Genomic DNA, 49,627 nt, shown 5'->3' with positions numbered 1-49,627 from the left:
TAGCAAATTATATGAAACTTATATAGATCCATCCACAAAAAGCATTTGTATACGATTTCCTGAGAATAGGATTCAAATATGTGCCGGAACAATTCGCGTATATGCCTCATTGCAACAAAATGGCACTGGATATACGGGTGTAAGTGCCAAAATAGAACAATCAACATTTCCAAAGCCGTTTAAATTTTTAAGAGGTTGTACAATAACTCAAAATAGTGATGATTGGGTTATGATTCTTGGAAAAACCACAACCTTGAATGGAATTTCCCAGCTTCGATTAGGATATTTTGCAGCATACACAAATAAAGCTTTTTATATGGACTATATTGCAATCGGAACATATTAGAATTACTTCCATTTACCAATTATAAGCATATCAGCTTGTACACAACACATTCCTTGCTTTGGACTGTATGCTGTAAGCTTGTACCCGGTTGTAGTCACTTCGGTAACTCCAAGACCATACAGTTCGTCAGTCTTTGCCGGAGATACTATAATTAAAGGCGCTTCCTTGAATGCTACTGGAAAATCAACCGCAGCACTAGAAGCAAAATACCAGTTATACCAACTGGTTGCAAGATTGGTATTCCAAGTATATTTACTCCACATAACCATGTCGCCGTTGGAATATTTTGTGTAATTGTAGTTATTTTTGGTTCCTCGTTCTACGATAGAAATCAGTTTATTGTTTATGGTTGCAATATTATTATTTGCATTTACCAAATTGCTATTTAACTCTTTAACTGCCAATGCATCTACGAAAAATCCTTCCTCCGTTACAAGATCAATTTCATCCAAAGTAACAATCCTGTTCGCACGGATAGCTTCATCAGCTTCTGCTCTTGCGTTTTCTTCTGCAATTCGTGCTTTCTTCTCCGCATCATCTGCAGCTATGCGTTCTTCTCGCTCTGTGTCATCCGCTGTTTTTCTGTCCCCTTCCTCCTTTCCTACTTTCGTTAAAAGCTGTTCCACCAAGGTTTTCTGTTTTTCTTCCTCGTCATCTGGAAATCCCATTGTATCAGAGCATTTTATTGTTTCTTTAAACGAAATCAGTGATTTCCCATCATTAACGACTCTGATCTGCAGTTCATTCATTCCAACCGCAAAAAAATCACCACTCGGTGTAAACGAGATCACACTGTTGTCAACATCACATAGTGTACCTTTGGTTTTATCCATGCTTTTATGATAAACATAGGCAACCGCTGCTGCCGTTGCCGGAATCTCATAATCCCTGACCGCAAACTCAAGCCCTAACATATCCGTCCCTTTTGTTACTTCGATCGGGATCTTAATGGTATTTCTAAGCACATAAACATCTCTTTTTATAGTGTTCATTTTTCTTTTTCCTTTCTTATCCAGGAATCCACTGGACGATATAAACACTGGTCGTGGTTCCCGTGCTTCCTCCAGGAAGTCTAAGAACGTAATCCCATGGAAAATTGTAATAGCTTGTACACCAGATTTCCTGCCCCGTCTGATCTCCTGTTGCTCCTCCTGTCGCTCCTCCATTCTCATTCTGACTCGCCTGTACAACCTGTCCATTTCCGATACTCATTGCAGTATGACTTGCCACATTCAAAAGGATATCGCCTCGTTGAACGCCGCTTCCTGAAGATAAATTAACAGAACCGGTTACATCCTGAAATCCGCAGGATTTAAATGCGGCATACATATTTCCCGTATAAGTTGCACCGGCATCTTTTACCTTGATACCGGCTTGCTGGTACGCTGTGATCAGCAGCGAAGAGCAGTCATAGTCCGGTCCCCATCTGCTTCCTTGATCGTATCCATGGCTGTTATCGTTCGCAATGCCAATCGCCCACTGGACAGCCGATTCTATTGCTTTGGAGTTTGTATCATACTGGCTCAGCAAATTGTAGAAACTTCTTGCCTGTGATCTCCTGGCGGATTCCACTTCTACGCCTGCACGCTCGAAGTTCTTTAAAAATGCACTAGCAAGATCTTCCGGAGATGATCCGGATGTCTTAAAAGCTACCCAGGACATATTGTAAGAACTGGTTGGGATCCACTGTCCGGTTGACTCTGATAGTGTATCAATCCAATATAGCTGCCCGTTCGGATCAGTTATAGAATATCCGTTTGCCGTCGCCCAGTTTGTGTAATTGGTCGCCGGAGTCCATTGGACCAATCCAAATCCGCCAGAATAATTCCCTTCATTTAAGTTCTGCCACACTCCCGGATTTACATAAGACTCACTCTGCATATTCCCCAGGATTCCGGCAATTGCATTTAAAGACCAACCTCTTCCGGAAAAATACTTGTACACTTCTACCGCATTTGCGTTCATCTGCACTTGCGATAGTGCGTAATTCCCGATTGTCCAGCTCATTTAAAAGCTTCCTCCTTTTGTACTTCCTCCAACCAGATACCCATTTACATACTCCAGATATGTTCCATCAGAAAATACTGCTTTCCCAGTTTTTGCATAGTATCCTTTAGAATCTTTCTGGACTTCCAGCGATGAACCGCCGACCGTCATTTTCCCAGACGCAATCAAAGCTACACTGTCAAATTGTCCTCTGAGTTCGTTTCCGATCGAAAGATATTTTGTTCGTGTGCTTCCTTGCTCCGGATAGATCAACAACCCTGTTTGTCCACCGGTCGCTCCGGCACGAATCACAACTTCGTAATTCGATGTCTTAAATTTAAGATTTCCTTCCGACAATGTAGCTGTCTGGCTTCCATCTGAATTAGCACATACATATCTGCCTTTCGCATACACACCATCTTTATCGAGCCGCACAATCTCGTTCCCACTTGCATCCATGACTCTCGCTACACCATTGCCATTATCCGCGCCACCAAGTTCCAGCGTGCCACCTCTTATGCGGTCCGCCAGCATTGTTCCTGCAACGATAAAATCTGCAAAGAACCCAGCTCCTGTTCCGAATGTGCTCCACTTCCAATCATTTCCATCCGCAGTACGTTCGGATGCAATCTCGAATCCAAGTGTTCCAAGGCACATAGCTCCAAACGTGGGTGATTCCGGATCCAAATCTTCAAATAACACAGCTCTTACAGTCTGCTTTTTTGCAATCGTGGATTGTGCTTTCAGTTGCGCTTTTACACCGTTAATAATTCCGCGCACTTGCTGTCCGACAAGTGTACCATCATTTCTGATAGCTTGCTCTACTCTATGCATTACGGAAGATGCATTGTCTAAGAAATTGTATTGGAATTCTCCGAGTGTTACGGATGTGAGTTTTTCCCTCACAGCATCCCATTCCAGTTCAATCACTCTGGCATCAGACACGATTCCAAGTTTAGAGTGCTTGCAATGGACGGTATCTCCAAGAGATACAGATTCCAATTCTTTTACATCTTCATACAGCTCTGTGTTCTGTAGCAGCTCCATATTTGCCTTTATGGTAATCTTTGGTTTGTCGGCATCTGCTGCATACTGTTCTTCGCATCTTTTTCTCAATGCTTTTTCAAGTTGTTCCTGCGTATCACATATGATCACGCCATTTTCTTCATCATCTTCAGATGCATCTGCACGCATTTTCACGTCCTCGAATGACATTACTTTGTAATGCGCTGTTGGATATTTTTCTATAATCGGCGAGTCAACCCACGGCGTTTCTCCTGCAATCATATATCCGTTGTATGATTTCGGAATAATTCTCGTTGCAACTTCCGCCATGTCAATCGTTTCAGAAAACCCATCTTTTACAATGTTTTTTCCGTAAAGAACCTGCACTCCATGATCGCCACCGACGCGCTCATCTACTGTAATATTATAGTTATCATAGAGGATTTCTCCGCCCCAGCGATTTATAAAAGAATTCTCATCATTGCCGTTTATTGCTTCGATCAAATTTTTTGTCTGGTAATATGCCGTAGACAGCTTCTTAATGTCTGACTTTGCTGTGTACATCTTATTCGGTGCAGTCATTATATCAAGCGCATCCTGTCCATTTTTTTCAGTTGGTCTTACATCCAGCAAAAAGCAATCCTCTTTTGCATCCAAAAAGATAGGAGTAAGCTCTGCGCTCACTCCCGAATCCTGTTTTTCTTTGTTTTTTATACGAAACAGCTGTTCTCCGTTAAACGATGGCAGTTTAACAACCGCATTATCGTTAATATACTTCCATCTGCCCTCATCGTCGATCGGATGCTCTAATGAGGCTGTCCATTCGCCATTCAGTACCACATGAACAGAACATTCTTCCGGAAGAAGTGTCATATCTCCATTGTGATCATAATCTTTATTTTCGGCACTATAAATCTGAATCACTATAAACGCCTCCAATTCGGAATTACTTTCAGTTCAAATCCGTCCGTAATTTCGATTTTATTTCTCCCCTCAATCAAAATGAGGTTATCGTAATCACCAGTCACAGACGTATTACTAAGTGTTCCGTCTTCTCTGTATGCAAGCTTCCGTCCTGTGTCAATGGTTAGGTTTTGCCCTATATTTGCCACCATTTTTCCATCATTGACGACAAGAGTGCATTCGCCCTCGCCAGTAATCTTATAGATTGGATAGGCAATCTCGTAAGGATTGTCTACCACATCACTCGCAGGCATTTCTCCGAGTCCGCTTTCGAGATACCTAAGTCCATCTTTGGTTAGGAAAGTAGCTGTAAAATTACCAACTCTTTCCGTAGTACGCTTCCCATCGTCCACTTCAACTTTCAAAATCTTGTAGTAATGCTCCGGATCACAGCCAAGCCGGAGCAATCCACCTCTTTTTGACAGCCATTTTTTTGCAAGTCCGAAACGTTCATCCCATCGGTCAGAATCTCCAATAAAGTTAAAATCCACTTTGATTTCTGTGGATTCATAACCTCCCTCCAACAGAATCAGCGTTCCGTCCATGCCAGGAATATCCACTGTCTTTTCTTTTCGGACAGCTGCCGGAATGTCAGGAATATTTTTCGCATAGATTCCTAAGCTTGATGCAAGAATTCCATTATATTCTACGTCCATCATACTCCGACAGCTCCTTTCTTCCATTTAACGCTAGAGGACAGCTTTTTGATGATGGCATCTACTAGTACATCAGCAAGCTTTTTGTCTCCGAGTGAAATGTTATTCTCAATGACAAATGTCAATTCCGACAAAGCTTCAGCAATCAACTGAGCAAGTACAGTATTATTGGACTGCATCTCATCACGGATATAAGTCTTTAGCAAGTCGATCGGAAGAACTGCTTCTGCTCCAGCTTCGCCACCGCCCATCATTCTGTCTCCGTTCATTCCGAAAATAGTTGGGCTGTTCAAGATACCGCCGTTTGCGTACCAGTCAACCGAAAACTTTGGAACTTTTGGTGGAACAAGCGACCATGATCCGCTTGCCTTGAAGTGTGGGAGCTTGATTTTCGGAAGTTTCCATTCAAAGTTGAAAAATCCCTTGATTTTATTAATTACACCTTTAATAAAATCAGCAATGCCGCCAAATAGTGCATTAACTCCATTTCTAAACCGTTCACATTTATTATATAAAAGGATAATCAAACCAATTATCACGACAATTCCCATTGGTCCAAGCACGGTCCATAGATTTGAAATCAACGGAATCAATGTTTGTATTCCCATCGCAATATTCCCGATTCCCGAAAGAATTGGAGCTATTGCTGCCACTACCAATACACATCCGGCAATCAATCTCTGTCCCTCCGGGGAGAGCTGATTAAACTCTTCAATCAATCCGGCAATCAATTCCGTAATTTTGGTAATCAGCGGTGCGACTGTATCCGCAAGCTCAGCGGTTGCCTGTTGGAAATCTGCTGTTGCCTTATTTCCGTCTACCAAATTCTTATTGTTTTCCTGCCATTTTTTTCCTGCATCTACAAGACCCTGATTCGCCATTTCCTGCATGACCAGGTTTACTCTTTCACTTTCGCTTCCGCAAGCTGCAAGCTTTTCATTAAATGCGTCCTCCGAGGTTCCCGCCCAATTGAGCATATCCGCAAAAGTCCCTGTAACAGTACTTGTTTTCACAGTCTCATTGATTGATTCTGCAAGTCCATCAATAGGAATACTATCCCCATAAGTTGCCCATGCACCAATCGTCCCCTCAATTACCGTACTTAATTCTTCTTGTGATAAGCCCAGCGCCTGAAGATTGGCCGTAGTTGTTGCAGCTGTCTGATCATCTGCAAGCACACCATATAAGGTCCTGTAACTTTCCGCTGTTTGTTCTGCTGTGTACCCTGCATTTTGGCTCGATACCTCAAGGGATCCCATAATTTTACGATATTCTGCTGTTGCAGGTACTGTAGCTGCTGTTGCCGCTACTATGCCTGCTGCCACCGTTGATATTCCGCTAAACTTATCCCCTGTCTCTTTTGCTTTATTTCCAAAAGCCTGTACTTTTTCAGCATAACCTTCCGTTGCAGCTGCTCCGCTTTTCAGCTTTTTCTCAACATCTTCCAGTTTACTTTTGTAACCATTAAGTTTTGTAGTAGTTTCATTTATCTCATTCTTTTTGTCCTGAATTGCTTTTTCATCTTTATTTTCAGCAGATTCAAGAATATCCAATTGTTTTTTTAATGATTCAAGTATTCTTTCGTAATTCTCTGTTTGATTTAAAAGATACTTCTGTTCATCTTTATATTTTACAATCGACTTTGTATGATCGTCATATTTCGCTTTAAGAGCTTCGATTTCAATCTCATTTGCCTTAATTTTATCTGTAGACTCTACAATTTCATCAGATAATTTCCTAATTTGTTCCTTGCTTTCTGCTGCTCCGCTCTCAAGTTCTTCTGTTACTTCAGCAAGGCCTTTCTGATATTTTGTTAAACTAATCTGTGCGCTTGTAAGCTGGTTCTGCTTCTTTCGGATTGCATCCTCATTTCTGTTTTCTGCAGATTCCATTTCTTCAAGCTCACGCTTCAGAATTTCCACTTTATCAGAATAAACGTCCGTCTGTTTTGCCAAATATTCCTGACGGTCTTTTAACTTTTCAACTGCAGTAGTGCTATCATCCCATGCCGCTTTTGCAAGTTTAAATGAATTACTGTTTTCCTGAACGGCTGTATTTACCTGCTGCATCGTCTTTTGAAAGTCTGCTGCACCATCTGCCTTAAACACTAATCCAACTCTCTTCAGTTCATCTGCCATATAACATCCTCACCTCCCTCGCTTTCTTCTCACGGAATATCTCATATTGTTCGCAAAAAAAGACTGGACATGAGTGGAAGAACTCGTCCTCTGTCATTCCCATCTCTCTCGCATCAACCATATATTCAGCCCAATTTATCTCGAGCTGAATGCTTTCATCTGCGCTTTCGATTCCTCTTTTTTTTTAATTTTGTCAACTTCTTTCTGATAAGCCTCTACAACTTCAAGAAGTTCTGTCGGATCCGGCGGCACAAGCTGAAGTGCTTCATCAAATGTCACTTTTCTCCCATTGCTTCTTACCATTGCATAGATAAGCTTCGCTGCAAAATTCATCTTGTCTCTGTCTGTTGCTTTTCCGCTCTTTTCAAGTTTGTCTATTCTCCGTCCAAGCTTTGAACCACCTATCTGATCAAGATAAAAGATTGTTCCAAAATTCATTTTCGCTTCAATGGTTGTCCCGTCTGTAAGCTTTATAATTTTACCTTCATTCATGTGCCGCTTATTCCTTTCACGCTCCTACTGCTGTTGTAAGGTCTGCATCCGTCAGAATCGGTTTTGCGAAGAACTTCTCTTCTGTAAGTCCTGCCGGTGCCGTGGACTCTGTGACCTTGCTCACGATGTTTCCTTCTGCATCAAACGGATATGCCCTGATCTTAATCGTGTCTGTCTGCTCACTTGCTTTTTCCTCAGATGTTGCAATATCATCGGAGTTCTCAACAAGCTTGCATTTTGGAAACCACTCATAACGAGATTTTCCGCTTTTCAGCTTTACAACCTTTCCATAAGCAAATATTGGTCTTTCGCTCTTTCCTCCAGCGAGGATAAGTCCGCCTGTTCCTTTTGTCTCTCCGCGCATTTTGGAGATTGTATCGTCCGGAAATGCAATCACAGATACCTCAATGTCGATACTGGACATCGGTGAATCTGAATCATAGATTTTTCCGGATGCATACACATCACTTGTCTCAGAGTTCTCAGTTACCTTTACGCTCTTAACGACTTCTGTCTTCTCAACATCAGCCTCGTAAGTGCCATCATACTCTTTGCCCTCTGTTGCATCAGCAAAACACATATACTGTGCACCGACTGTCTGTTTCATAGCCGGTTTTTTTGTATTAATAGGCATTAGTCAACCTCCTAACCGAAGATGCTCTCTGTCATCTTCTTGTAGTATTTTTCCTTGTTTCTTTCAAAAAGTGGCTTCAAGTGTTCCCTTGCTACCATCTTCCTGGTTCCATGCTCAAGCATTGGACCGTAATACTTGCCCCATCCAACCTTAATTCCGCTGTCAGTTCTTTCCAGTGCGAATGTACTCACGATATGCGTGTACCCCGCTTTGGTGATCTGACTTCGTGGTTTTGGGAGTCTCAGAAGGTCATTCACAAACTCCTTTGCCCCCTCTTCCACTGCGTCAATTGCTTTGTCCGGGCTTACGTTCTCGGAATACTGTTTCAACAGTTCCTCGAAGTCTTCAAACCCTCCACTGTCAAAGGTTATCCCGCTGCTCATCCAATCACTCCATCAGTTGTAATTGAGAAGTAAGAATGCCATACACGGTCTTCTGTCACGTATTCGTGAGCAATGGTCGGATGGTAGCCAAGCTCATTCAGACGGTTTTTCAATGCAATCAGTTTCGGATCGCGTGGCTTTCTAGCATAAAAACTAATCTGCCATGTAATCTCATTCTCATAATCGTCACCGGATGCCATTGTGTCTTCCCACATAATCTCCCAGTAATCAATTCTCGGAAATATCTTTTCATTTTTGAGACTACTGACTCCCTCATTAACCGGACAGTCGATGTCATGTAAGAGCTTACTTAATTCTTTTTGTGTCATGCGATCACCTCACGATCATGCGCTGGTGTTTTTAAAGTCAGTTCAGACTCTCTAAATCCATCTTTCGTAGTGATGTGCGCCACATTGTAGATCTCGTGTTGTTCTCCGCCAATAATACAGACACATTTACTGTTAATCTGCTTATACTGTGGAATAGCGAGTTTTAGCGTCGCTTCGATACTGTCAGCGGATAGCTTTGCTCTGGTGGTGTCATATACCGCAAGCTCACGATACCAAAAGCGCATTCCGGTATCACGGAGCTTTTCTTCCGGATAATCTTCCGACTCATCATTTTCGATGCGATACAGTTCGAATACTCCGTCAGTGTATTCAGGCAGTGCCATTTATGTCCACCTCCGTCTCCATCTGCCAAGTCAGGATCACACTTGCATAATTCTCAAAAAACTCACTTACTCGATGGTGATAAGAATAATACATATAATTCTTCATTAGCATTCGATACGTCAAATCTTTGGTGATGCTGCAGCCAGGATTCAATCTCCCGACTGTATGTTCACCTTCTTTTGCAAGATTTCTCAGCTGTCTATCATCGCAGTATGGAGGAATCTGGAACTCTTCTCTCATCTCATCAACAAGAATGGATAGTTCATTTTCGTTCATACTCTGCCCTCACTCTTACTAAACGGATGCAGTAGATGTCTGATGTACGTTAATTACATACTCTTCAAGTTTTGTGACGTCGAAGATAACTGCAACATTATCATCAACAGCTCGTCCATTCGCAAAGCAGTTCGCAATGATCAGATCCGCATTTTCCATCGCTTTGGTCTGATCATATTCTGTTACTCTCACACCCGTCGCACCCATTGTGTAATGTCCATCAATGGTAAATGCTGCTTTACCCTGCGGGCAGTTAGCATCCGGGATCTTTTCAATATCAATGAATGTTTTATTGACATATCCACCAGTAAGTGCTTCTCCAAACATGCACGGATCTACATATTCCGCTTCATCCGCCGGGTTGCAAATCAGATACAGTTTGGTAACAACACGTTTTCCGTTATTTGTAAGAGTTTTTCTTACATTTGCAAGTCCCTTCGGGCTGAATTTGGTGATGTTATTTAAAACGGTCTTCGCTTTATTTGTTCCATCTTCATTTGTGGTTCCGATCTGACGGAAAATACCGATCGGCCCAGTCTTTCCATCTCCATCCAGATAACCTTTTACAAGACCATCCTGCATTGCTTCCGAAAGGATTGCCATAAAATACCGATCTACAAACTCCATGGAAAGTTCACGGATTGCTTTCGGGATCACCAGATATGCGGACAGCATATGGAGTTCGATATTTAGTGCTGAAATAGTTCCAGATAATTCGCCCTTGATTTCATCCGTAAGATTCCCCCACACCGCTGCACCTGAATGTGATGCTACTATCCATTTCTTTACATTTGCCGGTGCCATGTTTACCAGTTTTAAAATTGGAGATGCTTTTCTTACATCATCGAGTGTGCGATCGATAATTTCTGTCGGGATGATATCAATCTGATTTGCTGTTACAGACTGCTTAATATCCTTGAATCCCTCATAAAATTTCTTTTCTTCCTGTGAGAGATTGCGGAGTCCAAGCTGTTTCTTAAATTCAGCATCATGGCTCGCTCTTTCTGCTTCTGCCACCACCTGATTGATCAGATCTGCATGTGCTGCTTCCTCGATCATTTCGATCGACTGCATAATCGCATCCGCTTTCTGATCTGCCGGAGCGCTCTCTAACAGCTGCTTAACTTTTTCTTTTAATTCCTGTGATAAATTTTCAATCTTCATTTTATCTTTTCCTTTCTACTCAAAAAATGCACTCCATCCAGTGCTGTTTGCTGGTTCCTTTGGCTCTGCCGGAACTTCTTTTTTCTGTAAAAGATTCCCTACTCTTTCCGCAATGACCTCTGCGATTGTTTCATCATCCAACTGCATTGCAATTTCTACCGGCTTTACATTTTCCGGTTTTTTGAGAATGGCACTGCGAATATTTGCAAATGCTGATTGTTTAATTCCGCCATCATCGGACTTTTCGGTTTTTGTAGCAAATCCATATTCTACAGCTTCCTGAGCTGTGATCCACGTTTCATTGTCCATGAGATTTTTAATCTCATCTTCTGAAATCACTGCTCGACTTACATAAGCATTGACGGAAGCCTGTGTAATCTTATCAAGGTCTTCTGCTGCCTTTCTAAGCTCTGTAGCATTTCCATTCGCATATGTCCATGCATTGTGGATCATGAGCAGTGACGCTTCATTGATGATTCTTTCGTCACCTGCCATAAAAATGACTGATGCTGCGGAACAAGCGAATCCATCACAGATTGTAGTGACTTTCATATCACTATTCTTGAGCGTATTGTAAATCGCCAATCCCTCTGCGACTTCACCGCCATAGCTGTTGATATGCACATTGATTTCTTTTGCATCCAAAGACTGTAGTTCGTTCACAATTCCGCTTGCTGACACGTCACTTTCTAACCACGTCCATGATGTGATGTCACCGAAGATGTAGAGGTCCGCCACATCATTCTTAGATTCCAAGGAATAATACTTTTTTGCGTCCATGTTCTCTTTCCTTTCTTTCGGATTTACTGTTTAACGGACAGCTCCGAGATAATTGGATCACCTCCTACTGATCGCGTTTTCTATGCTGCATTACCATTTCCCTCCTCTCCATAGTTCTTTGTCAGAGCTCTTGCCTGGCTGAATTCTGTATTCAAAAGCGGATAACCAACCATTTCACGAATTTCATCGTAATCAAATCCAATTCCTCGCAGTTTATCCAGGTTGGTTGCACTGTCTACCACGTCCACATGTTTGAAACGTGCCAGCCATACCATAACTTTTTCATTCTTTGTGCAATAATCATTTTCACCAACTATGTAAGCAGTCAACGTATCATTGATCACTTCCGCTACCGGACTAACAGCATAGGTTATGAATTCATTTGTGGCGTCAGATTTTTCTGTAATATTTCCGTTAAATACTGCTTCCGGAATGTCAAAAGCGTTTGCCACTTCATTATTGATTTGCAATGCCATTTTTGCCAGTTCTTCCGCCTTAGTCGCCGTGTTAATCTGCAACTGGTCAATCGCTACATTGTCAGTTTCCGTAAGCACAGCAAGCTCATCCGATTCTAATAAGTTCTTAATTTTTTTTACATATTGATCCTTTGTCATCTCTTTGTCTGTGCCATCTGCCTGTTTTTCTCTGAATGATAGCGTTGCTGTCCCAAGTTTTAATTTGAATCTCGGCATACTGGACATACGCATCATCGCATTAACAGCATCAAGCGTCCGATCATACTGTCCAACTACGTTTTGCAGATACAGGCGAATTCTTGCATTATCATATTTTAGGTGTATCACCTCTGATGATCGCTTTTTTTTCCAAATCGGATAGTCGTATCCGGCGCATGTTAGTGTTATATTGCTATATGTTCGCTCAGTCAGCACATTATTGCTAACATTCCAAGCTGATGCCAGATAATATTTACCACCTAACGGAATAATCAGCACTTCCTGTACCGTAAGAAGTTGTCTTACAACTTCCGTCCAGAACACAGTTCCGCACTCATGGTCATTAGGCTGTATATTCAGCCGATACTCCTGTTTATTTTTCTCTTTACTTTCTGTCTGTATCAAGATATCGGATTTAGCAATTGCCTTCGCAATCATCATAACTGCTTTTTCAATGGCCAACTTTGATAAATTCAACTTTTCCATATCCACCGCAATAATCTCAGCTAGAGACTGCATCTCCTTATCCCGTTGCCACAAAAATTTAAACATATTCTTCTCCTGTTAAATATATACGATCTGGACTTCCAGCTCATCTTTGCAGAACATTGCTACATCAAAAGCCATAAATCCATCATTTTTCCTTAGCTTCGGTTCAATTTTACCAAAGCTCTTGTTTCCAAATTTATCTTCAGATACTCTTGTATTGTTTGTATACCATCGCATGATTGCAGATGGTCCAAAGTTAATCATGCCTTGTGAAAACATCGACTGGATGAATGGTGCGATAATTCCAGTCACTGATGTTATCTTTCGAATCAGACGGACTATTCCATGTGGGTTCTTCTTGTCTTCTATTGTCAGCCTGCGTTCTTCGAATGCCTGTTTGAACAATGTGTACCGGTAAGTATCCATTGCAATCTTCTTGACCTCGTAGTATTTCATCTGTTCCGTGCACCAGTCTGCGATCAGGTTCACATCAATCACCGGACCTGGAACAATCTCAAAGTCTTCAAATTCTGTCTGTCCTACATTTCTCAGTGGGAACTTTATGGAATCGATAAATGGAGAATCTGCACAGATCCATGTATGCTGTCTCCAAATCCACTCACCTTCATCAGTCTTAGTCAAAATACCGGCGGATGCAAAGTCTCGCACATCTGCATAGTCAATTCCAATGACTGCTGCCTGTCCTCGTGTATCCAATGTTATCCTTGGAATCTTGTGTTCCAACTCTTCCATTGTCCTACCTATATAGCAAGCTCGTAGGACATTCTGCCAGGTTGTGACCGTTTCCTCTTCTTTCCGCGCCGATCTGTCCATTCGCTTTGTTATGAACTCTGCACGCTTAGAAGGAATCTTCTTCATTTCTAAATAGTCATGCATAATCTGATTCGCAAGAATCGGCATATACTCCATAGATGGATTAGCCTTATGCCATGCCTCCGGATCATCCACTTCCTTCATATCATCGATCTCGCATATGAACGGGAAGTATCCCAGCGGATTTTCTCCTGTCTCCAGGATCTCAGCGCACATTGCTGATATCTCATCCAGCGGGCCGTCTCTCACATATCCGTCAGTCGTGATGATAAATTCTCGTGAATGCTTAACTTTACCGAAAGAGGATTCAAATACATTTATCTGATCATAATTCTCATATGCGTGAATCTCGTTTAGCACCAGGCATCCAGTTCTTTTACCATCCTTTGTCTTTGCATTGGATGTGTTGTATTTCATTTCTGATCCGGTCACAAGGTTTGTTATCAGCTCTTTTGTTACGGAAAATTTTCCTTTGAACTTCTGGTTATCATGCAGCATATCATAAGCCACTTTGAATGTATCCTTCACCTGGCTCTCTGAGTTCGCCACAATTTCAACGTGGTAATTTTTCACTCCGTAGAGTGGAGTCTGAAAGAAATTTACCAGCGGCACGATGAATCCATCTTTGCCATTTCCACGTCCTTCCTTGATGAAGAACTTTGAAAATACTGGAATGTCATCCACATACATAAATGCAAAGGCATAAATGAACTTTTGGAATGGAAATAGCTCATAGTAATTGGATTTACAATACTGTAAGCAATCCCTATATGTTTTCTCGTCAAAAAAAACATCGTCCCGCTTTAATATCGGTTTCACGATGTTTTCTATGAGCAATTTTCTTTTCTTGTTTATCCACTTCGGATGTTCTTCGGCATATTTGAGATAATAATCAATCTCTTTACAGATAACCATCTGTAGGATTCTCCGGCTCTGGTACCGGCTCTTTTAACTTCAGATCTGCCAGGATCTTCAACATAGTGACCGTAGTTTTCTGCAAATTGGCAACGCTTTCATTCGCTTTTTCCACCGTCATTCCATTCCCGTTCACGGTCTCGTATCTCAACCCTTTCCTCTTAATATCTGCTATTAGTTTCTTTTTCAATGACCAGTAGTATATATAATCATTCACTAGATCCATGTAGAATTCCGCACTCATTCCACGTAGTTCCAACTGTCTGATCAGCGACATTTTTACGTCTTTTTGTGTCAATTTGCTCACCTCTTTTCGCTCAAATCATGCCTTTTTCGTAACTTTTTTTGCTAAAAAACACGGGGTTTTATGCCCGTGTTAAAAAATTTCTTCTTAAAGTAAATTTTAAAATCTGATACCCTTACCCTTTTCACGCGAGATTTTCATTTTTCTCCAGAGTCATGGCTACATCCCCGTTCTTCACTCATGAAAAATCGCTGAGAATTTACCGGGGGGCTATTTAAAAATTGAGGACAGCTGCGGACTCGAACCGCACATGCGACAGCTTGCACCGTCCGCTTGTCTCCTCCTAAGCTATGTCTGCCCTCACTGTAGCTACCATCGTTCCATGCTCACAAGCTTCTTCTTTCTGGCAAACCTCTTCGGTGCTCTGCCATGTCTCAGGTTGTGACACTGCGTACATAGACTTACCAGGTTATCATCGGCAAGTCCAAGTTCCGGATGTTCCTTTAGTTCCTGGATATGATGTACCTCTTCAGCTCTCCATATCTTTCTGTCTCTTCCGATCAGCTGTGTGCCAGATGCAGCTGCGTCTTTTATTCTCTTGCGGCAATCCTGACACTCGTAATGATCTCGATCTAATATCTGCATTCTCTTATTTTTCCATGCAGATGAGTTGTAAAATGTTTTTGCTTCTTTGTCTGTCATATTTTTATTTTGGCGGTTTCTGCATCTGTAATAAGGAGTTCAAAAAAGTAATAATCGCAACAAACAAATGTACTGACGTATGAATAAATTCTTTCCAGAGTAAACCGCCAAACCTCTTTCCAGAATTTACGGCAAAGAAAAAGGCAACAATCTTTCGACTGCTGCCCCGTTTCAATTCTTTACCTGCATATACTATATCACAGGTTGAGTGTCGCATTCTATCGCATATTTAAAATTTTTCAATGCATCTGAATGCTTTTTATGCACATACTGCCAGCAATACCCGGTTCTTGCACAGATTTCTTTCCATCTCATAAGATCTATGTAATGATAAGTCAGGATATCTTTCTCTGTCTCATCTTCCATCTGCTCAATTCTTTCCCTGATCTCAGTCCGGATCCTAACTCTTTTCTTCCTCTGTTCCACCAGTTTCCGTTCCTGTTCGTCCACTTCTGCTACATAATCCGACAGATCAGAAAGGTTGCTGCTTTTTGGCAGCCCATCTGCTGCCAGTGCTCCCGGAAGCATCCTATCCAGCTTTAAGCGTTCCAACTCTTCCTCGATTCGCTTCTCCTGGCGTAATGCTTTGCCGTACTGTTTCAGGTATTCCTTTTTCTTCTCATTCTCTTCTTTCACTGTTTCCATCGGTATACCCCCCCGTCTTCCTGTCCCTTAATACTAAGATCTCGAATCCTAACAGGCTTGCTATATCCTTTAATGCTTTGTGCGCTTCCTTTACATGGTGTGGAATCCGGCTTGCATCCTGGATGGCTTTGCCTGCTGTCGGATCACAGTATCCTTCTTTGTTCTTGTACAATGGTTCTTCCTCCACTCCGTCAGATATTGCTCTTGTTCTTCGTCTTCTCGTTCCCGAGCTATCTCTTTGTATGTCTTTTCCATACCGTTACTCCGATATTGCTGGGATACAAAACGCCCATAAGCACCACGCTGATCCGGTCCATTTCATTGCTATCAATATGGTTATTGCCATTATCATCCAGATACAAATCTTTTTTACCGCATACATTGTATATTTATCTTCTTCCATTATCCTTTATACCTTTCCGGGAGCAGCATCCACGCCACAACCTTATACGGTTCTCCCTGTTCATCGAACCAGACACCTGTCTGGGAATAATACAGCGTTGTTGCCTTATCTGCTCCCTCGATCGTGACCAGAAACTCCGCTGCATATGCATGCCGGACATAAGCCTCAATAAATTCCCGTTGATCTGGGAGTCTTTCTGTTGTTGGAATCCATCCGTTACTCATTATTCTCTTCCTTTCTTCATGAAATCGCGGCAAATAATAGTGCTTCTTTGATCTTTCTGTTGTTCTGACTTGTCGTGGATATTTCCTACTACTTCAGCATCAACCATTTTTATCCAGTACCCCAGATCTTTTCTAAAATCTCTTTTCCCGTCCCAGTCTACATAAAATCCGACATGGCAAGTCGTTGTACTGTCAAAGCAACTCTGATATTCGCCAAATTTTACAGGAGCATAATAATCACCATAATGGTATTTAATAATGTCGTTCTCCCATATCTTCCTTCCCTTCTTATCTGTAAGTCCGGTGTATCGACAGATCGTATCCGAATCAACGAGATAGCCATTCTGTATGCACGTATCTGCATTTTTAATGTCATATATGAACCATGCACCATATCTTTGAATTACATAACCTTCAACCCACTCGCCATTGTCTCTTCTCTTCGCTCTAAAAAGAATCTCTCTATTCATATTCTTCCACTACCTCCAACTTCTTCAAGTCCTCAATAAGCCACGGTTTTCCATCTGACCATTTGACCATTGGAAAGTCGATGTTGAATTTTTTCAATGATTTAAACTCACCGAAACCAATCCCCCATCCATCTCCACGTTTTTCAGCACTATTTTGGAACGCCATCAGATTATCGCTTTTACTTCTCGCAATATATTTGAGTTCTTTACCAAGATACTCCAAAAAAGCTCTATCTCTCTTACTTATCACTGGCTTTTCGATGTACTCGGATTCAGCCCAATCTCTTATCTTCTCTTTACAATCACTACCACGAAACAAACATAGACAGCATTTAGTCCCATTGCACGAAACGATACGCCCGCTTTTCTTTATCACGGCAATACTATCTCCATTACAAGCAATATTCATAATCTCTTTTTCGTACTTTTCTTTATTCTTCATCTATTCCACCCTCTCTACCAGCAACCCATGTCGTGTCTATCACCAATTGCACTTGGATTTACCATGTATGATCGTTTCAGTTCTGATTCATCCAATTGACGTTTCAGCTTGCTTATTTTTTTCTTTAGTTCTCGGTTTTCTTTTAATACTGCCATAAGTTTGCAGCTATCTTTCTGATCACATTTCGTATCTTCTGAATAGTTTTCACACATCAGGCATGCTTCTTTTTCAGTCATTATTTACCCCTTCCTGCGCCACGATTCCACGCCTTCCATTCCTTCTTTACTTGTCAACTGCTGCCACTCCCAGTTTATATAGCTCCTCACTATCCCTTTCTGATTCCTGACCTGCACATGGTGCGGATAGATTCCAAGGATTGTGACCTTTTCCGTGGCAAGTCTGGTCTTTCCTCCCTTCTGGGAGATCCTGCGCCTTAACTGTACTTTGTCTCCAACTTTCATTTTTTTTGTTCCTTTTTGTCTTACCTTGCGCATTTTCTTGCTTACCGGGTATATGAACGCCCGCATATTGCCGTGTTTAGTCGTCTTCCTCTTCATCTTTCTTTTCCTCCCGATTCTCTAAAATGATTCCGTTTGCATTTATATCTCCGTCCGCTTTTACCATAATGTACCTTTCTCCGTTAATCATCTCTAAGGTAACAAGGTCCGTTCTGTCTGCGCTTACTGTTACATGTGCATCCGGAAGACCAATCTCAAATGTCTTCGTGCTCACTGTGTTGTCCGCATCGATTTCGGCCGCGTCACAGTCTTTTGTTTTTTCTGCTGCCAGTTCCGGATCTATCCCGATGCTTTTTAATACGTTTTCCAGCTCCGCGCCTTTTAATATCCGGTTGTTGGATTCTGCTTTTATTTCACGGATTCTTCCAAGGTAATGATAAATATCTTTCGCCTGTTCCAGACTTACTTTTCCGTCTGCTGCATTTAACCCTTCCCTAAAAGCTTCTTTCTGCTCTTTTGGTGTGGATGGCATCCCGCATCGGAGTGTCTGCGTGATCAGGCCTGCGTCCGGTTTATCCGGAACTTTGCTGTAGTACCAGATATGTTCCGGATCTCCGTGGCGGTCTGTAAATGCCGGATTAAAAATCCTTGTGTCGGCATACTTACCACCCAGTCTCTTGTACGTTCCTGAATATCTGCCAGTTCTGGTTTATAAGATAATCCTGCTGCCGATAAACTTACCGGGCAGATACATCCGATCATGTACTCATAAACCTCTTCACTTTCATCCAGATCCGCTCCATCCGTGGCAATTCCCGGAATGTCGTAGATTCCACTGGCAATTAGAATCAAAGAATACTCTTTATTCAATATGCCAATAGACTCTGCAATCTCTTCCAGGAAGATCTGGCGTACATCATTGTCTTCTAACCCTGTTTTTACAATCGTGGCCAGATGCTGCTTTCTTGTTTTCTCCTTAAAATCCAGCTGAAACATATTTCTTCCAGGCTTTCCGGATAAAACCTTTTTGAAGATATCCAAGTATTTGAATGCTTCCGTCTCTTCGAGGTTTAAAAAGTTTTTGACAAATTCCAACCTGCAGTTCCGGTCATTATCTACGATATACCCTGTTATCTTAGTGATGTTGCATAATTCTATCCTCATGTTTCTTTTAAGCTCAAACAGCTCTTTCTTCATGTCGCTCCTTTCTGGCTGCCGCACCGGGCAGCCATGCACTCTGCGAAATTGTGATATATTAACTTCCTGTGGTGCCTATAAATAATTCTTTCCGGCGTTTTTCATCCATTCTTCCCTTGTATGGGTTCTTTCGTAAACCTCCTGGGCTTTCGCCATCAGGATCCGTGCGTTCTTTGCATTGTTGTGAACTGCTGCCGGTCCGTTCCGGTGATGTTCCAGGCAGAGATTTACTTTTAGCCCTTCCGCCTCTGCAAATGCATGGGTATTACCAAACAAAACATGATGCTCTTCCAGATATGGCTTATATGTAAAATCTCCATCCAGTAACATACACAGATAACACCGACGATCGCCTTTTGGCTGCATAATGCTTTTTTTGTGCTTCTTACGTTTCTTCTTGGTTGGTTTCGGAAACATCATATTCATTAGATAACACCTCCCCGTTTTGATCTACTTTTTCGTTTAAATACAGATACCATTCCTGTGAACTGCGTACTTTTTGGGTTGTCTCTGCAAGGTACAGAGCCGCATGATACAAGGGAATTGTCTGGAGATATTCCCGGCGGGTTAATTTGATTTTGGGAAATGTGGCCAGATATTCTTCTACGGTTATATTTTTCGGGCAGGCATCCGGTTTCCAGTCTTCTACACTTAACTGCTCCATCTTAGGACTCCTTTTTGTATAGCTCATGGTTGCCGTAAACCAGATCCGCCTCTTCTCTTTCGTAACTCCATCCGTAGCGCATCAGAATTTTGAAACATTTCTGACATTCACGCCCTCGTTTCGCATCAAATCCACCGTCATAGTTTACTAAACTTCCTGTGCTATCCATCGTACCGTTGAGTACAGTCAAAAGCAGTATCTGGATGTCTTCCTGCCGTATTCTTTCTCTGATCTCGTTTCGTTCTTCTTCCGGCATACCGTACCACTCTTTCCCTGTGTAAACCTCACTAAATCTCCTTTCATTTATCCATCCTCCGACTTCTGTCAGAGTTCTGATCATCTTTTCAATCACTTTCTGACGTTCTTCGCCTTTCAGCAATTCAATTTTCCCGATTATGATCATCCTGATAAACGACTGTCTTCTGGCATCCATTTTTTTCTGCAGAGCTTCCAGTTCCTTATTCTTTTTCTGCTGTCTGTCCCATTCTGTTTCTTCTTTTGGTTTTCTTGGTAGTTTTTCCACTACGCAAATTCCATCCCAACTTTCCAGCCAAAAAAGATTTGTCCCATGGATATTAAGTTCTTCTGGTGGCTCTTTATCCAGTGGAATGCTCTTTTTATCTTTCACCTCTTCGGTATAACGTTTTCTCTCTATCTCCTTTGTAGCTTTCTTGATTCCTGCTGCCTCCAAGAGCTCGACAATAATCTTTTTGTTCTTCTCCCTCTCCCTGTTTTTAATCTCTGCTTCTACTTTCCACTGGATCTGCCTGGAGTCCGCTGCATTTTTTAAGATTTGGTTTCTGGTTTCAACATCCTCGATTCTCGACAGTTGGGCAAGGTCTTTTAGATTTAGCTGATATACCCCGTTCTCATCCGTCTTTTCCTTCACCAGATCTCGGTCAAGCTTCGCGATCTCCAACCTCCGGTGGACGGTTGTCCTGGAAAATCCGGTCTTCTCTGCAATCTGTTCTTCCGTATCTCCAAGGTCAAGCATCATCTGGAATCCTTCTGCCTGTTCCAATGGTGTCAGGTCGATGCGCTGCATATTCTCTTCCAGCATGGTTCCGACCTGGTCTTTATAGCTCATGTCCTCTACAATCCGGCATGGATACATAGTTACGCCTGCCATTTTTCCGGCGGCAAACCGTCGGTGCCCGATGATCAGGGTATATCCTTCGTCATGGTGTGTTTTATCTTCATCCCAGTGTCCCGGAATGACCGTAAGATTCTGCATAATTCCTTTCTTCTTGATCGACTCACTCAACTCCGTCAGATCACCCAGGTCTTTTCGTGGGTTATCCGGATGCTGGTGAATCAGCTTGGCGTTGATATTCGTGATTCCACTGGTTGTCATTTCAAATTCCTCTCTTTCTCGGTGTTTTCAAGGTTTTCTCCTGTTTTTTATCTCATTTTGGACTGTAGTCTATCGGAATACCGTGTAGACTCAGAAAATTCAAGGGTTACACGGTGTTTTTCCATCTGCTCTGACAGCTCCTGCCAGAGTTCCTTGTTCTTGATCTCTTTTCCATGTGGTCTGCGCCACTCTTCCCGTTTCCATTTGTCCATATTTCCTTCGTTTATGGTAGTGACCAGGAACTGATCCGGCGTGTAGACAGTCACTTCACACGGTCGGAGCATTCTCAGACCGACAAGGATAGCGATCATGCTCATTCTGTGGTAGGTCGTGTTCTGTTCGGTCTCGATCTGTGCTTTCACTGCCGGTCCTTTCTTAGTCTCGCACTCCACCAGAGCGATACACTTTCCGTTTTTTGCTGTTGGTCCCCGGAAGTTTACCTCTGTGTATAGTTCTATCTTCATCTTCTCTCCTTATCCGGATCATTTCGTAGTGTCTGTACGGGAATCCGGTTGCTTTGTTGATCCCTTCGTAAAAAGAATCCTTGACTATGTAATATCCCTTTGGTGGTTTCGGTTCTTTCGGCCACCGGTATAAAATCTTTGTTTTGGGTTCTGGAAGCGGCATGTTTCGAGACGTAGAAAAATTGGCTTCTGCAATCTCATGATCCAGCACGCCCTCATCCACATATTTTTTCTGAGTTTTCTCATTTTTGGTGACATACTGCGCCAGCTTCCGGAACTCGCCTTTTTCGTAGAGTAGCTGCTTATTACGAACCTTTCCGTGTTTCCAGGCTGCAGCTATGATCAGATCTGTATCCGGGATTCGATTCAGAACCACATGGATGTGCCAGTTACCGGACGGGGTACATTCAATATTGCGGATCCAGCGGAGCTCCTGTCCTCTTTTCTTGTATTCCTTCTTGCAGAACAGGTAAAACTCTTTGAAATCCTGCTTTGCCTGCTTCATGTCCGCCGGACGTTCTTCTTTCGGATATGTGAGAGTGAAGAAGTAATCATTCGCCTTGAAGTACATCCGGAGTCTATGGCGTGCTTTCCTCTCTCTGGTCCACTGGTTGACCTGCTCCACTTCCTCCGGTGTGGCTTTCTTCTTTTTGGCTCTCTTCTCTCCCGGTGCTCCATACCTTCCGTCCAGATATTCCTGTCTCTCTATTACATTTCCCAAATCGTATGTCACTCGTCTGATTCTCATAGCGCTTCCTCATAACTTTAATAGTCTTATCAAGTTATTAAAAAGGGCGGTCGCCCTGTAAATACTTGACTTTCCAGCCGCTAAAAGGTACACTATAAGTGCTTAGATTATTCGTGTACCTTTATGGTTGCGGCGCTTGCGATATTTCTTTTCGCAAGCGTTTTTTATTCTTCTTTTAAGTACGAAAAATTCATTTTCAGGAATACCATCAGAGCTTCCGCATCATCCGGTGCTTCAATATCTTCTCCGGCTGCAATTGCAAATACAATATCTCCTAAGATTGGCCATCCGTGCCTGTCTGCATCATAAAAATAGCTTCCAAGGCGGTTGACTTCTTTCTGCTTCATTATTCCGTCCTCATCCACCAGCATGATCATTGGCATTTTAAACGTCTCATACAAGGTTTTTGTGCTTACAGTTTCAAAATGCCCGCCTACTGCTTTCTGCAGATCACGGAAATCATCAAAATCTACATTTATTATCGAAATAATGTTATCCGGTGTTACTTTTACTGTTTTCACTGCTTGTCCTCCAATACTACTGTTTTTCTGCCAGCTTCTTTCAGGCTGTCTACATATTGTTCCAAATATGGGATTGCATTTTGTTTGAAATACTCGGAATCACGGTTGACTCTTTCTATTGATTTCAAAGTCTCAATCCACTCATCCAGCTTCTCCACCCGAATCCGCTTCTTACGCTGCTTCTCCTCTGGCATGCTCCTTCGCCTCCCTTATTTTCCTTTTCCGATATTGGTGCTCTTGATACCAAAAACATTCCAGTGCAAACGCTCCGGCGGCAAACGTGACTATTCCAAGTGCTTCATATAAATAAAACAGTTCTTGACTCTTTTCCGAACCGCCACCAACCATAAGCACAAATCCCAAAATAATAGTCGCTTTACTTAATGCCTTTGCAATTTTATAAAACATCTCTTATCCCTCCTTTGCTTGTCCAACCGGTACCGCTTACGCGGTTTTCTCCTTTTTTCTCTCTGCAGCTTCGATCAGAACTCTGAAAAATCCATCTGCACATTGCTGCATTTCCTCTTTCGTCTTTTTAAAGCAATCATCATGCACCCGTATGGTTGCGTTTCCGATCTGCATGGTTTCAACAATCATCTATCATCACCTCTTTTTATGCTATGCTGTCCAGATTGTCCTTCTTGCTTTGTCCTCGCCTACTCTTTTAAAAACTTATTGATAAAATATTGCTGACCTTTGCCTGTAACCTTTGTAGTTTTATTGATTCTCACGGATCCATCCGGATTATTTACCGTAGACTCTTTTACCTGGAACAGCTGCAGCTCCATTGACTTCTGCGTTGGCATATTGTAGTCTGTTCCTTTCCTCCGGATCAGATAACCATTCACACGCAGCCACTCAAAGAGTCTCTTCGGACCGGTATCCACGCCATTCTGCTTCAGGAGCTTTGCGAGATCCGCAATCAGGATTGTGCTCTGGCTTGTTGCTACCGCATCCGCAAATACTTCTTTCGGTTTCATCCGGACATTGTCTTCCAAAAGGAGTGCATTGTTGTGCTTCAGCTCTTCGATGGTCTTATCTGCCATCTTTAACGCCCTAGCGAAAATCTGTTCCGGTGTGTTCCAGGCTTTCTCCAGATCTATAAAGTATTGGCGAATCTGTTTGCCTTCCGGTGATCGCTGGATCATACAAATCTCTTTTGCCATATCCACAGATATCTGATAGTCAACCATGTTCTGTCCACCGTGGTTCTCGCTTCCCAAATTTGGGTAGCAAGTTTTGTAGTCTGTATTTTCAGAAAATCCATATTCTGTCATTCTCTGAAACCATGTTGTGAACTTGGTCCCGATATTCAGCTGATCATGCAACTCTCTTGCTGAAACAGTCGGATTTTCTGCTTCATAACTAATTTTCAACAATTCCTGCATTTCATCACCTCTTTCTTTCCTGTTGCCCTTTTCATCAGATTCTCCTATACTTTAACTACCGGCACTGCCATGCTGAGTATCAAAGAAAGGAGCTCCGTTATGCTTACAAAAGATTCAAAAACCGTTCTTTATCATCTATACAAAGAATATTGTCTACGCCGTTCTAACGGTCTTTCCCGCAGCGCTTCGAAAGAATTTGATTCATCCGAATCTGTTCAGAAATTGCTTTTCCCTGATTGGTCTGTTTCCGATGTTGACGATTGTATGTGCGAATTAGGTCGTAATGGATATCTTGACAATCATCATGCCAGTGATTTTATTTACGATTCTTCCCTTACCGATAAAGCCATTGTCACCATGGAAAACCAGAAAAAGGAAACTCTTCTTAATGTCGTAAATTTCTGGCTCAATTTATTCCATAACTTCCCACGACTCAGAAATCAACTCTCTGGCTGTTGGCTGCCATCCTTTAACAGGATGGCTCCCATCCAGTCCCATTATCGTCCCGACATCTCCCTTTATAGGTTTTACTTTTACCTTATAAGGTTTCTCTCTTATACACTTGTTTTCTTCCAGTGCTTTCTTTGTTGCTTCGCAAATGTTCATTTTTTATTCCTTTCCTTCCCACAATCTCGGCCGACCATTTTCATCTACAAGTTCTGTGAACGCTCCACTGCCATACGAATAATCAGATACTGCATACATAACTTTCGTTTTTTTTGTCATACACAATCACCCAATCATTATTTTTTTCTACTTCAACAAACATTGATTTTATATCTTTCGATTCTGTATCATACTCCGTCTCTGTCGTAGCGAATCCTTTGCATCCACTTAAAACCGACATAGTCAAAACCGTTACTGTCATGATTTCTAAAATTCTTTTCTTCATTTCCTTCCTCACTTTTTCTCTGTTGCTCTTTCCACCCGATTCTCCTATACTTTAACTACAGGCATTACCGTGCCAAGTAATAAAGAAGGGAGAATACGTTACACATGGGAAACTTTCTTACAGCTCAAATCTGTGAAAACGGGCATATAATAACTAGCGATATTGAAAAATTCTCTTATTCCTTTTGCCCCCAATGCGGTTCAAAAGCTTTTGACAAATGTCCTTCTTGCGGAAAACCTATTCATGGTAGTTATTACGAGTATGATATTCTGTTCGTACCCGAACCGTTGGATCAAAAACCTTTCTATTGCTATCATTGCGGAAAACCGTATCCATGGACACAAAAAATCTTGGATAGTGCTATCGAACTTCTATCACTTGATGAAGATCTCGATTCAGATACGAAATCGATAATTAAAAATGCCATTCCTAATTTGCTTGTTGAAACACCCGAAACTCCTATTGCAACCGCAAAGTACCGATCTGCTATAGGAAAAGCTGGACAAATCCTTAAAGATTCTTTGTATCAGCTCCTCGTTGATTGCATTACTGAATCTGCAAAGAAAGTAATTTATCCTTAATTTTTTTGTTTAGCGAGTTTAACCAACATCCTATACCCTGGACAACTATCTTCACCGCATGTATAGTTGTCCTTTTTTAATACCCAACAGTTGCACACAGGTCTTAATTTTGCTCCACATTTTACACAGAAATTTGCATTTCCGTTAATTTGCTTACTTCCACATCTTGGACATTCCATCCCATCACCTCACTCTCTGTTCCTGTTCTTCTGCTTCTTTCTGCCGCATCAGAAGTGTGTTGGCATCTCGCGTAAGCAGAATAATATCAGGCAGATCAATCTGCTCCAGAATCGTTACCATGTTTTTAATCTCCTGTTCTTTCTTCGCTTCTAAATTCATCATATTTTTCATCACCACGCTTTCATATCTTTGCAATATCATATTATATCAACGCTATTATTTTGTCAATAGTTTTTCACCTGTTTTTATTGCATTGCGATATTTTGTGTGCTATAATCGTTTTTAGAAAGAAGGTGAGTGATAAATGAACGAAAGAATTCGTTTACTCCGGAAGGAGTTAGGACTTAATCAATCTGATTTTGGAAATAAGATAGGTGTAAAACAAGGTACTGTTGCCGGTTACGAATCTGGCGCAAGAACACCTCTCGATGCTGTTGTTTCTTCTATTTGCAGGGAATTTGATGTAAATGAAGAATGGCTCCGAACCGGAGAAGGTGAAATGTTTGAGCAAATGACCGAACAGCAGAAACTACTGAAATATACTGGTATGCTGTTAAAAGATAAAGACTCTGCGATAGTTAATGCCATCCAATCTTTTATCGTTACATACGAGCAGCTGGACGATACAAGCAAAGCAACATTAGAAAAGATTGCACAGCAATTTATAGACAACTTAAAAAAGAGCCAGTAGCCTGACTCTTTAGAACTTACTTTCCGAGATAGCTCCGGATAAACACCAGAATATCCCGTACTTTTTCCGGAGATTCTTTATTAAGTAATTCAACAATAAAAGTTATGTCTTTTTGCTTGTTATGTTCATCTTGACTCATATGTAACCCCTCCAGTCTCGGCGTTTCCGAACGTATGTTTGTTTTTATATTACATCTTGTAGCAAATATTTTCAAGAGTTTGGCAAACATTTGTTCTGTTTATTATACTTTCTACTATAATAACAATCCAAAACTGGAGAAGTAACGCGATTTTTAAATTTGTCCGAGAACTCGGACACTTATTTGTACGGAGAGTCATATAAATCAGATATTTTGACTTTCAGTCCTGCTGCCAGCTGTTCCAATGTGTCCAGCCGTGGTGATTTTCCATTCATAATATCATTTATAGTGGATTTTGGGACTTTGGTCATCTGTTCTACTTGACGTACCGTTAGATTTCTTTTGTGCATGATTTTAGATAATAGGATTTCCATGCAGTTATTATCTGCTAAATTTTAAAAAACTATGTACGATGAATATAACCGCATATGCGATTATATAAAATACTTTACAAGGGGGGTAATTTTTATGAGAAAAGAAAGTAAAGTGCTAAGGAGGCGTGGCTTATGGGATTAAGATTTAGAAAGAGTATTAAAGTAGCTCCCGGAGTAAAAGTCAACCTCAACAAAAAGAGTACCAGCGTTACTTTCGGTGGCAAAGGAGTTCACAAAACAATAAGTTCAACCGGTAAGAAGACCTCTTCCGTTGGAATTCCGGGAACTGGAATGTATTACACATCTTCGTCTGGTAGCGGATCTAATAAACATTCCAGTGCAAAGCAACTGCATGAATCCAATAATAATATCGGTGAAAATATTCCGCAGCAAGCTTCTACGCCAAACGCTTCATTAGAGAAGTTTTCAACAGATTCATTACAGCACTATAAGACAATTTTTTTAGTTCTTTCTATTATTGCTTATCTTCTTACTGTAATGTGTTTCTTTAATAGTAGCTTTTTATTTGGATTTTTCCTTTTATTAGTTGGTCTCTTTTTTACCAGAACATACAAAACATATTCCGGTGAAATTTCAAACCGTTTGAATCTTTTTAGCTCTAACGGCGGATCCGGGAATGTTTCCTCTGGTAATTCTTCTGGATCAAAATATAAATCGCCCAAAAAGAAAGGCTGCGGTTGTTTAACTGGAATTATTATATTTATCCTTATCATCGGGCTTGCCGGATCATGCTCTGATTCTAATAAAGAAGACAGTTCCAAGAAAAATACTGCTTCCAAAAAGGTTACTGCGGTTGAATCAATTACTCTTTCTGCTGATACATCCACTGTTTATGATATCAATACAGAAATCCCTATTGATATGGCAGTTAATCCAGCAGACGGAAACATCGATAAATTAAGCTGCGAAAGTTCTGGCGGTGTATTTAAAAACCAAGATGGAAAACTTACTTTCTCTGCCGATTCAGCCGGCACTTATGATCTTTCCGTTTCCTGCGGTAATATTAAAAGCAATTCTTTGACCATCAGCATTGAAGACAAAGCCGCTATTGCTGCCGCCGAAGCTCAAAAGCAGGCTGAAGAAGCTGCCGCGCAGCAATCAGAACAAGAACAAATTGTAAATGACCAACCAGTAGCACAGCAACCGCAAACTTCTTCTTATGTCGTTAATACAAGTACCGGTAAATTTCATATTCCTTCTTGCAGAGATGTCAACAAAATCAAGCAAGAGAATTACTGGGCTTACGAAGGAACACGAGATGATCTGATAGCTCAAGGATATTCACCTTGCGGACATTGTAATCCGTAAAAATTAAAACCGCTCCTGCGCCAACAGGAACGGTCGAGCGATGAAACATACGCCAATATGTTTCTCATTAAGTTCTCCGAAGAGATACCCAAATGCAATAATATTGTATCATCTCCGGAGCAGCCACGCAAGAGAACAAAAGTTCTCAGGCTGTTATTTTTGTACCCTTTTTTTCATAAAATACAAAGGAGCTGATACATTATGTATGTAATTTATTTAAGAAAATCCAGAAAAGATTCCGACCTCGAAGCACTCGGAATTGATGTTTTGAAACGTCATGAGGAAACCCTTCTTGAGCTTGCACGTGCCAAAAGCCTTCCGATCGGAGCTATTTACAGAGAAGTCGTATCCGGAGACAGCATCGATGCCAGACCGGAAATGGTCCGCCTTTTATCCGAAGTTGAATCCGGTATCTGGGAAGGTGTCCTTGTTATGGAAGTGGAACGTCTTGCCAGAGGTGACACTATTGATCAAGGACGTGTTCAGAGAGCTTTCTTCTACTCCAACACTCTGATCGTTACTCCAGGAAAGACTTATAATCCAGCTATTGAGAACGACAATGAATACTTCGAGTTCTCTCTTTTTATGTCCCGGCGTGAATATGCCACTATTAAACGTAGGATGCAGGCTGGGCGTATTCGATCTGTAAAAGACGGATATTATGTCGGCAACATCGCTCCATACGGTTGGCGGCGTGTAAAAGCGGATGATTGCAAGCATTTTACGCTCGTACCAGACGAAAAAGAAAATCCGGTTTTGAAACTGATGTATGATTTTATGGGGAATAAAAAATACGGATTCCAGAAGACCTGTTCTGCATTAACCGGCATGGGAATCGTTTCTCGTAGTGGAAAGCCTTTTAATCCGGCTACTGTAAAAACAATCATTTCAAACCCTGTAAATATAGGAATGTTACGTTGGAATTATCGAAAATCACAAAAAGCAATTGTAAATGGAAAAATCACAACCAGCCGTCCGAAGGCAGATGATTATATTTTAGTAAAAGGAAAACATCCTGGATGTATCTCGGAAGATCTCTATTACCGGGCGAACTCTGTAAGCTCTTCCATGACCGCTCCGGTAAAACGTAGCTGTAGAATTCAGAATCCGTTCGCCGGAATTGTCCGGTGTTCTTGTTGCGGGCGTGTCATGGTGAGAAAAAAAATGTCCGCCAAACAGCCTCGTGATTATCTTATTTGCCAATATGCCGGATGCACCACTGTAGCTATTGAACTTGAAGAACTCGAAAACGCTGTCCTGGAATGGATCCGCAACTACATAGCTGACTACAAGGTAAATAATTTTGAAAGTGCAGATGATTCCGAGCAAGAATCTCTCCGGTCCATTCTTGTGAATTTGGAAAAAGAAAAGGAGACAACTCTGAAGCAACGGGGATCCTTATTCGATTTATTAGAGCAGGGGATTTATACAAAAGAGATTTTCTTTGAGCGTTCTACTGCTCTGGAAGATAAAATAAAAGATTTTGATAAGAAAATTGAATCTGTGAATGCTGATATCGTGCGCCTCGATTTGTCGAAAAAGAACCGCTCCACATTTGTCCCTAAATGTCAGGAGCTTCTAAATGCATGGGATACTTTTGATGCTGCAGATAAAAATACAGCTTTGAAGAATGTGATTGAAAGAATAGATTTTACAAAAACAGAGAAAAACGCCCGTGGCCAACGGCATTCTTCTTTTTCCATAGACGTTTTTCCGCGTATTTCTCGCTGATCTTTTTTACTTCCATCTTGTATGTGCTGATTCCTCTGTCGCAATGTCCGTCAGTGTTCCGATCACTTCTTTATACGGCATCGTATATCGCTGTGAGAAATATCGCATGGATGCACCTAATTCCCCATCAGGGCCACCAAACTGCGTAATAATAATCTGTGCAATTTTCGGATTGGTCTGTGTGATCTTCACCGGATATTGCAGTCTTTTTTCATAATTCCACATACTAGCATCCTCCTTCCTGCCACGGCCATGGCTCGTTGATCCAGTTCCATCTGTCTGAGCAGGAAGGAACAGCGGTATCTACTGTGAGTGGTCCATAATATTTTGCATATTCTTTCAACAACTGGTTCCTTTTTTTATTATGTTCATAAAAATAGTCCAGTGCTTCCTGATCACGAGGATGAGTATCCAGATAAAGCTTCACATCATCTACCGCAAAGCTCGCATGACCGATCTGCATCAGGAGATCTTTTCTGCAAGGTTTGGAATTCTGCATTTCATTCATGCGTTACATCCTCCTTTCCCCTTAAACGGAAGATCAAGCTCTTCGAATATAGTTCCTCTGTGGAATCCTTTTCCGGCTTCGTAAATGTGTCTCCAGCTCTGCCATGGCACATAAGCCATTGCGATCGGCATTCCATCCAACGCATCGTCCCGGTCGCTACATCCAGATCGTTCTCGATAAACAGGTACTGCCATCGATGGATTTCTTCCATCATTGTTCGCCATACATGAATTACTATTACAGCTATTGTTATTATTGCCACATCCACAATTTGCACGTCTCATATATGGATTATTGTTTCTGCAATTTTGCATCGTTTTGGCTCCCCTTTCTTATATCTGCAATATTATTGTATGGTAATTTTTTAAAAATGGTTCTGACTTTTGCATCCGGTATAATCTGATGCCCGTTTCCATTTCAAACAGGTCGTAACATCAATAATGCCGCCAGACCATTTCTGATCTGACGGCATCTTTCTTTAATATTTTATGATGTAACCGGATTGCTCCATTGCCATGCAATTCCCGCAGTCCTCGAACACCTCATACGCCCATAAAACGGCGTGTTCACATCATTTTATGAATTTTTACCAAGTGTAACCTTGATCTCTTTCTCTGTATATTCACCATTCTTATCCGGGATCTGTACGGTAAGCGTTACCTCTTCTCCTGCTTTATAATACTGAAGCTGTTCCTGAAGAGAGCTCATACCACTGATGGAACTTCCCTCAAAACCGGTAATGATCGATCCTTTTGTAAGACCGGCTTTCTCAGCTCCGCCACCACTCATGACTTCTTTGACATAAACACCGGTCGGCATATTGTACATCTGTGCACCTTCTTCAGATACATCGTAACCTTTGATTCCAAGATATCCTCTTTCCTCATCAGAAACCTTGCTTCTTGTCTCTTTATTCATCAGATTCTGGATAACATCACTTGCATCTGAAATCGGGATTGCAAATCCCATACCTTCTACAGCTGAACTGTTGATCTTCGCAGAGTTGATACCGATTACCTCACCATTGGCATTCAGAAGAGCTCCTCCACTGTTACCAGGGTTGATCGCTGCATCTGTCTGGATGTATTCTCCGTCAAATCCATCAATTGTACGTCCGGTTGCACTGACAATACCAGTTGTGACAGACTGTCCATAACCAAGTGCATTACCGATTGCAATTGCAGGTTCTCCAACCTTCAGAGAATCTGAATCTCCAAGTGTTGCAACCTTAATCGCATTCATTGTATCGTCTGAAATCTTATCAAGCGGAACGGCTACGACTGCAAGATCCCTTGCGGAGTCTGTTCCTTTAATCTGGGCTTCCACACTGTTGCCATCGTTGAAAGTAACGGTAAGCGTATCGCTTCCTTCTACAACATGGTTATTGGTAACAACCAGGAGTTCTGAATCATTCTGACTGATGATGATACCGGATCCGGCACTTTCACTCTCCTGCTGGCTGGTTCCTCCGAAGAAATTCTGTACTTCCTGTACGCTCATATTTGTGATAGAAACGATTGACGGAAGTGTATTTTCCACAATGTCTGATACATCAGAAGTTACTGTGCTGGTAGAAGTTGTAAGCTTTGCATTCGATACAGTCTTTGTTGTGCTTACGGTACTCTTTGTATTCTTTCCAAGCAGCTTACCAGTCAGATAACTGGTTCCCTGCATCGTCACACCGCCAACTGCTCCAAATAATACTGCGGCTCCTACAACAAGTGCGACTTTTTTTGTATACCCTTTTTTCGGTTTTGGAGCTTTCTGTGGTCCTGCTCCGAACCCCTGCTGCTGATTGTCTGCTCCTCTATTTTCATCTGAATCTGGTCTGTAATAATTGTACTGATTGTCCATCATTCAAGACTCCTTTCTTTTCCTTTTCTATAGTTAAGAGTTTAGCCTATAATTGTGATGAAAGTGTGATAAAAGATGAAAAAAAAGATGAACGGCATATTTTTATGTCGTCCATCTTACTAAGCTCCATCTTATTTGATATTATGACTTATCCAAACTGCGCTTTTTCTTATTCAACCGTTACAGATTTCGCCAGATTACGCGGCTTATCTACATCCAGCCCTTTTGCAACAGATACATAATATCCCATTAACTGCAACGGAATCACTGCAAGGGATGCCTCAAAATGCTCATCTGTCTTCGGAATATAAACCACAAAATCAGCGGTATCTTCAATGCTGTAATTGCCATAAGTTGTAAGTCCCATCAGATATGCACCACGGCTCTTGCACTCTACCATGTTGCTGATCGTCTTTTCATATAATTCCGGCTGTGTCAGCACACCGATCACAAGCGTTCCATCCTCGATCAGGGAAATGGTTCCATGCTTGAGTTCTCCTGCTGCATATGCCTCTGAATGAACGTAACTGATCTCTTTCATCTTCAGGCTGCCTTCCATACAGATCGCATAATCAATTCCACGTCCGACAAAAAATGCGTCCTTTGCGTTTGCCTGCTTTGCTGCAAACCACTGGATTCTTTCTTTATCTTCAATAATCTTTTCAATCTTCTCCGGGATTGCCTGTAATTCGGCAATATAATTTTCATACTGCTCTTCAGTGATTGTATTTTTTACTTTGGCAAACTGAATTGCAAGGATGTACGAAGCCATCAGCTGTGTACTGTACGCCTTCGTTGTTGCCACAGAGATCTCCGGTCCTGCAAGCGTATAGAATACCTTATCCGCTTCTCTTGCAATCGAAGATCCAACTACATTGACAATTCCAAGTGTACGGATTCCCTGCGCTTTTGTCTCACGGAGTGCTGCAAGACTGTCTGCAGTCTCTCCTGACTGGCTGATAATGATCACCAGACCATTTGGATCCAGAATTGGCTTACGGTAACGGAATTCAGAAGCCAGTTCTACACGAACAGGAATTTTCACCAGATCCTCGATCACATACTGTGCCACCATACCCACATGATAAGCGGAACCACATGCTACAATATAAATCTGGCTGGTTCTCTGGATATCCTCTTCCGCCAAGCCGATATCTGTCAGATCAATCTTTCCGTCTTTTAATACAGAATTCAGAGTATCCTTAACCGCTCTTGGCTGCTCATGGATCTCTTTCATCATAAAATGCTCATAACCGGCTTTTTCAGCTGCTTCCGCATCCCATTCAACAGTTTTCATTTCTTTCTGGATCTCTTCTCCATCCAGATTGTAGAAGATAATTCCATCTTTGCTGACCTTTGCCATCTCCAGGTTGCCAATATAGTATACATTTCTTGTATATTTCAAAATAGCCGGCACATCTGATGCAATAAAACTCTCTCCATCTCCTACGCCAAGAATCATCGGACTGTCTTTTCTTGCCACATAAATTTCTTCCGGATAATCCTTGAACATCACAGCGAGCGCATAAGATCCACGGATACGGACCAGTGAATGGTTAATCGCATCTACCGGTGTTCCCTCGTATTTTTTATAATAATAATCGATCAGTTTGACAGCAACCTCTGTGTCTGTCTCAGAGTAGAACGTATATCCCTTACGGAGCAGTTTATTCTTTAATTCCTGGTAATTCTCAATGATACCGTTATGTACAGCAACCACATTGCCATCGTCGCTCATATGCGGATGGGCGTTGTTCTCGGACGGTTCCCCATGTGTTGCCCATCTGGTGTGACCGATTCCACAGGTTCCCGGAACGGCTGCACCACCATTGGTCTTCTCAAACAGTACTTTCAAACGGCCTTTCGCCTTGATAACTTCTGTCTCTTCCGTTCCATTACGAACAGCAAGTCCTGCTGAATCATATCCACGATACTCCAGCTTTGACAGTCCATCCAGTAAGATCGGAGCCGCCTGCTGCGATCCAACATATCCTACGATTCCACACATTTATCTATATCCTCCAGTCTTTTTTACGAAAATAAATTTTACCCTTTTCGTTACATTGTAACAAATATGGGGCTCTTTGTAAAGAATAAGCGGGAATAACAATCGTCATCCCCGCCTTTCTCCTTAATCCTAATCCAGATCAATAAAATCCATTTCGAAAGTATCACCTTTTTTACACTTTTCTTTCTTGATATTATAATCATCGAAAGAATCAAAATCGTCATCGTCAAAATAATCATCAAACTCGTCAACGCTGCGAGTATCATCGCTCAGTCCTTCGTCATCATAATCATCGTCGAAGTCATCATCATAGTAATCATCATCATCGAAATCGTCATCAAAATCGTCGTCATAATCATCTTCGAAATCATCATCCTGTCTCTTCTTGAATTTTGATCTCTTTTCTTCTTTGACCGGTGGAATCGGCTTTACCGGATTACTCTGTGGCTCGTCATCCAGCCCATATTCATCATACAGATCATCCAACTCTCTGTTGCGGTTATGTAACTTCACAACGGAAACAAGAAGGAAGATTACCAGAAGAATAACGATAACTGCTGCCGCTGCTACAAACCAGATCAGATGATCGGAAATCTTTTCTAAAATTGCATCAAACTTGCTAGCACTCTTCTTATCCGGTGTAGTCGCAGACTTCGGAGTCTCCATTCTCTGATAAGTATGCTCTACAGAGTCATATAAATAGAGGGATTCTTCACCGTCATTATTTACCGCATATAATACATAGAAACCATCGCGGTCCGGTTCATCCCAGATTTCAAAAGTCTTGCCGTTGATCTCCAGATTTCCTTTTGAATACTTTGATGGCATAGACACTTTACTGCCTGCATCAAAAATTACGATAGAATAAGTATCTGAAATCACAACCTGTTCTGCCGGTGAGAAGCTGCTGTCAGATGAATCATACATCCAGAAATCGCCTTTTCCATCACCGTCTACCAGGTAAGCCATCTGAAGTCCTGTCTTTTCCTGCACAGCACCTTTATACGTCGAATCATTATAAGTAATCTCTCCTGCTGTAAATCCAGCTGGAATCATGCTGTCTGAGAAATCACCGGATAAGGTATACTCCTGACCATCAATCGTGACACTTGCTCCATTCGCAACATCTTTAATCTTGCTTGGATCTCCTGCCCCAATCACGACATCCGCATATCCTTCTTCACATGCCACACTTGATCCAGCGCTGTCTGTAACCGTCGCATCTCCCTGTTCAAGTCTTGTACTTCCTTCCTGGAGAGCCTGGAATTTCATTGTAAACTCAATTCTATCACTACTTCCGTCACCTGAACCTTTAAATGTCAGATTACCATCCGTGTCTGCATTCACTCCGTCTCCCTCTTCAAATCGCATATAAGAAGGATCGTAAGTCATATGAATCGTCGCGTCTCCAATTACATCTCCGCTGACAACTGCTGTACCTGTGATCGTAAATTCATCCCCGACACTTGTCTCAAGATCAGAAAAGAATATCACGCCATTTGCAGCCAGCGCCATCACAGAAAAACATGGTACGATCAGACATACAGACAAAAGAATTGTCGCTATTTTTTTCGTAAACTTCATCTTCATGTACTTTCCTCTTTCTAACCATATAATTGTAAGTATAAATACTCTTAGACTCTATCTTACACTTTTTATGGGGAAATGTCTACTTGTTTGTAGAATTTCCTAACTTGTCACTTTGTACTTTTTCTAGTTCTTTTTCATTTTCTTCTACGCCAAAATTTGCAAACGGAAGCATTAAAAAGACATCACAGAATAATTCAAACATATGATGTTCCATTACTGAATGAATACAGATAATTACCATAACCGCCAATATATATGGCTGATTTATGTTTCTAATCATTATAATTGAAATCATCAGCATAATTAGAATAAATACTACTAATCCTAATCTTAACAATATATTTACATATGAACTATCAAGGAAAAAATAGCCTTGAACCGGTTCCGTTGTTCCTCCATTTCCTATCATTGGAATGTTCTGTCCCCATAATTTGATATCGTATCGTTCAAATGCTTCTTTTCCGATTGCAAGACGTGTTGAAAAAAGAGTGTTTAATTTAGCCATCCATGTAATTTCCGGATTATAAAATCTCGATGCAAGAATCATAAAACCACCAAGACCATACGGTACTACAAGACACAGACATTTTAATAGTATCGATGGCTTATACTTAGTTCCCTTCTTTTCAGCCAATGCGTTCCTGATTTTTAAATAAACCACACATAAAATTAGTAAAATCATTACTGCTTCACTTGTTCTTACATCACAATATTTTTCAAAAAAGATAACACTGATTATCATCATTCCGATTTCAATCCAACTACATCTCACTTGTCTAATCAATACCCATGCTGCAATCATATAAACAACATGCGCTGCAAAATCTGTTGGATAAATAAACCCAAATGCCATTCTCACTTTTTCGCCTCGATGATAAACCAAATTTGTAATTAATCCAGTATATCCTGCTATCATTGTACAAATTGTAATTGGAACTTTAACAATCAAATATACTTTCAAGATTTTTTTATACTCAATACCATTTGCACCTATGATCAAAAAACCGGTTTCTAACAATGTATCAATTCCCGAATGTCCTTTTGCAATTGCAAATGCGCCCATCAAAATCACTATCACTAATATTTTCTTTATCTCCGAAGGCTTCATTATCATATACCGAAATAATACCGCAAGACCGATTACTACCTGAACATAAAAAAAGAAAAACTCCGGCCATGGAATATGTGCCATAGTTGCCCAACTATAATTCATAATCAGCCAAACTGCAAAAGTAATTAAGAAACATGTTTCTGAAGTATGACATTTAAATTCATAAGAACTATTTTGCCAACTAGATTCCATTCTGTCAATCATGGTTTTTACTAATTGCATATTTATTTAACTCTCTTTCTTCTTTGATAAACATTTAATAATGTATAACAAAAATATTTTCCCTATACAATTTTTTTAATTTCTTAAGAAAAACTTCGGTATAAACCGAAGTTTTTCTCTCTAATTTCCATTATTGCCTGTTTCTCCCACATCACTACTATCGTTGTTATCTGGTGTCGGAGATGGGGCTGGAGTAGAATCTGGCTCTGGGGTTGGTTCTGGCTCTGGAGTTGGTTCTGGCTCTGGAGTCGGTTCCGGGGTTGGAGTCGATTCCGGGGTTGGTTCCGGATTTACAGTCGTATTATCTCTATATCCTCCATCCCAATAACTTTCTCCTGAATTGCCTCCATCATACCAATAATTATTATTATCAGAGCCTGCATTATCCTCATAATAATAATCGTCCTGTGTATATCCTTGCCAGTCATCCGGTGTCTCAATAGCACTCGTATCCACTCCTGCATCTGGTTGATTCATTTGGGAATTCTGGTCATTTGTATTATCTTCTTTATTCTGCTCTTCTTCCCGTTTTTTCTGCAATTCATTGATATCTGTCACATCATTGATAAGCATATCATAAAATGTTGACTTTTCTGACAATGCCTTATTAAATTCTTCTCGTCCATATTGTTCACTCAACGTTTCACAATCTGAGAATAGATTTACTCCTAATGCGAGTCGATCTCCTTTTATTTCAACGCCCAACGCCGCCAATGTAGTAGGAAACATATCTAATGTAGCAAATTTCCGATTATGTGTCTTTTCAAATGAAGTATCTAATCCTTCTGGCAAATTAATAAACACATTGTACACACTACGTTCATAGTCTTCACTAACATCATTGCAAAAATCTGAATCCATCGTTAAATGGTCACCGCTCAAAATAATTGTTGTATTATCATAAAATGGCTGTTCCTGAATCCATTTAATAAATTGATCGAGCTGTCTACTTGAACAAGCCATTACGTTTGCATACTGATTATCTCCAAATTCATTTTGGCACTGTTCGCATACATAGCCATCTTCAAAATGTGTATCTACTGTCAATAATGTCAAATTAAATGGTTCATCCTTGGAACTTAGTTCTGTCAATTTTTCTTGTGCATTTGCAAATAATTTTTGATCTTCCATTCCCCACCACACATGGTAGTCTGATGAAATCTTCTCTGTTTCTATAGCAGTGTTATAATCCCAGATTTCACAATCCCCATGGCTTTCAAAATATGCCCTTCTTCCACCAAACGTTGCATCTGAACCCAACATAAAACATTGATTATATCCTGCATCTGCTAATATGTCTTCTAGATTCACTGCCTGTGAAGAAAAACTTTCCTGCTCTCCTAAAGTTTCGTTGTTCCCGTTTTTTATAGGCAATCCTGATGTCTGAGCAAAAATTGCCCCCATAGTCCATCCTGAACCGGTAGAAGGGACTCCTCCTCCCAATTTATCATTGTTTGAAAAATTAGTATTTTCTTTTGCTAATTGTGTTAATTCCGGAATACAATTAAAATCCATTCCTCCTCCATCTTCTTTTGATGCATACGTTGATTCCATTGACTCCAAAAATATATAAATCAGGTTCCTTTTCTGCTCTGGAAATGTAATTTCTGTTGTACGTGGATCCACATAATTCTGTTCAATGAAATGAGACTCCTTTTTTTGACTTACCAAATACTCTTTAACATCTAATTCATCATATACCTTATAAGTTGCCCCAGCTGCACTTCCACACGAAATCACTGTTATAAGAAATAACGAAATCATACATTTCCCATGCTTGGCTTTTAATCCAATAATCAGAAAAATCATTGTAAATAGTACCAATACCGCCATTGGAACACATGCATTTATACCATCAAGTACTACATCTGAATTTGTCCCTTCAAGCGGAACTTTTAAGTGAAAAATAATTTCATCAATAGATAATAATCCCCATGTATCTAAAACCCAATTACCTAAATTATATAGAATCCATCCCAAAACAGATAATATAATCATTAAAATACAATAAAAACCGTACCCTATACTTTTTATCTTCTTTCGTTTCATTTATTTTCATATCCTTTACTTACTATTTACAGAAATATACATAAATAGTAAATCACAAAATGCCTGAAAAAGCAATGTGCGAAAATACAACATTTTCTCAAAAACGTCAAATCAGGATATGTTTCTCACATATCCTGATTTTTCTATTCTCTATAATTCCTCAGCCACCATCTCCAGTGCCGCTTCAATTACCTTATCCATATCATAATACTTATAATTTCCAAGACGTCCACCAAAGATCACATTCTTTTCCTGCTCTGCAAGTTTCTTATATTCTTCAAACAGTTTATTGTTCTGTTCATTATTTACCGGATAGTACGGTTCCATTCCAACTTTCCACTCTGAAGAATACTCTTTGGAAATGACAGTCTTTTCCTGTTTTCCAAATTCAAAATGCTTATGTTCGATGATACGTGTGTACGGAACTTCTCTTTCAGTGTAGTTCACAACTGCATTTCCCTGATAGTTGTCTGTATCAAGTACTTCAGTCTCGAATCTTACAGAACGATATTCCAGTGCTCCAAGTTTGTATCCAAAGTATTCATCGATCATTCCGGTAAACAGTGTCTTTTCTGCGATATCTGAATTTTCTTTGATAAATTCAAAGTAATCGGTATCTGTCTTTACTTCGATTCCGTCAAGCATCTTTTCAATGATCTTTGTATATCCACCGATCGGGATTCCCTGATATCTGTCATTAAAGTAGTTATTGTCAAATGTAAATCTTACCGGTAAACGTTTGATAATGAATGCCGGAAGGTCTTTGCAGGCACGTCCCCACTGTTTTTCGGTATAACCTTTTACCAGTTTCTCAAATACATCTTTTCCTACCAGAGATAATCCCTGTTCTTCCAGGTTCTTCGGTTCTGTAATTCCAGTCTCTGCAACCTGTTTTGCGATCATTTCTTTTGCTTCCTGTGGTGTCTTGATATTCCACATTTTGCTGAATGTGTTCATGTTGAACGGCAGGTTGTAAAGCTCGTCCTTGTAAATTGCTACCGGTGAATTGATGTAGTTATTAAACTCTGCGAACTGGTTGATGTAATCCCAAACCTGTTTGTTGGATGTGTGGAAAATATGTGCACCGTATTTGTGAACATTGATTCCTTCAATGTTTTCACAGTAAATATTCCCTCCGATATGCGGACGTTTGTCGATGACCAGACAAGTCTTTCCTTTTTTCTTTGCTTCGTGAGCAAATACTGCTCCGTATAATCCTGATCCTACTACTAAATAATCATACTTCATAATACTAAATCCTCTCTTTTTATTTCTTTGTAATTTTATCTTTTATCATCTTTCCCATTCCAACTACACTTCCTACTCCGTAACTCAAGTGAAGTAAAAAGAAGATTCCCGGAAGCAAAAGCTGACATATATGCTTCGCCTCATTTTTCACAGCAAGAACTGCCATTCCGATTGCACCGCACCAATAGGTGATCCACATTGCAATTGCCAGAAACGGTTTTTTCAGTGCTGCTAAAATTGATGTTACAATAATCGCAATCACAAATGCAAACGGCACAAAATGATAGATACTGAGACATCCCGGACATACACCAAGCGTTCTAGCCACCCAGTCTCCATTACCGTATTTCTGCTTCATCATTCCCGGAATCGAGCTTCTCACATACTGCCAGGAATGGATCTGCGGATCATAGCACAAACGGTATCCTGCCTGCCGGATCCGGTAATGCATTTCATTATCTTCCGTTCTTCCCAGATTCTCATTGAAAAGTCCGACTTTTTCAAATACTTCCCGCCGATATGCCGCATGGAACATGGACTTTACATATTTCTTTTCATTCTCTCTCCGGAAACCCGCAATTCCACTTCCGAACATTGAACTTTCTGCACTCAGAAGCAATCTCTGCCACGGTGTATCCTTCTCCGGAAGATTTGGCCTTGGTCCCCCGGTGACATCCTCTCCGCTTTCCATACACTCCACATTCTTGGAAACAAAATCCTCTGGGATACGTCCATGTGCATCCAGACGTATAATGATCTCTCCGGTCGAACTGCGAATTGCCTGATTCCAGCCAGATGCCTGATTGTTTCCCGGATTTTCTGTAACAACACAGTTGTGGTACTGCGTTTTTTTTTCTGCAAAGCGTTCCATAATCCTTCTGGTTCCATCCGTCGAGCTGCTGTCAACCATCACAACTTCAATCTGCTCTGCCGGATAATTCTGTTTTGTGATATCCTCCAGCAAGTGTGGAAGATATTCCTCTTCATTGCGCGCGATCGTGCAAACTGATACTAACATACATTTCTCCTATACTGTAGTTCTTATCGTAATACTGCAAATACTGTCATAAACATGGTCATGAAATCTCTCCACAGACTGTATTTGCGCAGATCTTCCAGATTATAACTCATCTTCTCCGGAAGCACTTCATGAATATAAGCATAATCCACATCTTCTACATGCTCCAGCATTTCACCCTCATCTTTGTAGCATACGCTGGCTCTGGAAGTGATTCCTGCCGGAAGTAAAAGTGTCGCATACATTTCTTTTGTATAGCCTTTTACATATTTTACGACTTCCGGTCTGGTTCCGACAAAACTCATCTCTCCACGAAGGACGTTGATAAGCTGCGGAAATTCATCAATCCTACAGCCACGGATCACTTTTCCAACCCGTGTCAGTCTGGAATCCTGACTGATTGTAACCTGTGTTCCCATCTTATCAGCGTTCTGCACCATAGTACGGAATTTCAGAATATGGAATTTCTTTCCATACTGTGTCACACGCACCTGCTTGTAAATCACCGGTCCCGGTGAATCCAGCTTGATTGCAATACTGATGACAAGCATGATCGGTGATAAGATAACAAGCAAAATCATTGAAAGCAGAATGTCAAAATATCTCTTTAATTTTAATTCTTTTTCATGTTTGATCAGGATATCATAGTATTGTTTTACTTCGTCCGTTCTCATGAACTTCGGAAGTTCTTCCCATTTTCTCATACAACATTCCTATCCGATGCATTCCTTCAATACATCTGTCACGTATTTTACCTCTTCATCTGTAAGCTTTGTATGAAGCGGTAATGTAATTGCATTTTCAAATAATGCATAAGCATTTGGATAATCTTTGATATCAAATCCCATATTCTTGTAAGCAGATAATAGCGGCAACGGTTTGTAATGCACATTCGTTGCTACGCCACGCTCTGCCATCTTCGTAATGATCTCATTACATTCTTCCCGTGTTTTTCCCTGAATACGGATCAGATACAGGTGTCCGCTGGACTTGTGATCCTCATCAAAATGATTCAGTACACTCACCGGCAGACTTTCCAGCGCTTTATTGTACATTCCTATGATTTCCCGACGCCGTGCCAATAATGCATCATAACGCTTTAACTGTACCAGTCCGATGGAAGCCATAATGTCAGTCATATTACATTTGAAATAAGGTGCCACAACATCATACTCCCATGCTCCAAGCTGCGTCTTTGCCAGTGCATCTTTGGATTGACCGTGCAGTGAAAAGAGCATATATTTTTTATAAATTTCTTCGTCATCCACACCTTCGATCGGACGCCATGTGGCTGCACCACCTTCCGCTGTCGTCAGGTTCTTTACCGCATGGAAGGAAAAGCTTGTGAAATCAGCAACTTGTCCACATTTCTTTCCTTTCCGCTCAGCGCCAAATGCATGTGCTGCATCTGCCACTACGATCACTCTGCCAAACTTCTCCTGCAGTTCATTTGCCGGATGGAAAAGTGATTTCTTTGCTTCTACAATCTCAAATATCTTATCATAGTCACACATGATTCCTGCAAGGTCTACCGGAATAATCGCTTTTGTCTTCTCTGTGATCGCGTCTGCCAGCTTCTCATAATCCATCTCATAAGAATCTTTTGTCACATCCACCAGAACCAGCTTTGCTCCTACATGCTCTACCACACTGGCTGATGCAGTATAAGTATAGGCAGTTGTAATTACTTCATCTCCTGGTCCGATTCCCAACAGGCGAAGTGTCATCTCCTGACAGGCTGTTGCCGAATTCAGGCAGACTACTCTATTAGTCCCTATATATTCTGCCAACTGTTTTTCAAAAAGCTTTGTCTTTGGTCCGGTTGTGATCCAGCCACTTCTTAACGTATCTACAACTTCTGCTATCTCCTCCTCCGTAATATCCGGAGGTGAAAAAGCGATATGCATATTCTCCATAAAAAATCTTCTTTCTTTAAAATAAAATATACTATGTAACAATTATTACAAAATTATTACATAGTATATACTACCAAAAAACTCCATAAAATACAATTAAAACTATTTCTTAACTATTTTTCTGCTATTTTTTGAACACGATCAGTTTACTGATCACATAATTGAGGACGATTACAATCACCTGTGCCACAACCTTAACCAGCATACTGTTCATTCCCAGATTTGTGATGAAAATGAATAAGATCAGTTCCTCAATTACCAGGGTTGCCACTCGGCCGCCTACGAAACTGGTGATTTCTTTGATGAAATCAGAAGTGGTTTCGGCGTTGGAGTCAAATACCCAGACTCTGTTTGTTACATAAGCAAATGAAACAGCCAGAATCCATGAACCAATATTGGCCACAAGGGCATTCCATCCTAACTGGATATTGAAAAATGCATACGAGATGATACTGACTAAAAAAGTTAAACCACCAAAAAATAAATACAATAATATTTCTTTGTTTTTTTTGTAAAATGGATTAAAAATCCTTAAAACCGGAAATTCCATGATACGATCAAATATATCTTTTTCTTTTTTCATTTCTGTTATCCTTTCGTAAAATAATCTCTCTTCTTCAAACCGTGCTATTATACTATATTTTTGTTTATATAACAACGTTTTCTTTACAATATCACTTGTTGTCTCCTAAAATCCATGATAACATGATTAGTATATTTAACAACTTATTTTATATAATTTCAAGGAGTATTTTTATGATTCGAATAGGTATAGTCAGTTATAATATATATTGCAATTTTACAAACTATGGATCTGCTCTACAATCCTGGGCACTTTACCAATCTATAAAGCGTATTTCTCCGGATTTGTATCAACCAGTTTTAGTTGACTATTGCCCGGATTCGCTCTCTGACAAAGATCCTTTAAATCCTTTTTCCAATATGTGGGATCAGGACCCAGAATCCAGAAAAATGTGTGAATTGTCTCTTCCTGCCATTCGTATTAATTATCAGAAATTTGATCATTTTTATCACACATACTTTGGTTTAACTTCTCAAAAATATACTTCAGAAAACTTTAATTCTATTGCCCATTTTGATGATATTAACCATTTTGTATGTGGCAGTGATACCATTTTCTGTATTAATGAATTCAACGGATTTGATGATGGTTATTTTGCCAACTACGATGTAATGAAAGGAAATTCTGTATCTTATGCTGCAAGTTTTGGTGATGCCCATTTTGACACAGATAGCTACCAGATATTAAATAACCGGCTTCAAAACTTTTTAGCAATTGGTTTACGGGAAAATAAATTTATACCTTATCTAAAAGAACATATTAATTCTAATGGAATTCAAGTTTTTAGAACAATCGATCCAACTCTTTTGCTAACCACTGAAGATTATGATACCATAGCCGCATCTCGTATTATAACTGAGAAATATTTATTATTATATGCACGACGATACAACAAAGAAATGGAAGCTTTTGCAGAAAAAATAGCCCGTGATAACGGATGGACAATTGTTGAAATCAGCTTACGCAGTACAAACTCAGCCAAAGGACATAAAATGTTTTATGAAGCAGGTGTGGAAGAATTTCTTTCTCTGGTAAAATATTCAGAATACGTTATAACGAACTCTTTCCATGGTTTGATTTTTGCTGTACAATACCGAAAACAACTGGCAGTATTTTCCAGAGAATCCGGTGACAATAAAATTGCCGAAGTTCTGGAGTTATTTGATTTAAAAGAATGCCTTCTCACAAAAGCACCTTCAGTAATTCCACAAATCCACGATTACGATGCTGTGCATGCACGTATAAATACTGCAAGAGAAACTTCTCTGGACTTTCTCACGAAAGAACTTAATTTATTGAATGGAGATCATTAAGCATGTGTTACCTTGATACAAATGATAAAATTACCTGTTCCGGCTGCGAAGCCTGCGCAAATATTTGCCCACACAAAGCTATCTGTATGATTCCTGATTCAGAAGAATTTCGCTATCCAAAAATCAATATAGATTTATGCACGAATTGCGGATTATGCCGTAAAGTTTGTCCTTATAATTTATCTCCTCAAAAATGTTCCGGAATGAATTATACTTTTGGAGGACATATAAAAAATCAAAAAGTTTTATCAGAAAGCACCTCTGGTGGAGCTTTCTCTGCAATCGTTGATGCATGGTGCGATAAAAATTATGTAATTTTCGGAGCTGTATCAGATGGTTTAAATGTATATCATGATCATATTTTTGACAAAAAATATTTAGATAAATTCAGAAAATCAAAATATACACAAAGTAATATTGGAACTTCCTATGCTGATGCAAAAAAGTTTTTACAGGATGGAAAAAAAGTTTTATTTTCCGGTACGCCTTGCCAAATTGCCGGTTTAAAATCTTTTCTCCTTAATTGCAATCAAACAAATCTGCTGACAGTCGAGGTTATTTGCGAAGGTGTTCCTACTCCTCTTTATTTAAAAAGTTATAATAAGTATATTACTACAAAATATCATTCACGTATTAAATCAATTGATTATCGTTACAAAGATTTCAAATCCTATTTTAACCATTCTATTGGGCGATGGGATTTTGAAGTTATGCAGCTTTCTTTAAAAAACAGCAGAAAGCTTAAAACTGACAGATGGTTTAACCCGTTCTGGTCAATTTGGATCAGTCATTTAATGAGTCGACCATCCTGTTATCAATGTCCATATGCAACCAAAGAACGTTTTGCTGATATTTCACTCGGAGATTTGTGGGGTGTTCATTTATATTGTCCTGAATTATATAATCACAATAAAGGTGCTTCTCTGGTTATATGTAATTCTATCAAAGGCAAAAAGGCTTTTCTAAGTACCAAAGATATTTTTATCGGACATGAACTTAATTATGAAGAGGCTCTAAAATATCAGGGGCCTCTAAAGAATCATATTAATTCAAATCCAAACCGTGCATCATTTATACAAGATCTAAAAACTATGCCTTATACAGCTCTTTGTAAAAAATGGTCCTCTCCTCCAACAATAAAATTGCTATGGCAAAAATATGTTTGGGGAAACAGACAAAAAATATTATTTTGGAAATTAACTAAAGGATTTTATCATATTCAATAAAGGAGATTCACTATGTATTACTTAAATAATAATCTAAAAGATTTAGTTCGCATTTTTGATCAAAATGAACGCAAAAATTATTTACGACTTGACTTAAATGAAAACCCTGGAGGGCTTCCTCAAGATTTCATTGATTCTATTCTGCCTGAAATAACTCCTCAATTAATTGCACAGTATCCAGAAACCCATCACTTTTCGGAAGTCCTTGCAAAACATCTGAATACTACACCAGAACACCTTTGCCTTGTAAATGGATCCGCTGAGGGAATTCGCTATATTATTCAGGCTTTTACCTCAGAAAGCGGAAAAATTGTTGGAGTAGTTCCATCCTATTTCATGTTTCAAGTATATTCTGAAATGTATGGCCGATCTTTTGTAAAGGTTCCATATAATGATGACCTTTCAATGGATATTCAAAATATTATTTCCACCTTAACGCCTGATACACAATTACTTATATTACTTAACCCAAATAACCCGATGGGAAATGTATATTCAGAAACCGAATTTCAAGAAATCATTAAAGTATGTGAACAACTTGAAATCACTATCCTTGTTGATGAAGCCTATCATTATTTTTATCCAAAAACATTCATCAAATATGCTTTGACCTCCAAACATATCCTTGTTACAAGAACCTTTTCCAAGCTATTTTCAATGGCCGGTTGTCGACTTGGATATGTGGTTGGACATCCTGATGAGATAAAAATGGTACAGAAATTATGCACACCACATAATACAAACGCATTCGCCATGTTAGTAGCTCAAAAAATTTTGGAAACGCCTGGTATTTTATCTTCTTTAATTGAAGACTACACTCTTGGACGTGATTATTTGATAAAAGAATTAAATTCCCATAAGTATTTGCATAAGGGGGATGCAGGAAATTTCATTTTTATAAAGCCTAAAACAAATGCGCTAACCATTGTTGAAAAAATGAAATCGCAAAAACAAATTTTAATAAAATCTTATTCTAATGTCGGAAATTTTGGCACCTGCCTACGCGTTACCATTGGTGCCAAACAATATATGGAACGTTTTTTAGATGCTTTATTTGAATTAGACAATACCAATTAAAGGAGTCGCTTTTTAAATGATAAAAGTTATAACATATGGAACTTATGATCTACTCCACTACGGTCATATCAGATTACTAGAAAGAGCAAAAGCTCTTGGGGACTATTTGATTGTCGGGGTAACCTCAGATGATTTTGATAAAACACGTGGAAAAATAAATGTACAACAGTCTCTAATGGAACGTATCGAAAACGTCCGATCTACCGGACTTGCTGACAAAATAATTATCGAAGAATATGAAGGGCAAAAAATTGATGACATCCAGCATTATAATGTCGATATTTTTACTGTTGGCTCTGATTGGATTGGTCATTTTGACTATCTGAAAAAATATTGCAACGTCATCTACTTAGACCGTACAGAAGGTATATCCAGTTCCGAGCTTCGTGCAAAAGACAGTAATTTAAAGCTTGGATTAATAGGCAATTCTACCCTTGTAGCAAAATATTTTCGTGAAAGCAAATTCGTGAATGGTGCAGAAGTAACAGCCGTTTCTTCTTCCTCAACTTCTGCACAAATAAAAGCTGATAATAGTCTGTTATTAACCAACAGTTATACAGATCTTCTCTCTTCAATAGATGCTGTATACATTGCTTCACACCCTACTAAACATTATAATCATGTCAAACAGGCTTTACTTGCGGGTAAACACGTTTTATGTGAATCACCGATTGCACTTTCTGAAGCTGAATGTAATGAGCTTTATCAGCTGGCAAACAGTAAAAACTTAATCTTAATGGATGCCATTAAAACAGCTTATTCTACAGCTTATAACCGCTTGCTTTTACTTTTAAATTCCGGGAAAATCGGTCAAGTACTTTCTGTTGAATCAACTTGTACAAGTCTTAAAAACATCAAAATTGATACAACAAAAAAAGCAACTCATTATTGGAACAGTATTTGTGCATGGGGTCCTACAGCTATGTTACCTATCTTTCATATCTTAGGTACACATTGGATAGATATAAATATTACCTCTCTTATGTTAGACAAAATTCCTACTTTTGATTTATTTACAAAAATAAATTTTACTTACAAAAATGCTGTTGCTTCATTAAAAGTGGGTAAAGGAGTAAAATCAGAAGGTGAGTTAGTTATTTCTGGCACAAAAGGCTATATTTATGTACCCGCACCCTGGTGGAAAACTGAATATTTTGAAGTTAGGTTTGAAAATCAAAATGATAATCGAAGATACTTTTATCCACTTGAAGGAGAAGGGATTCGTTATGAATTAGTTGCATTCTTAAGAGCCATAAAAACCAATCAGTTACCAAATAATATTCCGATGCAAATTTCTGCAAATATTTCAAAAGTTATAAACATTTGGGAAACTGATTCTAAAGTCGTACATCTTTCACCTTCTTAAAAAAAGCAGACAACTACAATTATCCTTCCATAATTGTTTTGTCTGCTTTTCTCTATTTAACTCTTTTCTTTACCTCTTCTTCAAGAAGCTTTTCATTTTTTTTCCAATCTGCATGAATAAAATGAGGCTCTCCACATGGGAATGTATAGAAATCTTCACCGTACACTTCTTTTAAAACGTAAATATACTTATTTGGCACATAATATTCATCGCCTTCAAATTCGATTTTCTGTAATGGATAAAAAATCTCTTTTGATATTAAATTATTATCGTTACAATAACTCCAAC

The 49,627-nt window shown here is 40.1% G+C and carries 63 protein-coding genes and 1 pseudogene; 9 read left to right on the top strand and 55 right to left on the bottom strand.

The window, feature by feature from the left end; translation table 11 throughout:
• A partial coding sequence (locus tag ACYQ5K_RS12520) for a hypothetical protein (protein ID WP_459777701.1) occupies positions 1-346 on the top strand: 346 nt, incomplete at its 5' end.
• Positions 347-348: 2 nt separating this feature from the next.
• Here the strand turns inward: ACYQ5K_RS12520 and ACYQ5K_RS12515 are convergent.
• The 38 genes from ACYQ5K_RS12515 to ACYQ5K_RS12330 all read right to left on the bottom strand — a co-directional run bounded on the left by ACYQ5K_RS12515 (position 349) and on the right by ACYQ5K_RS12330 (position 25,225).
• Positions 349-1,338: a hypothetical protein gene (locus tag ACYQ5K_RS12515; protein WP_459777700.1), complete on the bottom strand. Its 990-nt coding sequence runs from the start codon at positions 1,336-1,338 to the stop codon at positions 349-351.
• A gap of 16 nt (positions 1,339-1,354) precedes the next feature.
• Positions 1,355-2,353, bottom strand: a complete 999-nt coding sequence (locus tag ACYQ5K_RS12510; protein ID WP_459777699.1) for a phage tail tip lysozyme — start codon at positions 2,351-2,353, stop codon at positions 1,355-1,357.
• Positions 2,354-4,261, bottom strand: coding sequence for a phage tail spike protein (locus tag ACYQ5K_RS12505; protein WP_459777698.1), 1,908 nt, complete (start codon positions 4,259-4,261; stop codon positions 2,354-2,356).
• The gene (locus ACYQ5K_RS12500) at positions 4,261-4,959 is read right to left on the bottom strand and encodes a hypothetical protein (protein ID WP_459777697.1); all 699 of its coding nucleotides are present in this window, start codon (positions 4,957-4,959) and stop codon (positions 4,261-4,263) included. Before ACYQ5K_RS12500 ends, ACYQ5K_RS12505 begins: the two co-directional genes overlap by 1 nt.
• Positions 4,956-7,094, bottom strand: a complete 2,139-nt coding sequence (locus ACYQ5K_RS12495) for a hypothetical protein (protein WP_459777696.1) — start codon at positions 7,092-7,094, stop codon at positions 4,956-4,958. Before ACYQ5K_RS12495 ends, ACYQ5K_RS12500 begins: the two co-directional genes overlap by 4 nt.
• Positions 7,095-7,229: 135 nt before the next feature.
• On the bottom strand, positions 7,230-7,586 hold the full coding sequence (locus ACYQ5K_RS12490; protein ID WP_459777695.1) for a hypothetical protein: 357 nt from the start codon (positions 7,584-7,586) through the stop codon (positions 7,230-7,232).
• Positions 7,587-7,602: 16 nt separating this feature from the next.
• The gene (locus ACYQ5K_RS12485; RefSeq protein WP_459777694.1) at positions 7,603-8,220 is read right to left on the bottom strand and encodes a major tail protein; all 618 of its coding nucleotides are present in this window, start codon (positions 8,218-8,220) and stop codon (positions 7,603-7,605) included.
• Between the two features lie 11 nt (positions 8,221-8,231).
• Positions 8,232-8,603: an HK97-gp10 family putative phage morphogenesis protein gene (locus tag ACYQ5K_RS12480; RefSeq protein WP_459777693.1), complete on the bottom strand. Its 372-nt coding sequence runs from the start codon at positions 8,601-8,603 to the stop codon at positions 8,232-8,234.
• Entirely contained in the window at positions 8,600-8,932 is a 333-nt protein-coding gene (locus ACYQ5K_RS12475) for a hypothetical protein (RefSeq protein ID WP_459777692.1), read from the bottom strand. The genes ACYQ5K_RS12480 and ACYQ5K_RS12475 overlap by 4 nt, the downstream gene beginning before the upstream one ends.
• The gene (locus tag ACYQ5K_RS12470) at positions 8,929-9,276 is read right to left on the bottom strand and encodes a hypothetical protein (protein WP_459777691.1); all 348 of its coding nucleotides are present in this window, start codon (positions 9,274-9,276) and stop codon (positions 8,929-8,931) included. Before ACYQ5K_RS12470 ends, ACYQ5K_RS12475 begins: the two co-directional genes overlap by 4 nt.
• Complete coding sequence (locus ACYQ5K_RS12465) at positions 9,263-9,553, bottom strand: hypothetical protein (protein ID WP_459777690.1); 291 nt, start codon at positions 9,551-9,553, stop codon at positions 9,263-9,265. The genes ACYQ5K_RS12470 and ACYQ5K_RS12465 overlap by 14 nt, the downstream gene beginning before the upstream one ends.
• Before the next feature lie 18 nt (positions 9,554-9,571).
• On the bottom strand, positions 9,572-10,717 hold the full coding sequence (locus ACYQ5K_RS12460; RefSeq protein ID WP_459777689.1) for a phage major capsid protein: 1,146 nt from the start codon (positions 10,715-10,717) through the stop codon (positions 9,572-9,574).
• A 15-nt stretch (positions 10,718-10,732) separates the two neighbouring features.
• On the bottom strand, positions 10,733-11,497 hold the full coding sequence (locus tag ACYQ5K_RS12455) for a head maturation protease, ClpP-related (protein WP_459777688.1): 765 nt from the start codon (positions 11,495-11,497) through the stop codon (positions 10,733-10,735).
• Between the two features lie 80 nt (positions 11,498-11,577).
• Complete coding sequence (locus tag ACYQ5K_RS12450) at positions 11,578-12,723, bottom strand: phage portal protein (RefSeq protein WP_459777687.1); 1,146 nt, start codon at positions 12,721-12,723, stop codon at positions 11,578-11,580.
• Positions 12,724-12,735: 12 nt separating this feature from the next.
• Positions 12,736-14,409 carry a terminase TerL endonuclease subunit gene (locus ACYQ5K_RS12445; protein ID WP_459777686.1) on the bottom strand — a complete coding sequence of 558 codons (1,674 nt, stop codon included), beginning with the start codon at positions 14,407-14,409 and terminating at the stop codon, positions 12,736-12,738.
• Positions 14,396-14,707 carry a P27 family phage terminase small subunit gene (locus ACYQ5K_RS12440; RefSeq protein ID WP_459777685.1) on the bottom strand — a complete coding sequence of 104 codons (312 nt, stop codon included), beginning with the start codon at positions 14,705-14,707 and terminating at the stop codon, positions 14,396-14,398. The genes ACYQ5K_RS12445 and ACYQ5K_RS12440 overlap by 14 nt, the downstream gene beginning before the upstream one ends.
• Positions 14,708-15,022: 315 nt before the next feature.
• On the bottom strand, positions 15,023-15,298 hold the full coding sequence (locus ACYQ5K_RS12435; protein ID WP_459777684.1) for an HNH endonuclease: 276 nt from the start codon (positions 15,296-15,298) through the stop codon (positions 15,023-15,025).
• A gap of 249 nt (positions 15,299-15,547) precedes the next feature.
• On the bottom strand, positions 15,548-16,000 hold the full coding sequence (locus tag ACYQ5K_RS12430) for a hypothetical protein (protein WP_459777683.1): 453 nt from the start codon (positions 15,998-16,000) through the stop codon (positions 15,548-15,550).
• Positions 15,975-16,172 (bottom strand): hypothetical protein, encoded by a 198-nt coding sequence (locus ACYQ5K_RS12425; RefSeq protein ID WP_459777682.1) that lies wholly within the window; start codon positions 16,170-16,172, stop codon positions 15,975-15,977. Before ACYQ5K_RS12425 ends, ACYQ5K_RS12430 begins: the two co-directional genes overlap by 26 nt.
• A gap of 230 nt (positions 16,173-16,402) precedes the next feature.
• Positions 16,403-16,627: a hypothetical protein gene (locus ACYQ5K_RS12420; RefSeq protein WP_459777681.1), complete on the bottom strand. Its 225-nt coding sequence runs from the start codon at positions 16,625-16,627 to the stop codon at positions 16,403-16,405.
• The gene (locus ACYQ5K_RS12415) at positions 16,627-17,097 is read right to left on the bottom strand and encodes a YopX family protein (protein WP_459777680.1); all 471 of its coding nucleotides are present in this window, start codon (positions 17,095-17,097) and stop codon (positions 16,627-16,629) included. The genes ACYQ5K_RS12420 and ACYQ5K_RS12415 overlap by 1 nt, the downstream gene beginning before the upstream one ends.
• Positions 17,090-17,539, bottom strand: a complete 450-nt coding sequence (locus ACYQ5K_RS12410) for a hypothetical protein (protein ID WP_459777679.1) — start codon at positions 17,537-17,539, stop codon at positions 17,090-17,092. The genes ACYQ5K_RS12415 and ACYQ5K_RS12410 overlap by 8 nt, the downstream gene beginning before the upstream one ends.
• A 14-nt stretch (positions 17,540-17,553) precedes the next feature.
• Entirely contained in the window at positions 17,554-17,775 is a 222-nt protein-coding gene (locus ACYQ5K_RS12405) for a hypothetical protein (RefSeq protein ID WP_459777678.1), read from the bottom strand.
• 3 nt (positions 17,776-17,778) lie between these two features.
• On the bottom strand, positions 17,779-18,096 hold the full coding sequence (locus ACYQ5K_RS12400; protein ID WP_459777677.1) for a hypothetical protein: 318 nt from the start codon (positions 18,094-18,096) through the stop codon (positions 17,779-17,781).
• The gene (locus ACYQ5K_RS12395; RefSeq protein ID WP_459777702.1) at positions 18,077-18,598 is read right to left on the bottom strand and encodes a DUF4317 family protein; all 522 of its coding nucleotides are present in this window, start codon (positions 18,596-18,598) and stop codon (positions 18,077-18,079) included. The genes ACYQ5K_RS12400 and ACYQ5K_RS12395 overlap by 20 nt, the downstream gene beginning before the upstream one ends.
• Positions 18,553-19,194, bottom strand: a complete 642-nt coding sequence (locus tag ACYQ5K_RS12390) for a DUF4317 family protein (protein ID WP_459777676.1) — start codon at positions 19,192-19,194, stop codon at positions 18,553-18,555. Before ACYQ5K_RS12390 ends, ACYQ5K_RS12395 begins: the two co-directional genes overlap by 46 nt.
• 75 nt (positions 19,195-19,269) lie before the next feature.
• On the bottom strand, positions 19,270-19,620 hold the full coding sequence (locus ACYQ5K_RS12385; protein WP_330412082.1) for a hypothetical protein: 351 nt from the start codon (positions 19,618-19,620) through the stop codon (positions 19,270-19,272).
• Positions 19,580-19,858, bottom strand: a complete 279-nt coding sequence (locus tag ACYQ5K_RS12380) for a hypothetical protein (protein WP_459777675.1) — start codon at positions 19,856-19,858, stop codon at positions 19,580-19,582. Before ACYQ5K_RS12380 ends, ACYQ5K_RS12385 begins: the two co-directional genes overlap by 41 nt.
• A gap of 1 nt (position 19,859) precedes the next feature.
• On the bottom strand, positions 19,860-21,212 hold the full coding sequence (locus ACYQ5K_RS12375) for a ParB/RepB/Spo0J family partition protein (RefSeq protein WP_459777674.1): 1,353 nt from the start codon (positions 21,210-21,212) through the stop codon (positions 19,860-19,862).
• Between the two features lie 47 nt (positions 21,213-21,259).
• A complete protein-coding gene (locus ACYQ5K_RS12370) occupies positions 21,260-21,676 on the bottom strand; it encodes an RNase H family protein (RefSeq protein ID WP_459777673.1) in 417 nt (138 codons plus the stop codon).
• Complete coding sequence (locus tag ACYQ5K_RS12365; protein WP_459777672.1) at positions 21,588-22,424, bottom strand: rolling circle replication-associated protein; 837 nt, start codon at positions 22,422-22,424, stop codon at positions 21,588-21,590. The genes ACYQ5K_RS12370 and ACYQ5K_RS12365 overlap by 89 nt, the downstream gene beginning before the upstream one ends.
• 164 nt (positions 22,425-22,588) lie before the next feature.
• Positions 22,589-22,945 (bottom strand): DUF3846 domain-containing protein, encoded by a 357-nt coding sequence (locus tag ACYQ5K_RS12360; protein ID WP_342999447.1) that lies wholly within the window; start codon positions 22,943-22,945, stop codon positions 22,589-22,591.
• Positions 22,942-23,139 carry a hypothetical protein gene (locus ACYQ5K_RS12355; RefSeq protein WP_173698931.1) on the bottom strand — a complete coding sequence of 66 codons (198 nt, stop codon included), beginning with the start codon at positions 23,137-23,139 and terminating at the stop codon, positions 22,942-22,944. The genes ACYQ5K_RS12360 and ACYQ5K_RS12355 overlap by 4 nt, the downstream gene beginning before the upstream one ends.
• A complete protein-coding gene (locus ACYQ5K_RS12350; RefSeq protein WP_432334201.1) occupies positions 23,117-23,353 on the bottom strand; it encodes a hypothetical protein in 237 nt (78 codons plus the stop codon). Before ACYQ5K_RS12350 ends, ACYQ5K_RS12355 begins: the two co-directional genes overlap by 23 nt.
• A 36-nt stretch (positions 23,354-23,389) precedes the next feature.
• Positions 23,390-23,542 (bottom strand): hypothetical protein, encoded by a 153-nt coding sequence (locus ACYQ5K_RS12345; RefSeq protein WP_173698935.1) that lies wholly within the window; start codon positions 23,540-23,542, stop codon positions 23,390-23,392.
• A gap of 59 nt (positions 23,543-23,601) precedes the next feature.
• Positions 23,602-24,333: a phage antirepressor KilAC domain-containing protein gene (locus ACYQ5K_RS12340; protein ID WP_459777671.1), complete on the bottom strand. Its 732-nt coding sequence runs from the start codon at positions 24,331-24,333 to the stop codon at positions 23,602-23,604.
• Between the two features lie 411 nt (positions 24,334-24,744).
• A complete protein-coding gene (locus ACYQ5K_RS12335) occupies positions 24,745-24,939 on the bottom strand; it encodes a hypothetical protein (protein WP_173698940.1) in 195 nt (64 codons plus the stop codon).
• Between the two features lie 82 nt (positions 24,940-25,021).
• Positions 25,022-25,225, bottom strand: a complete 204-nt coding sequence (locus ACYQ5K_RS12330; RefSeq protein ID WP_459777670.1) for a hypothetical protein — start codon at positions 25,223-25,225, stop codon at positions 25,022-25,024.
• A 104-nt stretch (positions 25,226-25,329) separates the two neighbouring features.
• Between ACYQ5K_RS12330 and ACYQ5K_RS12325 the strand changes: the two genes are divergently transcribed.
• A complete protein-coding gene (locus tag ACYQ5K_RS12325) occupies positions 25,330-25,806 on the top strand; it encodes a DUF2321 domain-containing protein (RefSeq protein ID WP_459777669.1) in 477 nt (158 codons plus the stop codon).
• 183 nt (positions 25,807-25,989) lie between these two features.
• Here ACYQ5K_RS12325 and ACYQ5K_RS12320 read toward each other — a convergent pair whose 3' ends face one another.
• On the bottom strand, positions 25,990-26,148 hold the full coding sequence (locus tag ACYQ5K_RS12320) for a hypothetical protein (protein WP_459777668.1): 159 nt from the start codon (positions 26,146-26,148) through the stop codon (positions 25,990-25,992).
• A 142-nt stretch (positions 26,149-26,290) separates the two neighbouring features.
• On the opposite strand from ACYQ5K_RS12320, the gene ACYQ5K_RS12315 reads away from it, so the two are divergent.
• Positions 26,291-26,677: a helix-turn-helix domain-containing protein gene (locus ACYQ5K_RS12315; protein ID WP_459777667.1), complete on the top strand. Its 387-nt coding sequence runs from the start codon at positions 26,291-26,293 to the stop codon at positions 26,675-26,677.
• A gap of 16 nt (positions 26,678-26,693) precedes the next feature.
• On the opposite strand, the gene ACYQ5K_RS12310 is transcribed toward ACYQ5K_RS12315, so the two are convergent.
• Positions 26,694-26,816 (bottom strand): hypothetical protein, encoded by a 123-nt coding sequence (locus ACYQ5K_RS12310; protein ID WP_459777666.1) that lies wholly within the window; start codon positions 26,814-26,816, stop codon positions 26,694-26,696.
• 179 nt (positions 26,817-26,995) lie between these two features.
• Entirely contained in the window at positions 26,996-27,166 is a 171-nt protein-coding gene (locus tag ACYQ5K_RS12305; protein ID WP_334298729.1) for a helix-turn-helix domain-containing protein, read from the bottom strand.
• A gap of 156 nt (positions 27,167-27,322) precedes the next feature.
• Between ACYQ5K_RS12305 and ACYQ5K_RS12300 the strand changes: the two genes are divergently transcribed.
• Together ACYQ5K_RS12300 and ACYQ5K_RS12295 are read left to right on the top strand one after the other, a co-directional pair.
• Positions 27,323-28,519, top strand: coding sequence for a DUF4236 domain-containing protein (locus tag ACYQ5K_RS12300; protein ID WP_459777665.1), 1,197 nt, complete (start codon positions 27,323-27,325; stop codon positions 28,517-28,519).
• A gap of 201 nt (positions 28,520-28,720) precedes the next feature.
• Positions 28,721-30,250 (top strand): recombinase family protein, encoded by a 1,530-nt coding sequence (locus ACYQ5K_RS12295; RefSeq protein WP_459777664.1) that lies wholly within the window; start codon positions 28,721-28,723, stop codon positions 30,248-30,250.
• A 21-nt stretch (positions 30,251-30,271) separates the two neighbouring features.
• Here the strand turns inward: ACYQ5K_RS12295 and ACYQ5K_RS12290 are convergent.
• From ACYQ5K_RS12290 to ACYQ5K_RS12230, 13 genes and pseudogenes are all read right to left on the bottom strand, one after another.
• Positions 30,272-30,475, bottom strand: a pseudogene (locus ACYQ5K_RS12290) (manganese catalase family protein); the annotation flags it as partial.
• 1 nt (position 30,476) lies between these two features.
• Positions 30,477-30,749 (bottom strand): spore coat protein CotJB, encoded by a 273-nt coding sequence (locus tag ACYQ5K_RS12285; RefSeq protein ID WP_173687898.1) that lies wholly within the window; start codon positions 30,747-30,749, stop codon positions 30,477-30,479.
• 5 nt (positions 30,750-30,754) lie between these two features.
• The gene (locus ACYQ5K_RS12280) at positions 30,755-31,072 is read right to left on the bottom strand and encodes a spore coat associated protein CotJA (RefSeq protein ID WP_243002763.1); all 318 of its coding nucleotides are present in this window, start codon (positions 31,070-31,072) and stop codon (positions 30,755-30,757) included.
• A 262-nt stretch (positions 31,073-31,334) separates the two neighbouring features.
• Positions 31,335-32,612: a S1C family serine protease gene (locus ACYQ5K_RS12275; protein WP_173687896.1), complete on the bottom strand. Its 1,278-nt coding sequence runs from the start codon at positions 32,610-32,612 to the stop codon at positions 31,335-31,337.
• A 169-nt stretch (positions 32,613-32,781) separates the two neighbouring features.
• Positions 32,782-34,620 (bottom strand): glutamine--fructose-6-phosphate transaminase (isomerizing), encoded by a 1,839-nt coding sequence (gene glmS, locus ACYQ5K_RS12270; RefSeq protein WP_459777663.1) that lies wholly within the window; start codon positions 34,618-34,620, stop codon positions 32,782-32,784.
• Positions 34,621-34,749: 129 nt separating this feature from the next.
• Positions 34,750-36,210: a hypothetical protein gene (locus ACYQ5K_RS12265; RefSeq protein ID WP_459777662.1), complete on the bottom strand. Its 1,461-nt coding sequence runs from the start codon at positions 36,208-36,210 to the stop codon at positions 34,750-34,752.
• Positions 36,211-36,289: 79 nt separating this feature from the next.
• Positions 36,290-37,543, bottom strand: a complete 1,254-nt coding sequence (locus ACYQ5K_RS12260; protein ID WP_459777661.1) for a hypothetical protein — start codon at positions 37,541-37,543, stop codon at positions 36,290-36,292.
• 120 nt (positions 37,544-37,663) lie between these two features.
• A complete protein-coding gene (locus ACYQ5K_RS12255) occupies positions 37,664-39,592 on the bottom strand; it encodes an LTA synthase family protein (protein ID WP_459777660.1) in 1,929 nt (642 codons plus the stop codon).
• 150 nt (positions 39,593-39,742) lie between these two features.
• Positions 39,743-40,840, bottom strand: a complete 1,098-nt coding sequence (gene glf, locus ACYQ5K_RS12250) for a UDP-galactopyranose mutase (protein WP_195230685.1) — start codon at positions 40,838-40,840, stop codon at positions 39,743-39,745.
• A 19-nt stretch (positions 40,841-40,859) separates the two neighbouring features.
• The gene (locus ACYQ5K_RS12245; protein WP_459777659.1) at positions 40,860-41,858 is read right to left on the bottom strand and encodes a glycosyltransferase family 2 protein; all 999 of its coding nucleotides are present in this window, start codon (positions 41,856-41,858) and stop codon (positions 40,860-40,862) included.
• A gap of 23 nt (positions 41,859-41,881) precedes the next feature.
• Positions 41,882-42,562, bottom strand: a complete 681-nt coding sequence (locus ACYQ5K_RS12240) for a sugar transferase (protein WP_195230687.1) — start codon at positions 42,560-42,562, stop codon at positions 41,882-41,884.
• 9 nt (positions 42,563-42,571) lie between these two features.
• A complete protein-coding gene (locus ACYQ5K_RS12235) occupies positions 42,572-43,765 on the bottom strand; it encodes a DegT/DnrJ/EryC1/StrS family aminotransferase (RefSeq protein WP_195230728.1) in 1,194 nt (397 codons plus the stop codon).
• 133 nt (positions 43,766-43,898) lie between these two features.
• Positions 43,899-44,357, bottom strand: a complete 459-nt coding sequence (locus tag ACYQ5K_RS12230; RefSeq protein WP_459777658.1) for a GtrA family protein — start codon at positions 44,355-44,357, stop codon at positions 43,899-43,901.
• 173 nt (positions 44,358-44,530) lie between these two features.
• Between ACYQ5K_RS12230 and ACYQ5K_RS12225 the strand changes: the two genes are divergently transcribed.
• The 4 genes from ACYQ5K_RS12225 to ACYQ5K_RS12210 are packed head-to-tail and all read left to right on the top strand — an operon-like array spanning position 44,531 to position 49,339.
• Positions 44,531-45,670, top strand: a complete 1,140-nt coding sequence (locus tag ACYQ5K_RS12225; protein ID WP_270613348.1) for a polysaccharide pyruvyl transferase family protein — start codon at positions 44,531-44,533, stop codon at positions 45,668-45,670.
• A gap of 2 nt (positions 45,671-45,672) precedes the next feature.
• Entirely contained in the window at positions 45,673-46,896 is a 1,224-nt protein-coding gene (locus ACYQ5K_RS12220; protein WP_195602019.1) for a Coenzyme F420 hydrogenase/dehydrogenase, beta subunit C-terminal domain, read from the top strand.
• Between the two features lie 12 nt (positions 46,897-46,908).
• Complete coding sequence (locus ACYQ5K_RS12215; RefSeq protein WP_270203971.1) at positions 46,909-47,973, top strand: pyridoxal phosphate-dependent aminotransferase; 1,065 nt, start codon at positions 46,909-46,911, stop codon at positions 47,971-47,973.
• Between the two features lie 16 nt (positions 47,974-47,989).
• Positions 47,990-49,339, top strand: coding sequence for a Gfo/Idh/MocA family oxidoreductase (locus ACYQ5K_RS12210; RefSeq protein ID WP_118198471.1), 1,350 nt, complete (start codon positions 47,990-47,992; stop codon positions 49,337-49,339).
• Positions 49,340-49,391: 52 nt separating this feature from the next.
• Here ACYQ5K_RS12210 and ACYQ5K_RS12205 read toward each other — a convergent pair.
• Positions 49,392-49,627: LicD family protein (locus ACYQ5K_RS12205; RefSeq protein WP_459777657.1), on the bottom strand; the 236-nt coding region annotated here is incomplete at its 5' end.

The sequence above is a fragment of the Allocoprococcus similis genome, assembly GCF_054660775.1.
This window is presented reverse-complemented; position numbering and strand designations above follow the sequence as displayed.

Coding starts and splice junctions, on each gene's coding strand:
- ACYQ5K_RS12380 (WP_459777675.1), bottom strand. CDS start 19,858: ATGGAGCAGTTAAGTGTAGAAGACTGGAAACCGGATGCCTGCCCGAAA.
- ACYQ5K_RS12475 (WP_459777692.1), bottom strand. CDS start 8,932: ATGACACAAAAAGAATTAAGTAAGCTCTTACATGACATCGACTGTCCG.
- ACYQ5K_RS12390 (WP_459777676.1), bottom strand. CDS start 19,194: ATGAAGAAAGAGCTGTTTGAGCTTAAAAGAAACATGAGGATAGAATTA.
- ACYQ5K_RS12410 (WP_459777679.1), bottom strand. CDS start 17,539: ATGAAGAATAAAGAAAAGTACGAAAAAGAGATTATGAATATTGCTTGT.
- ACYQ5K_RS12265 (WP_459777662.1), bottom strand. CDS start 36,210: ATGAAGATGAAGTTTACGAAAAAAATAGCGACAATTCTTTTGTCTGTA.
- ACYQ5K_RS12435 (WP_459777684.1), bottom strand. CDS start 15,298: ATGCAGATATTAGATCGAGATCATTACGAGTGTCAGGATTGCCGCAAG.
- ACYQ5K_RS12300 (WP_459777665.1), top strand. CDS start 27,323: ATGGGATTAAGATTTAGAAAGAGTATTAAAGTAGCTCCCGGAGTAAAA.
- ACYQ5K_RS12405 (WP_459777678.1), bottom strand. CDS start 17,775: ATGACTGAAAAAGAAGCATGCCTGATGTGTGAAAACTATTCAGAAGAT.
- ACYQ5K_RS12515 (WP_459777700.1), bottom strand. CDS start 1,338: ATGAACACTATAAAAAGAGATGTTTATGTGCTTAGAAATACCATTAAG.
- ACYQ5K_RS12335 (WP_173698940.1), bottom strand. CDS start 24,939: ATGAACATTTGCGAAGCAACAAAGAAAGCACTGGAAGAAAACAAGTGT.
- ACYQ5K_RS12485 (WP_459777694.1), bottom strand. CDS start 8,220: ATGCCTATTAATACAAAAAAACCGGCTATGAAACAGACAGTCGGTGCA.
- ACYQ5K_RS12245 (WP_459777659.1), bottom strand. CDS start 41,858: ATGTTAGTATCAGTTTGCACGATCGCGCGCAATGAAGAGGAATATCTT.
- ACYQ5K_RS12480 (WP_459777693.1), bottom strand. CDS start 8,603: ATGAGCAGCGGGATAACCTTTGACAGTGGAGGGTTTGAAGACTTCGAG.
- ACYQ5K_RS12385 (WP_330412082.1), bottom strand. CDS start 19,620: ATGAATATGATGTTTCCGAAACCAACCAAGAAGAAACGTAAGAAGCAC.
- ACYQ5K_RS12220 (WP_195602019.1), top strand. CDS start 45,673: ATGTGTTACCTTGATACAAATGATAAAATTACCTGTTCCGGCTGCGAA.
- ACYQ5K_RS12350 (WP_432334201.1), bottom strand. CDS start 23,353: ATGTTTTATAAAATTGCAAAGGCATTAAGTAAAGCGACTATTATTTTG.
- ACYQ5K_RS12225 (WP_270613348.1), top strand. CDS start 44,531: ATGATTCGAATAGGTATAGTCAGTTATAATATATATTGCAATTTTACA.
- ACYQ5K_RS12400 (WP_459777677.1), bottom strand. CDS start 18,096: ATGAAGAGGAAGACGACTAAACACGGCAATATGCGGGCGTTCATATAC.
- glmS (WP_459777663.1), bottom strand. CDS start 34,620: ATGTGTGGAATCGTAGGATATGTTGGATCGCAGCAGGCGGCTCCGATC.
- ACYQ5K_RS12455 (WP_459777688.1), bottom strand. CDS start 11,497: ATGGACGCAAAAAAGTATTATTCCTTGGAATCTAAGAATGATGTGGCG.
- ACYQ5K_RS12310 (WP_459777666.1), bottom strand. CDS start 26,816: ATGAGTCAAGATGAACATAACAAGCAAAAAGACATAACTTTTATTGTT.
- ACYQ5K_RS12230 (WP_459777658.1), bottom strand. CDS start 44,357: ATGAAAAAAGAAAAAGATATATTTGATCGTATCATGGAATTTCCGGTT.
- ACYQ5K_RS12260 (WP_459777661.1), bottom strand. CDS start 37,543: ATGCAATTAGTAAAAACCATGATTGACAGAATGGAATCTAGTTGGCAA.
- ACYQ5K_RS12345 (WP_173698935.1), bottom strand. CDS start 23,542: ATGATTGTTGAAACCATGCAGATCGGAAACGCAACCATACGGGTGCAT.
- ACYQ5K_RS12430 (WP_459777683.1), bottom strand. CDS start 16,000: ATGGAAACAGTGAAAGAAGAGAATGAGAAGAAAAAGGAATACCTGAAA.
- ACYQ5K_RS12415 (WP_459777680.1), bottom strand. CDS start 17,097: ATGAATAGAGAGATTCTTTTTAGAGCGAAGAGAAGAGACAATGGCGAG.
- ACYQ5K_RS12275 (WP_173687896.1), bottom strand. CDS start 32,612: ATGGACAATCAGTACAATTATTACAGACCAGATTCAGATGAAAATAGA.
- ACYQ5K_RS12500 (WP_459777697.1), bottom strand. CDS start 4,959: ATGATGGACGTAGAATATAATGGAATTCTTGCATCAAGCTTAGGAATC.
- ACYQ5K_RS12340 (WP_459777671.1), bottom strand. CDS start 24,333: ATGCAGGAATTGTTGAAAATTAGTTATGAAGCAGAAAATCCGACTGTT.
- ACYQ5K_RS12465 (WP_459777690.1), bottom strand. CDS start 9,553: ATGAACGAAAATGAACTATCCATTCTTGTTGATGAGATGAGAGAAGAG.
- ACYQ5K_RS12215 (WP_270203971.1), top strand. CDS start 46,909: ATGTATTACTTAAATAATAATCTAAAAGATTTAGTTCGCATTTTTGAT.
- ACYQ5K_RS12320 (WP_459777668.1), bottom strand. CDS start 26,148: ATGATGAATTTAGAAGCGAAGAAAGAACAGGAGATTAAAAACATGGTA.
- ACYQ5K_RS12285 (WP_173687898.1), bottom strand. CDS start 30,749: ATGCAGAATTCCAAACCTTGCAGAAAAGATCTCCTGATGCAGATCGGT.
- glf (WP_195230685.1), bottom strand. CDS start 40,840: ATGAAGTATGATTATTTAGTAGTAGGATCAGGATTATACGGAGCAGTA.
- ACYQ5K_RS12295 (WP_459777664.1), top strand. CDS start 28,721: ATGTATGTAATTTATTTAAGAAAATCCAGAAAAGATTCCGACCTCGAA.
- ACYQ5K_RS12460 (WP_459777689.1), bottom strand. CDS start 10,717: ATGAAGATTGAAAATTTATCACAGGAATTAAAAGAAAAAGTTAAGCAG.
- ACYQ5K_RS12240 (WP_195230687.1), bottom strand. CDS start 42,562: ATGAGAAAATGGGAAGAACTTCCGAAGTTCATGAGAACGGACGAAGTA.
- ACYQ5K_RS12255 (WP_459777660.1), bottom strand. CDS start 39,592: ATGAAACGAAAGAAGATAAAAAGTATAGGGTACGGTTTTTATTGTATT.
- ACYQ5K_RS12305 (WP_334298729.1), bottom strand. CDS start 27,166: ATGCACAAAAGAAATCTAACGGTACGTCAAGTAGAACAGATGACCAAA.
- ACYQ5K_RS12420 (WP_459777681.1), bottom strand. CDS start 16,627: ATGAGTAACGGATGGATTCCAACAACAGAAAGACTCCCAGATCAACGG.
- ACYQ5K_RS12330 (WP_459777670.1), bottom strand. CDS start 25,225: ATGAAGAAAAGAATTTTAGAAATCATGACAGTAACGGTTTTGACTATG.
- ACYQ5K_RS12375 (WP_459777674.1), bottom strand. CDS start 21,212: ATGACAACCAGTGGAATCACGAATATCAACGCCAAGCTGATTCACCAG.
- ACYQ5K_RS12445 (WP_459777686.1), bottom strand. CDS start 14,409: ATGGTTATCTGTAAAGAGATTGATTATTATCTCAAATATGCCGAAGAA.
- ACYQ5K_RS12365 (WP_459777672.1), bottom strand. CDS start 22,424: ATGAGAATCAGACGAGTGACATACGATTTGGGAAATGTAATAGAGAGA.
- ACYQ5K_RS12510 (WP_459777699.1), bottom strand. CDS start 2,353: ATGAGCTGGACAATCGGGAATTACGCACTATCGCAAGTGCAGATGAAC.
- ACYQ5K_RS12210 (WP_118198471.1), top strand. CDS start 47,990: ATGATAAAAGTTATAACATATGGAACTTATGATCTACTCCACTACGGT.
- ACYQ5K_RS12470 (WP_459777691.1), bottom strand. CDS start 9,276: ATGGCACTGCCTGAATACACTGACGGAGTATTCGAACTGTATCGCATC.
- ACYQ5K_RS12315 (WP_459777667.1), top strand. CDS start 26,291: ATGAACGAAAGAATTCGTTTACTCCGGAAGGAGTTAGGACTTAATCAA.
- ACYQ5K_RS12495 (WP_459777696.1), bottom strand. CDS start 7,094: ATGGCAGATGAACTGAAGAGAGTTGGATTAGTGTTTAAGGCAGATGGT.
- ACYQ5K_RS12490 (WP_459777695.1), bottom strand. CDS start 7,586: ATGAATGAAGGTAAAATTATAAAGCTTACAGACGGGACAACCATTGAA.
- ACYQ5K_RS12370 (WP_459777673.1), bottom strand. CDS start 21,676: ATGAAGATAGAACTATACACAGAGGTAAACTTCCGGGGACCAACAGCA.
- ACYQ5K_RS12325 (WP_459777669.1), top strand. CDS start 25,330: ATGGGAAACTTTCTTACAGCTCAAATCTGTGAAAACGGGCATATAATA.
- ACYQ5K_RS12450 (WP_459777687.1), bottom strand. CDS start 12,723: ATGTTTAAATTTTTGTGGCAACGGGATAAGGAGATGCAGTCTCTAGCT.
- ACYQ5K_RS12280 (WP_243002763.1), bottom strand. CDS start 31,072: ATGCAAAATTGCAGAAACAATAATCCATATATGAGACGTGCAAATTGT.
- ACYQ5K_RS12355 (WP_173698931.1), bottom strand. CDS start 23,139: ATGCCAGAGGAGAAGCAGCGTAAGAAGCGGATTCGGGTGGAGAAGCTG.
- ACYQ5K_RS12235 (WP_195230728.1), bottom strand. CDS start 43,765: ATGCATATCGCTTTTTCACCTCCGGATATTACGGAGGAGGAGATAGCA.